This window comes from Phycisphaerae bacterium (assembly GCA_012729815.1).
In the GTDB taxonomy this organism is placed as follows: Bacteria; Planctomycetota; Phycisphaerae; order JAAYCJ01; family JAAYCJ01; genus JAAYCJ01.
On sequence record JAAYCJ010000251.1, the window covers coordinates 1 to 57671 of the forward strand.

Annotated in this window: 50 protein-coding genes and 1 tRNA gene (1 of these 51 running past the window's edge); 32 read left to right on the forward strand and 19 right to left on the reverse strand. The window is 63.5% G+C overall.

Translation table 11 applies throughout. The features are described from left to right. Positions 1-34: 34 nt before the first annotated feature. The 5 genes from GXY33_16465 to GXY33_16485 all read right to left on the reverse strand — a co-directional run bounded on the left by GXY33_16465 (position 35) and on the right by GXY33_16485 (position 8046). Entirely contained in the window at positions 35-583 is a 549-nt protein-coding gene (locus GXY33_16465; protein ID NLX06732.1) for a prepilin-type N-terminal cleavage/methylation domain-containing protein, read from the reverse strand. Between the two features lie 5 nt (positions 584-588). Next, positions 589-4227: a hypothetical protein gene (locus tag GXY33_16470; GenBank protein NLX06733.1), complete on the reverse strand. Its 3639-nt coding sequence runs from the start codon at positions 4225-4227 to the stop codon at positions 589-591. 90 nt (positions 4228-4317) lie between these two features. Next, a complete protein-coding gene (locus GXY33_16475; GenBank protein NLX06734.1) occupies positions 4318-5043 on the reverse strand; it encodes a prepilin-type N-terminal cleavage/methylation domain-containing protein in 726 nt (241 codons plus the stop codon). Further along, positions 5022-6179 (reverse strand): GntR family transcriptional regulator, encoded by a 1158-nt coding sequence (locus GXY33_16480; GenBank protein NLX06735.1) that lies wholly within the window; start codon positions 6177-6179, stop codon positions 5022-5024. The genes GXY33_16475 and GXY33_16480 overlap by 22 nt, the downstream gene beginning before the upstream one ends. Positions 6180-6351: 172 nt before the next feature. After that, a complete protein-coding gene (locus GXY33_16485; protein ID NLX06736.1) occupies positions 6352-8046 on the reverse strand; it encodes a DUF4091 domain-containing protein in 1695 nt (564 codons plus the stop codon). Between the two features lie 259 nt (positions 8047-8305). Between GXY33_16485 and GXY33_16490 the strand changes: the two genes are divergently transcribed. The 3 genes from GXY33_16490 (at position 8306) to GXY33_16500 (ending at position 11219) form a co-directional block, all read left to right on the forward strand. Next, positions 8306-9616, forward strand: a complete 1311-nt coding sequence (locus GXY33_16490; protein NLX06737.1) for a DUF2092 domain-containing protein — start codon at positions 8306-8308, stop codon at positions 9614-9616. 28 nt (positions 9617-9644) lie between these two features. Beyond that, positions 9645-9923, forward strand: a complete 279-nt coding sequence (locus GXY33_16495; protein ID NLX06738.1) for a hypothetical protein — start codon at positions 9645-9647, stop codon at positions 9921-9923. A 78-nt stretch (positions 9924-10001) separates the two neighbouring features. Next, positions 10002-11219: a glycosidase gene (locus tag GXY33_16500; GenBank protein NLX06739.1), complete on the forward strand. Its 1218-nt coding sequence runs from the start codon at positions 10002-10004 to the stop codon at positions 11217-11219. Between the two features lie 50 nt (positions 11220-11269). Here the strand turns inward: GXY33_16500 and GXY33_16505 are convergent, their stop codons facing one another. From GXY33_16505 to GXY33_16520, 4 genes are all read right to left on the reverse strand, one after another. Next, the gene (locus tag GXY33_16505) at positions 11270-12685 is read right to left on the reverse strand and encodes an NAD(P)(+) transhydrogenase (Re/Si-specific) subunit beta (GenBank protein NLX06740.1); all 1416 of its coding nucleotides are present in this window, start codon (positions 12683-12685) and stop codon (positions 11270-11272) included. 3 nt (positions 12686-12688) lie between these two features. Continuing rightward, complete coding sequence (locus tag GXY33_16510) at positions 12689-12970, reverse strand: NAD(P) transhydrogenase subunit alpha (protein ID NLX06741.1); 282 nt, start codon at positions 12968-12970, stop codon at positions 12689-12691. Beyond that, the gene (locus GXY33_16515) at positions 12970-14151 is read right to left on the reverse strand and encodes a Re/Si-specific NAD(P)(+) transhydrogenase subunit alpha (protein ID NLX06742.1); all 1182 of its coding nucleotides are present in this window, start codon (positions 14149-14151) and stop codon (positions 12970-12972) included. The genes GXY33_16510 and GXY33_16515 overlap by 1 nt, the downstream gene beginning before the upstream one ends. A 157-nt stretch (positions 14152-14308) precedes the next feature. Next, complete coding sequence (locus tag GXY33_16520; protein NLX06743.1) at positions 14309-14527, reverse strand: LapA family protein; 219 nt, start codon at positions 14525-14527, stop codon at positions 14309-14311. A 211-nt stretch (positions 14528-14738) separates the two neighbouring features. Here GXY33_16520 and GXY33_16525 point away from each other — a divergent pair, with 211 nt between their 5' ends. Further along, on the forward strand, positions 14739-15026 hold the full coding sequence (locus GXY33_16525) for a glycoside hydrolase family 13 (protein ID NLX06744.1): 288 nt from the start codon (positions 14739-14741) through the stop codon (positions 15024-15026). Between the two features lie 413 nt (positions 15027-15439). Here GXY33_16525 and GXY33_16530 read toward each other — a convergent pair whose 3' ends face one another. Further along, entirely contained in the window at positions 15440-16153 is a 714-nt protein-coding gene (locus GXY33_16530; protein NLX06745.1) for a VTT domain-containing protein, read from the reverse strand. A gap of 322 nt (positions 16154-16475) precedes the next feature. On the opposite strand from GXY33_16530, the gene GXY33_16535 reads away from it, so the two are divergent. The 5 genes from GXY33_16535 to GXY33_16555 all read left to right on the forward strand — a co-directional run bounded on the left by GXY33_16535 (position 16476) and on the right by GXY33_16555 (position 23833). Then, positions 16476-16712, forward strand: coding sequence for a hypothetical protein (locus tag GXY33_16535; protein ID NLX06746.1), 237 nt, complete (start codon positions 16476-16478; stop codon positions 16710-16712). A gap of 273 nt (positions 16713-16985) precedes the next feature. Then, positions 16986-17402, forward strand: a complete 417-nt coding sequence (locus GXY33_16540) for a hypothetical protein (GenBank protein NLX06747.1) — start codon at positions 16986-16988, stop codon at positions 17400-17402. A gap of 179 nt (positions 17403-17581) precedes the next feature. Beyond that, on the forward strand, positions 17582-19066 hold the full coding sequence (locus GXY33_16545) for a TolC family protein (GenBank protein ID NLX06748.1): 1485 nt from the start codon (positions 17582-17584) through the stop codon (positions 19064-19066). Next, positions 19050-20717, forward strand: a complete 1668-nt coding sequence (locus GXY33_16550; protein ID NLX06749.1) for an efflux RND transporter periplasmic adaptor subunit — start codon at positions 19050-19052, stop codon at positions 20715-20717. Before GXY33_16545 ends, GXY33_16550 begins: the two co-directional genes overlap by 17 nt. Positions 20718-20731: 14 nt before the next feature. Next, on the forward strand, positions 20732-23833 hold the full coding sequence (locus GXY33_16555) for an efflux RND transporter permease subunit (GenBank protein ID NLX06750.1): 3102 nt from the start codon (positions 20732-20734) through the stop codon (positions 23831-23833). 143 nt (positions 23834-23976) lie between these two features. Here the strand turns inward: GXY33_16555 and GXY33_16560 are convergent. The 3 genes from GXY33_16560 to ilvE form a co-directional block, all read right to left on the reverse strand. Further along, positions 23977-24047: transfer RNA gene (locus tag GXY33_16560), tRNA-Gly, on the reverse strand. Positions 24048-24164: 117 nt separating this feature from the next. Next, positions 24165-25289, reverse strand: coding sequence for an aminopeptidase (locus tag GXY33_16565; protein NLX06751.1), 1125 nt, complete (start codon positions 25287-25289; stop codon positions 24165-24167). A 19-nt stretch (positions 25290-25308) separates the two neighbouring features. Beyond that, positions 25309-26175, reverse strand: a complete 867-nt coding sequence (gene ilvE, locus GXY33_16570; GenBank protein ID NLX06752.1) for a branched-chain-amino-acid transaminase — start codon at positions 26173-26175, stop codon at positions 25309-25311. Positions 26176-26870: 695 nt separating this feature from the next. Between ilvE and GXY33_16575 the strand changes: the two genes are divergently transcribed. Together GXY33_16575 and GXY33_16580 are read left to right on the forward strand one after the other, a co-directional pair. Further along, on the forward strand, positions 26871-28376 hold the full coding sequence (locus GXY33_16575) for a hypothetical protein (protein NLX06753.1): 1506 nt from the start codon (positions 26871-26873) through the stop codon (positions 28374-28376). Positions 28377-28386: 10 nt separating this feature from the next. After that, positions 28387-28773, forward strand: a complete 387-nt coding sequence (locus GXY33_16580) for a helix-hairpin-helix domain-containing protein (protein ID NLX06754.1) — start codon at positions 28387-28389, stop codon at positions 28771-28773. Positions 28774-28874: 101 nt separating this feature from the next. Here the strand turns inward: GXY33_16580 and rpiB are convergent, their stop codons facing one another. Then, positions 28875-29429: a ribose 5-phosphate isomerase B gene (gene rpiB, locus GXY33_16585; GenBank protein ID NLX06755.1), complete on the reverse strand. Its 555-nt coding sequence runs from the start codon at positions 29427-29429 to the stop codon at positions 28875-28877. Beyond that, a complete protein-coding gene (locus GXY33_16590; protein ID NLX06756.1) occupies positions 29426-30562 on the reverse strand; it encodes a threonylcarbamoyl-AMP synthase in 1137 nt (378 codons plus the stop codon). The genes rpiB and GXY33_16590 overlap by 4 nt, the downstream gene beginning before the upstream one ends. 118 nt (positions 30563-30680) lie before the next feature. Here GXY33_16590 and GXY33_16595 point away from each other — a divergent pair, with 118 nt between their 5' ends. The 13 genes from GXY33_16595 to GXY33_16655 all read left to right on the forward strand — a co-directional run bounded on the left by GXY33_16595 (position 30681) and on the right by GXY33_16655 (position 44674). Next, the gene (locus GXY33_16595; protein ID NLX06757.1) at positions 30681-31565 is read left to right on the forward strand and encodes a diacylglycerol kinase family lipid kinase; all 885 of its coding nucleotides are present in this window, start codon (positions 30681-30683) and stop codon (positions 31563-31565) included. 315 nt (positions 31566-31880) lie between these two features. Further along, the gene (locus tag GXY33_16600; protein NLX06758.1) at positions 31881-32720 is read left to right on the forward strand and encodes a methyltransferase domain-containing protein; all 840 of its coding nucleotides are present in this window, start codon (positions 31881-31883) and stop codon (positions 32718-32720) included. Positions 32721-32916: 196 nt separating this feature from the next. Then, a complete protein-coding gene (locus GXY33_16605; protein NLX06759.1) occupies positions 32917-33300 on the forward strand; it encodes a hypothetical protein in 384 nt (127 codons plus the stop codon). A gap of 78 nt (positions 33301-33378) precedes the next feature. Next, positions 33379-33834 carry a four helix bundle protein gene (locus GXY33_16610; protein ID NLX06760.1) on the forward strand — a complete coding sequence of 152 codons (456 nt, stop codon included), beginning with the start codon at positions 33379-33381 and terminating at the stop codon, positions 33832-33834. A gap of 100 nt (positions 33835-33934) precedes the next feature. After that, on the forward strand, positions 33935-34780 hold the full coding sequence (kdsA, locus tag GXY33_16615; protein ID NLX06761.1) for a 3-deoxy-8-phosphooctulonate synthase: 846 nt from the start codon (positions 33935-33937) through the stop codon (positions 34778-34780). 248 nt (positions 34781-35028) lie between these two features. Then, positions 35029-36189 (forward strand): GntR family transcriptional regulator, encoded by a 1161-nt coding sequence (locus tag GXY33_16620; protein ID NLX06762.1) that lies wholly within the window; start codon positions 35029-35031, stop codon positions 36187-36189. A 23-nt stretch (positions 36190-36212) separates the two neighbouring features. Next, on the forward strand, positions 36213-36815 hold the full coding sequence (locus GXY33_16625) for a prepilin-type N-terminal cleavage/methylation domain-containing protein (protein NLX06763.1): 603 nt from the start codon (positions 36213-36215) through the stop codon (positions 36813-36815). A gap of 76 nt (positions 36816-36891) precedes the next feature. Then, positions 36892-38421, forward strand: coding sequence for a hypothetical protein (locus GXY33_16630; GenBank protein ID NLX06764.1), 1530 nt, complete (start codon positions 36892-36894; stop codon positions 38419-38421). 63 nt (positions 38422-38484) lie between these two features. Beyond that, the gene (locus GXY33_16635; GenBank protein NLX06765.1) at positions 38485-39933 is read left to right on the forward strand and encodes a hypothetical protein; all 1449 of its coding nucleotides are present in this window, start codon (positions 38485-38487) and stop codon (positions 39931-39933) included. A gap of 435 nt (positions 39934-40368) precedes the next feature. Continuing rightward, positions 40369-42132 carry a circadian clock protein KaiC gene (gene kaiC / locus GXY33_16640; GenBank protein ID NLX06766.1) on the forward strand — a complete coding sequence of 588 codons (1764 nt, stop codon included), beginning with the start codon at positions 40369-40371 and terminating at the stop codon, positions 42130-42132. Next, entirely contained in the window at positions 42129-42464 is a 336-nt protein-coding gene (kaiB, locus tag GXY33_16645; protein ID NLX06767.1) for a circadian clock protein KaiB, read from the forward strand. The genes kaiC and kaiB overlap by 4 nt, the downstream gene beginning before the upstream one ends. Before the next feature lie 56 nt (positions 42465-42520). Beyond that, complete coding sequence (locus tag GXY33_16650) at positions 42521-42871, forward strand: hypothetical protein (GenBank protein NLX06768.1); 351 nt, start codon at positions 42521-42523, stop codon at positions 42869-42871. Between the two features lie 165 nt (positions 42872-43036). Further along, the gene (locus tag GXY33_16655; GenBank protein NLX06769.1) at positions 43037-44674 is read left to right on the forward strand and encodes a PAS domain-containing protein; all 1638 of its coding nucleotides are present in this window, start codon (positions 43037-43039) and stop codon (positions 44672-44674) included. A gap of 25 nt (positions 44675-44699) precedes the next feature. Here GXY33_16655 and GXY33_16660 read toward each other — a convergent pair whose 3' ends face one another. Further along, positions 44700-47213: a hypothetical protein gene (locus GXY33_16660; protein NLX06770.1), complete on the reverse strand. Its 2514-nt coding sequence runs from the start codon at positions 47211-47213 to the stop codon at positions 44700-44702. A gap of 57 nt (positions 47214-47270) precedes the next feature. Beyond that, positions 47271-48125 (reverse strand): Gfo/Idh/MocA family oxidoreductase, encoded by an 855-nt coding sequence (locus GXY33_16665; GenBank protein ID NLX06771.1) that lies wholly within the window; start codon positions 48123-48125, stop codon positions 47271-47273. A 519-nt stretch (positions 48126-48644) separates the two neighbouring features. Here GXY33_16665 and GXY33_16670 point away from each other — a divergent pair. Both GXY33_16670 and GXY33_16675 read left to right on the forward strand, forming a co-directional pair. Beyond that, entirely contained in the window at positions 48645-49361 is a 717-nt protein-coding gene (locus GXY33_16670; protein ID NLX06772.1) for a PilZ domain-containing protein, read from the forward strand. Between the two features lie 18 nt (positions 49362-49379). Further along, positions 49380-50135 carry a PilZ domain-containing protein gene (locus tag GXY33_16675; GenBank protein NLX06773.1) on the forward strand — a complete coding sequence of 252 codons (756 nt, stop codon included), beginning with the start codon at positions 49380-49382 and terminating at the stop codon, positions 50133-50135. Positions 50136-50237: 102 nt separating this feature from the next. Here GXY33_16675 and GXY33_16680 read toward each other — a convergent pair whose 3' ends face one another. Then, positions 50238-50984 carry a YebC/PmpR family DNA-binding transcriptional regulator gene (locus GXY33_16680; GenBank protein ID NLX06774.1) on the reverse strand — a complete coding sequence of 249 codons (747 nt, stop codon included), beginning with the start codon at positions 50982-50984 and terminating at the stop codon, positions 50238-50240. A 311-nt stretch (positions 50985-51295) separates the two neighbouring features. Between GXY33_16680 and GXY33_16685 the strand changes: the two genes are divergently transcribed. The 6 genes from GXY33_16685 (at position 51296) to GXY33_16710 (ending at position 57035) form a co-directional block, all read left to right on the forward strand. Then, positions 51296-52312, forward strand: coding sequence for a DUF2920 family protein (locus GXY33_16685; GenBank protein ID NLX06775.1), 1017 nt, complete (start codon positions 51296-51298; stop codon positions 52310-52312). 218 nt (positions 52313-52530) lie between these two features. After that, positions 52531-52875 (forward strand): RNA-binding protein, encoded by a 345-nt coding sequence (locus GXY33_16690; protein NLX06776.1) that lies wholly within the window; start codon positions 52531-52533, stop codon positions 52873-52875. Positions 52876-53158: 283 nt separating this feature from the next. Continuing rightward, positions 53159-54040 carry an acetylglutamate kinase gene (gene argB, locus GXY33_16695; protein ID NLX06777.1) on the forward strand — a complete coding sequence of 294 codons (882 nt, stop codon included), beginning with the start codon at positions 53159-53161 and terminating at the stop codon, positions 54038-54040. Between the two features lie 37 nt (positions 54041-54077). Beyond that, positions 54078-55295, forward strand: coding sequence for an aspartate aminotransferase family protein (locus GXY33_16700; protein NLX06778.1), 1218 nt, complete (start codon positions 54078-54080; stop codon positions 55293-55295). Positions 55296-55298: 3 nt separating this feature from the next. After that, on the forward strand, positions 55299-56234 hold the full coding sequence (argF, locus tag GXY33_16705) for an ornithine carbamoyltransferase (GenBank protein ID NLX06779.1): 936 nt from the start codon (positions 55299-55301) through the stop codon (positions 56232-56234). Between the two features lie 45 nt (positions 56235-56279). Then, positions 56280-57035 (forward strand): class I SAM-dependent methyltransferase, encoded by a 756-nt coding sequence (locus GXY33_16710; GenBank protein NLX06780.1) that lies wholly within the window; start codon positions 56280-56282, stop codon positions 57033-57035. Positions 57036-57354: 319 nt separating this feature from the next. Here GXY33_16710 and GXY33_16715 read toward each other — a convergent pair whose 3' ends face one another. Next, a protein-coding gene (locus GXY33_16715) for a hypothetical protein (protein ID NLX06781.1) crosses the window boundary here: on the reverse strand, positions 57355-57671 show its 3' portion. The gene runs 1477 nt beyond the window's last position; 317 of the gene's 1794 nt are visible here — the last part of the coding sequence; the start codon falls outside the window, past its right edge; its stop codon occupies positions 57355-57357.

Below are 57671 nucleotides of genomic sequence, written 5' to 3' on the forward strand. Positions count from 1 at the left end.
CCCGAAAAATCATGGCGCCTGGCGGCCATCGCACCTACGGTGACCGCGATTCGGCCCGCCTCCGTCCCGACCCCGCCCCCCATCCCCTCAAAACCACCTCATCCGCTGAACTGGTGAGAAATGCGGGATAGCCGGTCTCCGCCACCCAGATGAACCGCGACGGCTCGGCGATCTGACTCACGGTCAGCCGCGACACGTTCCCGTCCCAGCAATCCGTCGAGAGCCGTCCCATGCACACGCCCGCGTTCATCCCGTAGTGGACGGTGTAGGCGTACGGCGCCGACGGGCAGTTCCAGTTGACCGACGCCTCCCACCACGTATCCGCGCGGTTAAAACCCGGCAGATACGGGTGCAGGTAGACCCGCAGCGATTCGCCGTACAAGGCGAACGGCAACTGGCCCGTCCCCTCGGTAAGGTACAGGGCGCTGGCCGTGCCGATCGCCTTCAACTGACCGGCGCAGAGGACCTGCCGCGACTGCTCGCGGGCCGCTGTCAATGCCGGCAGCAGGATCGCCACCAGCACCGCGATGATCGCCACCACGACCAGAAGCTCGATCAGTGTGAATCCGGCCTTCGACTTCATGACCGCTATTCCTTGACCAGACGCATCACGCGATAGCCCAGCGGCCCCACAGCCGTACGGGTCTGCCAGATCCCGTTTTCCACGCCGCCTTCCACCGGCCGCCGCGGATCAACCACGTCCTGGGCCCGCCAAACGCCCTCGCCGACCGGGACCTCGATCAACCCCTCACCGCCTCCACCCTGATTCAGGGCGAACACGAATTTCTCGCGATCGGACTTCACGCGGACCACCAGATCCACCGCCGGCAGCCCAGCCCCGAGCTCGTGCCCGTCGGCGTCCGCGGCCTCAAGCGTCGTCCACCGGCCGGCGAACGGAATCTCCGCCAACTCGATCATCTGCTTGCTCCAGGCGGCCAGATTGCCCGTCACGTGCGGATCGGTCGTCCAGGTATCCGGGCAGATCCCGTAAACGATCAGCCGGCCCTGGCCCCACGGCCGCTGCCACCCGATGACCTGGCCGGCGGCGTCGCGGATGGGCTCCGCCTGCGCCACCACGCCGAAATCCACGCCGCGGAACAGCTTGGCCTCGTTGAGCGTCTCGTCCCGCTTCTCTTCGGGAGTGCCCGCGGTATCGGTGGCCGATCGGCCGGGCTCTTCGGGAAGGGCGATGCCTTCATCAAAGACGTAGCGGCCGAACTCCTCGCGATACTCCGGCGCCGTCCAGGCCAGTTCCGCCCACGCCGGTCCGCCGAGGTTCTCATACTTCCGCAGCCACGGGTCGCGCTGGCCCGATACGCCCGCCAGCACCACCGTGCCGCCCGCCTTGGCGAACCCGGCGATCCGACCGGCCGCTTCCTGGCTGAGCACCGGCGAGAGCGGAACGACGAGGGTCTTGTATTCGCCCGGCTGCTCCGGAAGCGTTGCGTCGTCGACGAAGTCCGCCGCGACTCCCGCCATCCGCAACAGGTAGCACACCGTATAGGACGCCCGTTCCGACAACGCGCCCCACGGCGCGGACCGCGTGGTCAGCGTCGCGTACTCGCCGGTGTCGTTCGAGGCGTAGTACGCCACGTCGGTCGGGAAACGCTTGATCGATCGGCCGTCGAAACTCTCGTGGTATCGGCGAATCTCCCGGAGCGTTCGCGCGTACGACTCGTAGGCCGGCAGATGCGCTCCGTCCGCGTCGATCATGTACCAGCACGCCCGCTCGAACGGGTCGTCGGTCTCCTTGAAACGCCGTTTCTCCCATTCGAGAATGTCGTTGGGCGTGCCCCGGTCCGAGAACGGATACCACGAGAAGATCAGCGTCAAATCCATCCCGTGCGCCACCAGCCCCCAGTTCTGCAAACCCGCCGACTCAGCCGGCCAGTACGGCTGATGATAGACCTCGATGCCCCAGAACGGCTTGCTCTGCTCGTCGGCCACCGACTCAGCCATCTCGATGCTGGCCATGCACTCGTGCGGCACGCCGAACGAATTCTGATACCCGGAGGTGTAGCGGACGTTGATCATCGCCGCGTCCATCGCCCGCACGAACGGCATGAAGAAGTACTTGTAGAAGTTCGCGATCGGCAGGTCCGTGCCGTAGAGCGTCCGCGGATCCACCTCCTTCGCCGCGTCGCGGAAGGTCTTGTAGCCTTCGACGCCGGTCTCCGTCCGCCAGCGCATCCAGTCCATCGTCTTGCCCGGCAGACGATCAAGTTCCGCCACCGCCTCCTTCGGCCACGAGGCGCCCCAATGCAGCATGCCCCAGCCGCCGGGAACCTGATTGTCCTTCTCAGCCAGAAGCTTCTGGTAGAACTTCGCTGAGATCACCTGATCCACCTGGCTCCAGTCGCCGTAGTCGGTGCCCCAGCGGTCATTGAGCGTCGCCAGGTCGCCGTGCCGTTGCTTACACCAGTTGCGGAAGTGCTCATCCGCCGCCGCCGTCGGACACGGACAGCCGTTGAAACTCCAGTACATCTCGTTGGCCAACTGCACGCCGACCACCAGCGGGTTCGACCCCTGCTCGCGGCCGAACTTCCCGCCGTTCTCCTTGACCCACTCCACGCCGCGCGGGTCGTGAATGTCCACGAACTCCGGCGCCAGCGGGTTCACGAAATCGTGCCCCGGCGCGATGCCCTGGTAGTGATGCTGGTTGTACATGCCCATACCGCCCGCCGCCGCGTGCATGAACGTCTCGTCATCGCTGGCGCACATTCGCCCGCACACCATGCCCAGGTTGCGGTAGAACACGTGGTGCTCGATGTAGGAGCAGTCGTGCTTCGCCCCGCCCTTGCGGATCGTCGTGTTGCCGATCCCGAATATCTTCATCGGGTCGAGTTGCGGCGTCAGGCTGAAGCGTCCGACGCTGCGCGATCGCAGCATGTTGGTGATACCGTAGGCGGTGAAGGCGTACGGGTCGAAATCCCATCGGCCGTCCACGATCACGTCGCCGCCGTCCGCCAATCGCGCGAACAGGACATAGCCGTCCGGGCGAAGCGACTCGGTCGAAAAAGCCAACTGCCGCGACTGACCCGGCGGAAGTTCGGAAAGGTCGAACTCGCCGATCGCCTGCAGGTCCGGAATGCTCCACGGCCCAAAATGCAGCGTCACGACGCCACCCAACGGCTCGCGTGAATCGTTGTACACCGTGATCGTCCGCTCGCTCGACCCGGTGGTCAGCCACATGGGCAGCCGGCCGGCTTCGACCCCGTCGAATGCGATCCGCAGAAATTCCTGCGGCCGCACGTTGAACGCGGTCGGTTCGCCGCCGATCTCCAGTTGCAGGTCGTCGATCAGCACCGTGCCTTCCTCGACCGCGATGTGCACGAACGGCTGAAGCATCGACGGGCACTCCTGGGTCAGGCTCACCCGCGTCCACTCGCCCGCCTCGGCCGGCAGGTCCACGCTCGAACGGACCTGCGTCCTGCCTTCCTTGGCCTCCCGCACACCGCCGACGAAATCCAGCACCAGCGACGCCTTCGCCCCGGTGGTCTTGACGTACCCGCTGAGCGTCCACGTCCCAGGCGAGACATAGCGGCCCAGCGATGACACGACCGAGACCCTGCCCACGCCGCCATCCAGCTTCAGCGCCTTGCCGCCGCTGTGGCCGCCGTCCACCGGTTGCACCGCCTCACGCGTCCCTTCGTCGATCCACCAGCCATCCAGGTCCGCCCACGTCCAGATCCGATGACCCTCCCAGCCCGCGTTCGACATATACGAGTCGGCATAACCCAGCCGCGTACCGCAGAACGAGCCGGACAACTCGAAGCTGCCGTTGGCCAGCACGTTGTCGCCGGGCTGCGGGGCGGGTTCAGAGAACACCTCAATCCCGCGGCTGGCCAGCACGGTATCGACCCCGTTCGGATCGCGATGGAACAACTCGAACGTCCCGCTGTAACCGTCAAACTTCAACGCGGGCAGGGCGAAGGCGTATTCCTTGGCGCCCGCCGCGCCGTCGAACCGCGAATCGATCAGCGAGACGAACGGCTGGCGGCTCTTGTACCGCAGGTAGATCGCCCCCGGCTGCGCCGCCTCCGGACCAACGGTCACCTTGATTGAACCGCTGGCCTCCTGGTCGCGAAAAACCCTCGCCGGAGTCTCCAGAACTCCGGTGAGCCCGGACGCGCCCGACCCGGCGACGCCGTCATCGCCCAGCACACCCGTTCCCAGCAGAAGCACCGCACCAACCATCCAACAAACCGATCGAAACGTCTTCGTCATCGTATCCCTCATTCATGGTTGTCGTGAATTGGACTATCCGGCGCAGACCATACGCCGGAATGGGCTCTCAACTCCGGAACACGCTCATCCTTACCATTGCCAGTAACCGGATGCCTCCAGCCGCCCGTACGAGATCGCCTCGACGTGCAGATCGGCGAGCACGCAGACCGCCTGCATGTCGTGTCGATAGCAGACCCCGCGACAATTCGTGCCCGCGTAGATGTAGTGCGGGAATATCTCCTGCAGCCAGCGACCGCTGTCGTACTGTACGAAGTCCACCGGATAGGTGATGCTGTAGTAGGTCCCCGGTGGCCGGTTGTTGTACCCGCCCTCGGTCATCCACACCACACCCGCCGGACTCGGGATATCAGCCGGTCGCACCCATTTGGTGTAAGGAGGCCAGTACTTCCCGTCCCATCCGAACGTGATATTGCACCCATAAGCGGGCGACATGCCCCACGGGTTGCCCGTTGGCTGCAGCGGACAGATCCACACCGGCGAATACGAAAAAACGTCGCTCCACGCCGATGTCATGTCCGGCCGCGGCAGATACGGCTGGAACAGCCTCACCAGCCCGCCGGACGCCCCATATATAGGATACCAGTCCTGGTTATCCGACATGTATATCTGCGTCGCCGTACCCAGTTGCCTCATGTTGCCCAGACACGTCGTCTGCTTTGCCATCGCCCTCGCCCGCCCCAGAGCCGGAAGCAGCAGGCTCACCAGCACCGCGATGATCGCCACCACCACCAGCAACTCGATCAGGGTAAACGCTTTCATCCTACGCGCTGGGCTCATGCTTCCACCTCCCGCCATACGCCGCCCACCCGGCGATACAGGCCCATCCGCTCCTGAATCTCCCGCACCGGCGGCTCGTTCGGCCCACGCGGGCGGAACAGCAGTTCCAACGCCCGACGCGCCAGCCCCTCAAAGCTCACGCAGATCGCCGTCGCCTCACCTAACCCGTTGTATCCGGTCTGCAACTGCTCGCGATACAGATAGCCCACAACCGCATCCGCGGCGAAACAATTCTCCAAACAGTGCTCCAGCAGATCGCGCACCTGAAGCTCCGAAGCCGACCCGTGGATCATCGCCGTCGGCATCGTTCCCTGCTCCCGCCACGCCGCCAGGCGGTTCCGAAGCAACTCCACCGGGATGGCCGGCGGCCGCGAGAACGCCCCGTCCTCAACCGGAAGGTTCGGCAACTCCACCACCAGATCGGACTTGTACGGAATGCCAAACGCCAGCAAGGCCTTGAGATACCCTTGCTGAATCTCATAACCGCCCGCCTGCGAAAGCTCCCAACTGACCAGGGCGATCCGCCGGTGGCCCTGTCGGACCAGATGCTCCACGCATCGATAGCCCAGGGCTTGGTTGTCCGGAAGGACCGCGTCGCAGACCGCCGGCCCGCGAAACCGCTCGGCCAATTCGCACAGGCAGACGATCGGGATTGGGCTCTCATGCACCAACGCCGCCACCGCGTCCCTCGGATACGGGCTGATCAGCACCGCGCCGCCGGTTCCCGGATGCTTCTGCACGATCCGCTCCCAGTCGGCCGACAGGTCATGTGAGATTACCAGGTTCGTGGTGGCCCGCCCGGCCTTTAGCAGCCGCGTCAGCGCGCTGATGCACATGATCTGGTACGGATAGTGCGTACTGTCGCAGACCAGCAGCACATTCCGCGTCGTCGTCGGCCGATCCACCAGAAACGTCCCCTTGCCCCGCACCGACCGGATCAGCCTTGCCTTCTGAAGCCGACCCATCGCCTCCCGCACCGACCGAAGGCTCGTCCCATACCGCCGAACCAGTTCCTTCTGCCGCGGCAGCATCGACCGCCCTTGCCGGCGCATCTCCTCAATCTCGCCGCGGATGGCCCGCTCTACCCGGTCGGTGACCAGCCGGTCGCCGCTTGCCTCTTCCACCAACGCCGAAACGTCACTGTGCCTTCTCATGCCAATCATGGTACATGAACGCGCACTTTATGTCAAGAAGTGCGCGGAAAAAACTCGTCAGGCGAGGCCACCCAGACCAGTCTTGACCGGGCGGAGAGCCAATCCGGATCGGGATGGAATACAATATACCGTAACCGTATGGGATAAGCGAGGTTATGTGGCTGTCGATGACTCAGGCCTTGATCAGCTTGCGCTGTATACGGCGGAACTCGCCGATGTCACGAACGTAATCGACCGCTGTTCGCACCGCCCGCCGGGCCAGCCGGTTCGCCGCCTTCTCACCCTCACTCTGTTGCATTGCCAGCAGCAACTCATGGTCGTGGATGCCGTCGCGCATGGCCTCGAATCGCAGGGACGGCCACGGCCCATCGTCGCCCGGCCAGATGATGTGGGTGTCGCCCGGGGGCAGCCGGCACTGGCCGTCGAATACTTTGCCCACCGACTGGCGAAACGGGTCCTGGTCCTCCCGGTACATGTTCAGTCCCCAGTGCAGGTAGCCGGTTGCCCCGCCAACGTAGTTGAGCCAGTGGATCAGCCGCGTCTTGATCAACGCAAAATCGAGAAACCGGTTGAGGGCCGGTCCACGCGGGCCGCAGCACGAGTAGATCCATAACTCGCCGCCGCCGGTGGCCGCCACCTTGCGGAAATTCTCGTAATTCCAGATGCTGTCGAAGTACGGGTCGCGATCGACGCCTGGAATGTGCATGTCGGCCAAGTTGGGTACGTGGACGTCGAGCGAGCCGACCACCGCCGGGGTGCCCAGGATCGCCTCGATCAGCCGCACGCCAGGCATTGCCCGGCGCAGCAGGTTCGCCACGCGAAGGTACGCCTCGGCTTCCTTGGGGTGCGGTTCGTCGGCCACGTGCTGCAGATATATCCCGTCCCAGCCGCGATTCCGCACGTGCCGCCACAGGTCGGCCGCCATCTCGTGCATGAAGCATTGACCTTCAGTGCTCAAAGCCGGCGTGGTCGTCTCGGCCAGGTAGTAGTTGCCCGACGGCTGATAGCCCTCCTCGAACCGGCGGTCCACGAAGTGACAGCCCTCGATGACCTCGAACCCCTCATCGAGAAACAGCCTCACGTAACGGTCGAAACGCGGCCAGTTGAACCGCGGCCGCTTGTCCGACCCCTTCTCGATCAGGACCTCTTTCTGGATCCAGAAGACGTTCTGGCCGTACTCGCGCATGAGTCGGGCGTACTTGCGCAGCATCGCCCAATAGGCTGGCGACCACATCTCCAGATCGTGGAACCGGGCGATGTTGGCCAGGTGGAACCAGTTGGTGATCCGAAGCCGCTGGCGCGAAGGCAGCTTGTTTTCGCCGACCGTCAGCTCGATCGGCAGTTCAATCGCTTCGCCCGCGGTTCTGATCGTCAGCGTCGACCGGTACGTTCCGGGCGGCGTATTCGGCTTGGTGTCGACCGCCACAAAGAACACGTTGGGCCGGACTGCTTCGACCGGACGGGCCCCCAGCGGAGCCAGGACCTCAGCCAACTCGAACGGGGCCTTGCGCACCACGTGTGGAGCCATTCTCGGATCAAGCCGGTCGTCCACGTACATGTCAATCGGCATTTCCTTCGGGCGTTTGGCCGGCGGCTCGAGCAGGGGGTCCCACGACGTGTTGACCTCCACCGGCACGTACAGGACCCGCTGGATGCGGTGGGAGAGCCTGACTGCCCGGCGTCCCTCGGCCGCGAACGGCGCCAGCGTGAACTCCGGTTCCGCAGTCAGCCCGGACATTGCGAGTTGGAATGACGCCCGCGTCCCTCGGGCCGCGGCGAGGCTGACCTGCTTCGGCGGTTTGCTGCCGACCGGCGTGTCCGGAAAGACGCGATCCAGCGAGTCGAAAACCTGGAACTGCACGCTCACGTTAACGTCTCCGCTTGCGGTGTCCCTTCTGAAAACGATACGGTCCATACTGTAGCCCATCTCTGATCACCACTCAAGACAACCTTGGCGGCTCCATTCGGGTGATGTCTGCCTAACCCGAACGTAGCCATAGACAAAAGTGTACCGGATTTCTTCAGCTTGACTTTCAGCAGTGTCCGTGATTTACTTCTGTAGACACACTCGCGACGGGGATTGACGTCAACTCCCGCCCAGGGGTGGGATCATAAAGGAGAATATGATGAACCTTTTGTTTCACAGGGTAATGACGATCCGCGCACTGGCAGTTCTGCTGCTCGGAACCGCAGTGGCCTCCGCTCAGACTCCTCAGACCACCCCGGCCACCCAGCCGCGGATCGAACCGCAGGCCGAGAAAGTTCTCCGCGACCTCACGCAGTACATTCAAAACCTCCAGACATTCTCCTTCGAACTGGTCTCAACCGTCAAGATGACCTCGGAAAAAACGAACCAGGAGCAGAGCAACCTGCACACCTTCGCCGTCGCGCGGCCAGACAAGGCGGCCATTATCCTGCAGGAGGGCCAGCGCGGCGTGACGCTGGTCTCCAACGGCAGGCAGGCCCACGTCTATCTGCCCGAGTTGAACAAGTACACCGTCAAACCAGCCCCCGACACCATTGCCGAGCTCATCGAGGACAACGACTACATCCTCGAAGCCGCCTTCGGCGGCGTCAGTTTCGCCGCCGGGCTGCTCACGGAGGATCCCTACGATCGTCTGACCCGCGAGGTGACGGCGGCCCGGTACGTGGGCGTCGAGGAAATTGATGGCGTCCAGTGCCACCACCTGCGATTCGCCCAACAACAGGTCGACTGGGACCTGTGGGTGCGAACCGGCGATCAACCGCTGGTTCAGCGATTCTCGCCCGATCTGACGCGCATGCTCGAACAGGCACGAGCCCGCCAGCCGGAACAACTCAGGGGCACCAACATCAGCGTGATCGTCAACTTCAACCAGTGGAAGACGGGTAGCGAGATTCCCGATGAACGCTTCGCCTGGACGCCGCCGGAAAATGCCGAGAAGGTCGAGTCCTTCCTGCCGACGGAGGAGGATCACCCGATGCTCGGCCGCTTGGCGCCCGACTTCACCGGCGAATTGCTCGACGGCGGCCAGTTCGACTTCTCCCAGGTCAAGGGCGAGAAGGTGATCATTCTCGACTTCTGGGCGACCTGGTGCGGACCATGCACCGTGGCCATACCCGTGGCCCAGAACATGGCGAAAACGTACGGCGACCAGGTGGCGTTCTACACCGTCAACGTCAACGAGGAGCCCGATCTGGTCCGCGAGGCCATGCAGCAGCGCGGCTGGGAATTCCCCGTCGTGATGGACCAGGCCGGCGAGATCGCCAAACTCTACAACGTCGATGGTTTTCCGGCCAGCATGGTGATCGGCAAGGACGGACGGATCCAGGCCGTCCACACCGCGCTCCGCCCGGACCTGCGGTCCAAACTCCGCAAGGAACTGCGGGCTCTGATCGAAGGCAAAAGCCTCCTCGAAGCCAAAACGGGCGCCGCCACGCAGCCGGCCGGCCAGTAGTCGCGCCGTAACATCCTGGAATGACCGCATGGGCCTCAAGGATCCCAAGCCGCCGCCGTTCATGCCGACACCGCCCAAGACGTGCGCCGAGCATCCGGACCGCCTCGCCGCCTGGCAATGCGACGCCTGCCAAGCCTGCTTCTGCAGAAACTGCGTCGAACAGCGAGACTACGGCGAGTTCCGCATCGAAATCTGCCGCCGCTGCGGCGGCCGCTGCCGGCCCATCGTCCACAACAGACCCGCGCCGCCCGAATCGCCGAAATCCCTCTGGACCCGCCTGCGCGGCTGGCTCGGCCGCTCCCGGTAAACAGGGTGATTTCGGTTCACTTTCGGCCCGGCTCCCTGTACATTACCAACATGCCTTCCAGTTCAAAAGGAGTGCGGCATGGCGGACGTTTTCGCCGACCGGCTGGCCCGGTTGGTTGAACGGCACGAACGGCTCATCGCCCGAAGCAACGAGGTGGACCCAGCCTGGGACAACGGCTGGTACGAGCGCTACAAATACCCCGTCGTCACCAACGCCCACGTGCCGCTCTTCTGGCGCTACGACCTCGACCGCCGCCGCAACCCGCACCTGCTGGAACGTCTGGGCGTCAACGCGGTCTTCAATCCCGGTGCGATCGAGATCGACGGAACCATCTGCCTGATGTGCCGCGTCGAAGGCTGCGACCGCAAGTCATTCTTCGCCGTCGCCGAGAGCCGCAGCGGCGTCGACGGCTTCCGATTCCGCGACTATCCGGTCGTCATGCCCGAAACCGATCGGCCCGACACCAATGTCTACGACATGCGACTCGTCCGCCACGACGACGGCTGGATCTACGGCCTCTTCTGCAGCGAACGCAAAGACCCGAATGCGCCTCCGGGCGACACCTCCTCAGCCGTCGCCCAGTGCGGCATCGCCCGAACGAAAGACCTCGACCGCTGGGAGCGTCTCGACGACCTCAAGTCCAGCTCGGCCCAGCAGCGCAATGTCGTCCTGCATCCCGAGTTCATCGACGGCAAGTATGCCTTCTACACCCGCCCGCAGGACACCTTCATCGAGGCGGGCAGCGGCGGCGGAATCGGCTGGGGACTCGCCGACTCGATCGAACACGCCGTCGTGGGCGATGAGACCATCATCGACCCAAAGGCCTACCACACCATCAAGGAAAGCAAGAACGGCGCCGGCGCCGCCCCGATCCGCACCGACCGCGGATGGCTCCACGTCGCCCACGGCGTCCGCAACTGCGCAGCCGGACTCCGCTATGTGATCTACGCCTTCATGTGCGACCTCGCCGAACCCTGGAAGGTCACCCACCGTCCCGGCGGCTACTTCATCGCCCCGTTCGGCGACGAACGGATCGGCGACGTCTCCAACGTCGCCTTCATCAACGGCCTGGTCGCCCGCGACGACGGAAGCGTATTCCTCTACTACGCCTCCTCCGACACCCGCATCCACGTGGCCGCCACCACCATCGACCGCCTGATCGACTACGTGACCAACACGCCCCAAGACCCGCTCCGCTCCTACGCCTGTGTTCAGCAACGAAGCGACCTGATCCGCCGCAACCTCGCCCTCATCGACGCCGCCGACAACCCGATCCTCCGCCGCGTCCGGCCATAGGAGAATGCCCTCGCGCACGCATCGCCTACCATCAACCCGGTCAACGTCGACTACAGTTCCTTGACCGCCGCGATCAGCTCGCGAATCGCCTTCTGCCCGTCGTTGAAAAACATCAGTGTGTTGTCCGCCGTGAACAGCGGGTTGGGAATCCCCGCGAAACCCGGACTCAGCGAACGCTTGATAACCACCACCGTCTTGGCCTTGTCCACCTCGAGGATCGGCATGCCCGCGATCGGGCTGTGCGGGTCAGTCCGCGCCACCGGGTTCACCACGTCGTTGGCCCCGATGATGATCGCCACGTCCGTCTGCGCGAACGTCGGGTTCACGTCGTCCAGTTCTTTGAGCTTCTCGTACGAAATATCCGCCTCCGCCAGCAGCACGTTCATGTGCCCCGGCATCCGTCCCGCCACCGGATGAATCCCGAACTCCACCTCCGTCCCGCGGTTCTCCAGCAGGCTCGTCAAATCGCGCACCGCGTGCTGCGCCTGGGCCACCGCCATTCCGTAGCCCGGTACGATCACCACCCGCCTCGCGCTCTCCAGCACCATCGCGATCTCCTCAGCCGACGCCGACTTGACCTTCCCGCCGTACACCTGATCCGCGCTGGGACCGGCTTCGCTCGGCGCCATCACCCCGAACAGCACGTTCGTCAGCGACCGGTTCATTGCCCGGCACATGATCCGAGTCAGAATCAATCCCGACGCCCCGACCAGCGATCCGGCGATGATCAGCACGTTGTTGCTCAGCACGAAACCCGTCGCCGCCGCCGCCAGTCCCGAATAGGAATTCAGCAACGCGATCACCACCGGCATGTCCGCCCCGCCGATCGGAATCACCAGCAGAATGCCCAGCACCGACGCCACCACCACCAGAATCCAGTAGACGTAAGTCGCCTCCGGATTCCACACCACCAGCACCCCCAGCAGCACTGCCACCGCGAACAGCACCGCGTTGATCGCCTGCTGCCCGCCGAACACCACCGATTTTTCCGATATCACGCCCTGCAGCTTGCCGAATGCCACGAAACTCCCCCAGAACGTTACCGCCCCGATGATCCCCGACGCCACCGTCGCCACCAGAAGCTGCAGCGGAAGCACTTGCGCCTCGCCAATCTCCGGTGCCGACTCCGCTATCAAAACCGCCTCCAGCAGCGCCGCCCCGGCCACCAGCACCGACGCACCGCCGCCAAACCCGTTGAACATCGCCACCAACTGCGGCATCGCCGTCATCGCGATCTTCACCGCCAGAATCGCCCCGATCCCCGCCCCGATCACCAACCCGGCAATGATCAGCTCGTACCGGACGATCCCCTGCCACAGCAGCGTCACCACCACCGCCAGCAGCATCCCCAACGCGCCCAGCAGGTTTCCCCTCACCGCCGTCCGCGGATGGCTCAATCCCTTGAGGCCGAAGATGAACAGCACCGCCGCCACCAGATACGATATGTTGACGATCGCCTCGTGCATCGTTTAACCCCTCTTCCGGAACATCTCCAGCATCCGATGCGTGACCAGGAATCCGCCGACCACGTTGATCGTCGCGAACACCACCGCCACAAACCCCAGCCACGTCGCCAGGTCCCGCTGCTCCGTCCCCGCTGAGATCAGCGCCCCGATCAGCGTGATCCCCGAGATCGCGTTCGAACCCGACATCAACGGCGTGTGCAGCGTCGGCGGCACCTTCGTAATCACCTCGAACCCCACGAAGACCGCCAACACGAAAATCGTCAGCGCGCTCACGAACATCACCATCATCCAGCCCTCCCTTCGCTCGGCGGCGACTCCATCCCCAACGCCGCTCGAACCCTGTCATTGACGACCTGCCCGTCCCGCGTCACCAGAGTCTCCCGCGAAATCTCGTCCTCAATGTCGAACGCCAACTGCCCGTCCTTCACCAGGTGGCTCAAGAACGTCACCACGTTCTTCGAGTACAGCTGGCTGGCGTGGTAGGGGATCGTCGCCGGCAGGTTCGTCGGCCCCAGGATGCTCACGCCGCCCTCGACCACCGTCTGGTCCGGCTGCGACAGCTCGCAATTCCCGCCCCGCTCAGCCGCCAGGTCCACGATCACCGAACCCGGCCCCATGCCACGCACCATCTCCGCCGTCACCAGCACCGGCGACTTCTTCCCCGGCACCGCCGCCGTCGTGATCACCACGTCGCTCTCCGCCACCACCTTCGCCATCATCTCCCGCTGACGCCGATAGAATGCCTCGTCCATCGCCTTGGCGTATCCGCCGGTCCCTTCCGCCTGCGCCGTCTCCAGCGGCAACTCCACGAACTTGCCGCCCAGACTCTCCACCTGCTCGCGCACCGCTGGACGCACGTCGTACCCGTGCACCACCGCGCCAAGCCGCCGCGCCGTCGCGATCGCCTGAAGCCCCGCCACCCCCGCGCCCACCACGAACACCCGCGCCGGTGTCACCGTACCCGCCGCCGTCATCAGCATCGGAAACATCCGCGGCAGCGCCTCAGCCGCCAGCAGCACCGCCTTGTACCCCGAAATCGTCGCCATCGACGACAGCACGTCCATGCTCTGCGCCCGCGTGATACGCGGCATCAGCTCCAGCGAAAATGCCGCGACCCCTTGCTCCGCCAACTCCCGACACGCCTCCGGCCTCCACAGCGGATCCAGCATCCCCACCACGATCTGTCCCGCCTTCATCCGATCCAGATCCTCACGCCCAGCCGCCGGATTCGCCCCCAGACCCCGAACCGCAACGATCACGTCCGCCCGCGCGAAAACCTCCGCCCGGTCCGCCGCAATCCGCGCACCCCTCTCGCGATACGTGTCATCCGGATACCCCGCTTCGATCCCAGCCCCCGCCTCGATCAACACCTCCAGCCCCGACTTGCCCAGCGGGACCACCGCCGCGGGAACCAGCGCCACCCGCCGTTCCCCCGGATACGTCTCCCTGACCACCCCTGCAATCATGCCCGTGTCCTTTCCGACCAGCCGCCCGCCACCGAGCGCCAAACGCCCACGCGGCGACGGAAGTCTTTACCCCTCACGCAGTTGCAGTTGTCCGACGAAGCGTCCACCCCCTTCGTCGAAGCCCATCCATCCCCCGAATTGACGCCTCCACCGGCCCTTAGGGCCGCTGGCCGGTGGACTTCTTCACCGACAAAAGATTCCCCACGATCAACCCGATCACAAATCCCAGAATCAGCGTGATGATCAAAACCAGCGCGTACGAAAATGACCCCTCGAAGAACAGCAACTTCGTCCGGACCGGCTCGGTGTTCTGGACGATGAACGCCAGGGCCAGAACGGCAACCACGATCATGATCACCAGCTTCGCTCGTCGCATCCGTCAGCCTCCCATACGCCGGCCCCCGTTCCGGCCGTTCGTCCACCATATTCTAATTGCCCTCACCGGCTTGGATCAAGTCACAAAACTTCTTCGCCGGCGATTGTTTCATATCAACTTGACCCTTGCGTTTCGCCGCGCCTTGGTGTACAAAACGTTCCAGGACATAGGACGCGACAAGTCCGTCAGGCAGATATTGGTATAAAGGGGTATTGCCGTGACAGTCCAAAAGAAGAAGAACGGGGATGTGACTTTCATCTGTGACGTGGCGCCCGAAGCCAAGAAAGTCTTCCTGGTCGGCAGTTTCAACGAATGGGACCCGAACGCCAAGCGGATGTCCAAAAGCAAGGACGGAACCTTCCGCGCCAAAATCAAACTCCCGCCGGGAAAGCACGAATACAAGTTCGTAGCCGACGGCGACTGGATTCAGGACCCCAAGGCGGAGGAACAGGTCACCAACCAACTGGGCACTCTCAACAGCGTGGTCAACGTTAACTGACCCCGCGCCCAGAAAAGGAGCCGCCGATCCCCAGCCTTCAGGGTGCGCCTGTTCCGCACTTGCGGAATGCGCCATTCATACCCACCTGACGTCTTGTCTCCAGACCGTCAGCACTGCACAGCCGTCACCACCCTCATCCCACGCGACTACAACCACCCCACAATCACCGGCTACCGAAACACCCGAGGCCACACCATCGCCTTCCAACCCCCAACTGAACTCCAACTCACCTTCGAGAGCTGAACGTTCGCTCCGACCGGACCAAGCCGTATCCGCGAACGAACCCAGCGGGCGATGGAGATCGAACCCACACGACCGGCTTGGCCGGCGAATGACCCGCTACGCGGCGGCCGTTCTTGGTGTGGCGCAGTCCAAAGGTCTCGTCGGCGTCCGCAGCGCCGTGACAGGAGGGACTAATGCATGAGAGACCGAGCCGTCTCGTGGCGGCTCGGCAACGATTCGTCCGGTGGCGTGACGGTCTGCCGGCCGCACCGGCGCGCCAGCACAAGAATATAGATACACCATAATCCGGCCGTGATCAAAGTCAGGACGAGCAGGAGCGTGGAGGAGTGGCCAGCTTGCGCGCCGGCAAACGCCATCAGGACACCGACGGGGATGCCTCCCAGAGCCAGGGCCAGCATGAACCGCCCAAGGCGCATCCGGGCGATACCAGCCAGAACGGTCAGCACTTCTGGGGCGACGGGCAAAGCCCGCGAGGCGACGATCCCGGCTGCGCCCCAGGAGTCAAAGAACCGCTGAAGTTCGGCCAGTTCGGCCTCGCTCGCCAGCCGGCGCAGGATCTGCGGCCCGGCCAGACGTCCCAGGCCCAAGCCCACCAGGCCGGCCAGCGCCGAGCCGCCCGCTGCGATGATCCCGCCTGCAACCGTCCCGTACAGCGCGCCCATCGTGGCCATCACCGGCGGGGCGGGAACGGGCAGAAAGGCATCGGCCCCGATCAGGGCCAAGCCGATCAACCACGCATAGGGCTTGATCGACATCAGCCACCGCTGGTATTCGGCGGAGGCCAGGTACGCGTCCATCGGCTCATGCCAGAGGAAGTAGGGTACGAGCAGAAGACCGGTAATCGAGGCGATCAGAACGACCAGCCGGGTGTGAAACGACTTCATCAGCAAACGGCTCCTTCCGCCGCCGATGGTGCAGCCCCACCGCCGGGCCGGCCAACCACCTTGGGCCAGCCATACCTATCGCCGATCGGCTGCTTTGTCAACCACATCGGGCACGGAAAGGACTTTCGCCGGCGGCCTGCCGGCCGCCGCAGCACCCTAAATCTCTGTGTAAGCTCACCTTACGCGGCGACAACTTCTTGGCCGTATGAATCCCGACCCTGACAGCGGCGGCCCGCTAGACGGTGTCGGTACCATAACGTCAGACAGGATCTTGTCCGTGTGGTTACGTGTCAAGTTGGTCGGTTTTGCAGGGAGCCAAGCGATGAAACGGATGATAGTGGTTGCGTTGCTGCTGGTGGGCATGGTCGGGCTGGTCGGGTGCGACACGCTCAACGTTCTCTCGGACCTGGGGGTCGTCAAGGCGGGCACCCCGTGCGACGACTGTCCGCTGGGAACGCAGATTCAGCAGCGGGATCAGGACCGCGACGGCAACTGCGGGGCCACGTGCCCGAATGAGGACTGCCTGCAGCTTCGCCAGCGGACGATGGCCCAGAACTGACGCGGAGCAACAGGACCTGACGCCGTACTCTCCGGATGCGGCCTTGGCGCCAGTACCCGGAGGGCGACGAGCGGAATATCACTCGAGACGAACGATCCAACGGGAGCTGAGGCGTCGGCCCGATGCCTCGGCTCTCGGTGATTCTTAGCCGGTGGTTCCGGGAGGAAAGCCGAAAATGAGAGCGATGTTGAACCCCATGCGGAATCCGCCGTATAATCAATAACCTTAGCTCTACGGGTTCGAGTTATGTTGCGGTTGATGGATGCGTAACGCATGACGGTCCTGAACAGGGCGACATCGCTGGCCTGCCTGATGGTCTTCCTGGCGGCCACCCTGGCTCCCGGATCGGGCTTGGTGCTCTGCCTTGGCGAAGGCGGGCAGGTGACCATCGAGTCCGGCCCGACCGGTCGCTGCGCGGGTAACCCCGAAGAGGGGAGCCTGGCGGTATGCGATCCGAGCAATCCGGCGATCGATCACTGCGGCGACTGCGTGGATCTCCCGCTGGTCGCCGGCGACTGTGAGTTGAACCGGTCGTCCAGCCGTTCGGCCCACTGCATCATGTCCCAAGCAGCCATCGCTTCCCTTGTGGGTGATCCTCCCGAACCGCCGCTTCTTCGATCCATTCAAGACACTCCGCGTACCCCCGATCCTGCCCTCGATCAACTGCGGACCGTGATCCTGCTGACTTGATCGATTCCCTCCGCGTCTTTCTCCTTCTCCTCCCGCGGCGCCGCTGCGCCAGTTGATCGGCCTGTAACGAGCGGCCATTCCGCCGTACAATGGAAAGCGCTTCCGCAGTGCCTGTGGGGGATATCAGGAGGTGATCCATGTCGAGGCGATGTGATTCGGCCAAACGATTCTGGAGGCTGATGATGTGCAGAAAAAACCCGTGGGCGTATCTGACGATGCTGCTGGCGGTTGCCGGCTGCGCCGCTCCGCCGAAGGATGCGGCGTGGCCCCCGCGCCGGCCGCTGGGCGGCGACATCGCCGCCTACGTGCCGCCGCAGAAACCGCCGGCCGATCCGACGCCGCCGGAATTCCAGGAGCCAACCGGCGTGGTCGATCTGCGGACCGCCTGGTCGGCGGCGCTGATGCGGAACCCCCAGCTGCGAGCATTCTCGTGGGAGGTCCGGGCGGCTGAAGCGCGGGTCCTGCAGGCGAGCTTGCCGCCCAATCCCGACCTGGAAGTGGAGATCGAGGAACTGCGCACGTCGCGTGGGGCGGGAGAAACCAGCCGGAAGGTGACGCTCGGCCCCGAAGGCTTCGAGGTCGAGCAGGAGACCGAGGAGGGCCCCGGCAGCGGGTTCGGCAGCGCCGAGTACGTGATCGGCCTCTCGCAGGTCATCGAGCTGGGGGGCAAGCGCCCAAAGCGCACAGCGGTGGCTGCCCTGGAGCGGGACTTAGCGGGCTGGGACTATGAAACCAGACGGGTGAGCGTTCTGACCGAGGTGGCCAAGGCGTTCGTGGACGTGCTGGCCGCCCAGGAACGGGTGGCGTTGACCGGCAAGCTGGTCGAGCTCTCGGAAACGCTGCTGACTACGGTCGACGAGCGGCTCAGGGCGGGCAAGGAGACGCCGCTTGAGCAGACCAAGGCCAGGGTCGCCCTCGCGACCCGCCGGATCGAGGCCGAGCAGGCGGATCGCCGCCTCAACGCCGCCCGCAAGCGTCTGGCCGCCCTGTGGGACGGCCAAACCGCCGAATTTGAGAAGGTCGAGGCGGTATTTGATCGCGTTCGCCCCATCCCCGCCGTCGAGGAACTGGCGGACCTGATCGACCAGAATCCCGAAATCGCCCGCTGGGCGGCGGAGATGGCCCATCGCCAGGCCCAAGTGGAGTTGGCGAAGGCCCGCCGCATCGGCGACCTGACCGTCGCCGGGGGCATCCAGCACTTCGCCGAGGAGGACGACACGGCGATCGTCCTGGGCTTTTCGCTGCCGCTGCCGCTGTTCGATCGCAACCAGGGCGGGATCGCCGAGGCGGCGTTCGCGGCGGCCAAGGCGGCCGAAGAACGGCGGGCGGCCCGGGTCCAGGTCCAGGCCGCTCTGACCGAAACCTACCAGGAACTGGCCTCGGCGCTGTCGCAGGTAACGGGCCTGCGCGAGAGCGTGCTGCCGGCGGCCAGCGAGGCCTTCGAGGCGGCCGCCGAAGGCTACCGGGCGGGCAAGTTCACGTACCTGGACGTGCTGGACGCCCAGCGGACTTACTTCGAGGGCCAGGGCCAGTACATCGACGCCCTGGAGGCGTACCACAAGGCCGTCGCGGATATCGAGCAACTGATCGGTCAGTCCCTGGCCTCCGTGGGCCGCCGCCAGGAAACCACAACACAGGAGACGGATCATGAGCAGCCGAAATAGAACCATCGCAATCATCCTGACATTGGCCGCCGTCGGGGTCTTCGTCGTGGTCACCGCCACGCGGGCCGCCGATACCGACCATGGCGAGCCGACACAGGAGCAGGAGACTCACATCCCCGCCGAACATGGTGCCGGATGCGATCACCAAGAGCATGACCACGGCGGCGAAACCCATGCCGACGAGCCGCAGGCCGAGCACCACGAGGAACACCAGGATGCGGAGCATACGGCCGATCGGGAGGAGCATGACCATGCCGCCGACGACCAGGCGGAGCACGAAGCCGAGGCGGATCATGACGATCACGAGGGCCACGACCACGGCGAGCGGGCCGCTCTGGCGCTGACCGACGAGCAGATCCAGGAGATCGGCATTCAGTTGGACACTGTAGCGGCCGGCACACTGGAGGACCGGATCAGCGCACCCGGGGAGGTGGTGGTCAACGCCGATCGTCTGGCCCACATCGTTCCGCCCGCTTCGGGGGTGGTCCGCCAGGTGCTGGCGAATACGGGCGACCGGGTCGAGGAAGGGCAGGTCCTGGCCTGGCTCGACAGCCGCGAACTGGGCGAGACGAAAGTGGCGTTTCTGGCCAAGCGGCAGGCCTGTGAACTGGCGGCGACCGATCTGGACCGCGCGCAGGCGATCCGGGACAACACGCTGAAGCTGCTTGACCTGCTGGAGACCGCGCCGTCACTGGAGGCACTGCGGGAGATGGACGGCGCGGAGATAGGCGAAAACCGCAGCCTGCTGATTTCCGCCTACGCCGAGTACGTCTTTGCCCGGACTGCCCATGACCGGGAAAAGCAGCTCTACGAGAAGAAAATCACCAGCGAGAGCGACTATCTGGCCGCCGAGGGCGAGTTCAAAAAGGCCGAGGCGAACTACCTGGCGACTCGCGACAGCGTCCGCTTCGCCGCTGGCCGATCGCTGATGGAGGCCCAGCGCACCCGCCGCATGGCCGAGTTCGAGCGCAAGGCGGCTGAGCGAACCCTGCACGTCCTGGGGCTCTCCGAGGACCGGATCGCCGCTCTGACGGACCTGGACGAGCACGACGAGGCCCTGATGCGTTACCCCCTGCGGGCCCCGTTTGACGGGACGATCATCGAGAAACACATTAGTCTGGGCGAGGTCCTCAAGGACGACGCCGAGGTCTTCGTGGTCGCCGACATGAGCACGGTATGGGTGGACCTGCGGGTCTACCAGCGGGATCTGGCGGAGGTCGGCACAGGTCAGTCGGTTGTCGTCTCGGCGGGACACGGCATCCCCGACGCGCCGAGTCGGCTGAGCTACGTGGGGGCCGTGGTGGACCCGACGACCCGCACCACGGTCGCCCGCGCGGTGCTGGACAACCCCCAGGGCGTCTGGCGGCCCGGCCTGTTCGTCACGGGCACAATCGCCACCCGACAGACCGCCGCCTCGCACGTGGTGGCCAAGGACGCCGTCCAGACCATCGAGGGCCGGCCGTGCGTGTTCGTCCAGACCGAAGAGGGCTTTGAGCCCCAGCCGGTGGTGTTGGGACGGGAAAACGACGGCTGGGTGGAGATCGCCGCCGGCCTGAAGACGGGCCAGCGCTACGTGAGTCGCGGAGCGTTTGACCTCAAGGCCAGGATCGCCACGAGCACCATGGACAGTCACGCCGGCCACGGCCATTAGAAAGGACCAACGGCATGGACCAGAAGGTGGTGGACATCTCCCTGCGGTACCGGTTCCTGGTGGTGATCGGCATCGTCGTCGTGCTGGGCTACGGAGCCTACCAATACACCCGGTTGCCGGTCGACGCGTTCCCGGACATCTCGCCGATCATGGTGCCGATCTTCGCCGAGGCCCACGGCATGGCCCCCGAAGAGGTGGAGCGGCTGATCGTTTTCCCCATCGAGTCGGCGATGAACGGCCTGCCCGGAGTCACGCAGATCAAGTCGACTTCCGCGTTCGGCATGGCGGTGGTGTACGTCTACTTCGATGACGCCACCGACATGTACTTCGCCCGGCAGATCGTCTCGGAGCGGCTGAACCAGGCGCTGGCCCAGCTTCCCGAGATGCACGAGTTGCCCTCGCTGGGTCCGATCTCGACCGGGCTGGGGCAGATATTCATCTACTACCTGACGCTGGAGCCCGGTGCCGACACCCAGGGCAAGGACGCCGACACCTACCTGCGGGAGATCAACGACTGGGTGGTCAAGTACCAGTTGCAGACCGTCCCGGGAGTCACCGACATCCTGTCAATCGGCGGGCACGTCCTGCAGTACCAGGTCCGGATCGACCCGAACGCCCTGAGCCGGTTCAGTGTCGGTCTCGAGGAAATCGTAGAGGCGATCCGCCGGAACAACCGCAACGCCGGCGGCCAGTTCATGGTGCTGGGCCACGAGGAGTACCTGGTCCGCGGCGTCGGGCTGCTCCAGGACCTCCAGGACATCCGTGAGATCCACGTCAAGACCGACGGCGGGGTGCCGATCCGCATCGGCGACCTGGCCGAGGTCCGGTACGGGCAGGAGATCCGCCGGGGGGTGGTTTCCCGCAACGGCACGCAAGAGGTCGTCTCGGGGATGGTCCTGCAACTCTACGGCGAGAATACCTCCAAGGTGATCGAACGGTTGTATGAGAAAGTCCCGGAGGTCCAGGCGTCACTACCGAAGGGCGTTCGCCTCGTGCCGTACTACGAGCAGGCGGAACTGGTCGAGCAGGCGACCTGGACGGTCAAGAAGGCCCTGCTGGAAGGGGCGGCGCTGGTGCTGATCGTGCTGGTGCTGTTTCTGGGCAACGTGCGCAGCGCGTTCATCGTGGCGCTGGCCCTGCCGCTCTGCGCGCTGATCTCGGTGATCGGAATGCGGTGGGCGGGCATCTCAGCCAACCTGATGTCGCTGGGCGGCATCGCCATCGGCATCGGCATGCTGGGCGACGGGACCATCGTGATGGTCGAGAACATCTTCCGACACCTGAATGCCGATGTGGGAACCAGCCCGCGCAGCAAGGCGGACGTGGTGCTCGATGCGGCCCGCGAGATCAGCCGGCCGGTGATCTTCTCGATCGCCATCATCGTCGTGGTCTTCCTGCCGATCTTCACCCTGGAGGGAGTCGAGGGCAAGATGTTCTCGCCGATGGCATTCACCCTCTCGTTCGCATTGCTCGGCTCGATCCTGGTGGCGGTGGTGGCGGCCCCGGCCCTCTGCACGTACCTGCTGAAGGCGGGCCGGCACCGCGAGTTCGCGCTGCTCCGGGCGATCACGTTCGCCTACCGTCCGATGGTTGGCTGGGCGGTCCGCCGCAGGATGCTGGTCCTGGCCGCGGTGGCGATCGCCTTCGTCGGCAGCGTACTGCTGCTGCCTTACCTGGGCACCGAGTTCGTCCCGACGCTGGAGGAGGGCTCGATCCTGATCGGCGTGACGATGGCCCCCTCGATCTCACTGGAGAAAGCCGTGACCACCGTCCAGGCCCTGGAGCGCAAGGCCGTGGCCTTCGACGAGGTCGAGCAGGTCGTCTCGCGCGTCGGCCGGCCCGAGGCGGGCAGCCACCCGCACCCGGTCAATTACGCCGAGATCCACCTGGAACTCAAAGACCCGGCAAACTGGACCGCCCACCAGTCCAAGGCTGAACTTATCCAGGCCCTCAGCGAGTCGCTCTCAACATATCCGGGCGTCCAATTGAACTTCACCCAGCCGATCCAGAACGCCTTCGACGAGTTGCTCAGCGGGATCAAGGCCCAGGTGGCGATCAAGCTGTTCGGCGATGATCTGGAGGTGCTGCAAACCAAGGCCACCGAAATCCACAATGCCATCGACAATATCCCCGGCCTGGTCGACCTGGCGGTCGAGCAGAGCTTCGGCCAGCCCCAGGTGCAGATCGTCGCCGACCGCGAGGCCTGCGCCCGCTACGGCGTGGACGTCCGCAACGTGCTGGAGTTGGTCGAAATCGCCATCGGCGGTGAGGTGATCGACAGCATCTACCTGCACACCCGTCGGTTCGGCATCCACGTCCGCTACCAGGAGCCGTACCGCCGCGATCCGCAGGCGATCCAGGACCTGCTCGTGCGTACCGACGGCGGCGCCCTGATCCCCCTCAAGCAGGTCGCCGACGTGCGGAAGGTGACCGGGCCGATCCAGATCAACCGCGAACAGAACCACCGCCGGTGGGTCATCCAGGCCAACGTCCGCGGCCGCGACCTCGGAGGCGTGGTGGCCCAGATTCGCCAGCGGATCGCCGAGAAGGTCACGCTGCCCTCGGGATACTACGTCGAGTACGGCGGGCAGTTCGAGAACCAGCAGCGGGCGATGACCCGCCTGTCGATCATCGTGCCGGTCGCGATCGCGCTGGTGTTCTTTATGCTCTGCCTGACCTTCGGGTCGATCCGCAACGCCCTGCTGATCATCATCAACGTGCCGCTGGCCCTGATTGGCGGGGTGATGGGTCTGTTCCTGACCGGCGAGTACCTCTCGGTCCCAGCCGCGGTGGGCTTCATCGCTCTGTTCGGCATCGCGGTCCAGAACGGCGTCGTGCTGGTCAGTTGCATCAACCAGCTCCGCGGAGAAGGCATGGGCATCGACCAAGCCGTGCTCGCCGGCAGCCTCCAGCGGCTCCGCCCGGTCCTGATGACCGCCCTGACCACCGTGCTGGGTCTGCTGCCGCTGCTGCTGGCCGGCGGAATCGGCTCGGAGGTCCAGCGCCCACTGGCCACGGTGGTGGTCTTCGGCCTGACCTCGGCGACCTTCCTGACCCTGTTCGTCATCCCGGCGTTCTACCGCTGGTTCGCAGCCGGGGGAGAAAATGATTCGTGAACCGATCGGTCATGGCCCACTGCAAGATCCGCCTTCTTCCTGCGATTCGCTGCACTGGGACGGGTCGGAATGTGATTCAGGAAGGTCCGCGTTTATGCGCTCAGCGGCACCATTCTGCGCTGTTTTACCATTTTCGGCAGGAAAGCGGGCGATGGGAATCGAACCCACATGACCGGCTTGGAAGGCCGGGGCTCTGCCGTTGAGCTACGCCCGCATTGTGCTCTAATCTTACCGGGCTCCAAACCCCCGGTCAAGGCGGTGGCGAAACTTTCGCACGCTCTGAAGCGTTCAACCGCCGCCGGACCGCGGTAGGGGGGGGGCCAAAAGCCTCTCAGTTGCCCGGCCACTCCAGGTTCATGAACCGCCCGTTCTCGCTGATCGTCTCGCCGTCGACCATCACGATCCCGCCCTCGCGCAGATCGCACACCATGTCCCAGTGCAGCCCCGACTGGTTCTTCGACCCCGTCTCCGGATACCCCGAACCCACCGCCGTATGGAACGTCCCGCCGATCTTCTCGTCGAACAGCGTGTTCTTCGTGTACCGCGTGATCGAATAGTTCGTCCCCAGCGCCAACTCGCCCAGCCGACACGCCCCTTCGTCCTGGTCGAGCATCTTGATCAGATACTCCTCGTGCTTCGTCGCCGACGCGTCCGCCACCTTGCCCGCCTTGAACCGCAAAACGATATCCTGCACCTCGCGGTCGTTGTGCCACGCCGGAAAACTGTACACCACCACGCCTTCCGCGCTGTCCTCGACCGGCCCGGTAAACACCTCGCCGTCCGGAAAATTCTCATGCCCGCAGCAGTTGATCCACGTCCGTCCCTCCAGGCCGAACCGCACGTCCGTCCCCTGCGGCGTCGTGATCCGCATCTCCTTCTTGCCGTTCAGATAGTCCACCAGCCGCTGCTGACGCTGCGCCACCTTGGCCCACGCCGCCGCCGGATCGTCCTGATCCAGCAGACCCGCCCGATACACGAACTCCTCATACTCCGACAGCGACATCTCAGCGTCCTGCGCGCTCGACTCGCACGGACACTGCGTCCCCACCCACTTGAGCTGGCCCTTCGCCGCCCGCTCGAAAAACCGGTCCTTGAACGGCTTCATCGCCGCCGACTTGATCGCCATCCGCCCCGGATCGCAGTTGCTCAGCGCCTTGGTGTTCTCGCTCCCCCAGATCCCGATCGACCGGTCGATCTTCTCCACCATCGTCCACGTCATCGGCGCGATATACTTGAGCTGCTCGTCGTTGCCGTGCTTGTAGAGTATCTCCGACAGCTCGTCCGGCGTCATGTACACCATCGGATGAGCCCCGGCCAGCACCACCTGACGGTACAGCTCCACGATCAACGGCTCCGCCACCGCCGATCCGCTGATCCGCACCAGATTCCCCGGCTTAACGTCCGCCGAGTAACTCACCAACACCTTCGCCAGCTTCACCAATCGCGGGTCCGCCATGATCGCTCCTGTGGTCGTCTCAGCCGTTGTGATTGCGCGTGCGGTCGTGGAACGCCGCGATCAGGTCCCGCGTAATCGGCCCCGCCGATCCCTGCCCGATCGTCCGGCCGTCGATCTTCGTCACCGGGATCACCTCCGCCGCCGTCCCCGTCAAAAAGCACTCGTCCGCGATGTACAGATCGTACCGCGTCAGGTTCTTCTCGATCACCTCGATCCCTCTGGCCCGGCCCAGCTCCATCACCACCGCCCGCGTCACGCCCTCCAGAATGCCCGCCGCGGTGGGGGGGGTCTCCAACCGGCCGTCACGCACGATGAACACGTTGTCGCCCGTGCACTCCGCCACGAAACCCTCGTGGTTCAGCATGATCGCCTCAAGAACGCCCGCGTCCATCGCCTCGATCTTCGCCAGAATGTTGTTCAGGTAGTTCAACGACTTGATCCGCGCCGATAGCGCATTCGGGTGGTTCCGAATCGTCGTGCACGTGATGATCTCCAGCCCGCGATCGTACACCTCCGGCGGATACATCTCGATCTGGTCCGTGATGATGATCACCTGCGGATTCGACGTCTTCGTCGGCGAAAGACCCAGATATCCCGCACCGCGAGTCACCACCAGCCGGATGTACGCGTCCCGAAGGTTGTTCGCCTTCAACGTCGCGTGGATCGCCTCGATCATCGCCGGCGGCGCCAGCGGAATCGTCAGCCGAATCCCCTTCGCCGAGTCGTAAAGCCGACGGATGTGCGCCTCCAGCTCGAACACCTTCCCGTTGTAGCTGCGTATGCCCTCGAAAACCCCGTCGCCGTACAGCAGCCCGTGGTCGAAGACGCTCACCTTCGCGTCTTCCTTCTCCACCAGCCGCCCGTCCAGATATACCTGCAGTCCCATAGCTTCGGCTCCAAAATGCGCGTGCGGAATGTCGTGTCCCTAAGTGTATCCGTCCCACCCGTTCGGGCAAGCAAATTCACGACCCGCCGCCCGTCCCATCCCAACCCGCGCAAATAACGAGGCCGCCGGATCGCTCCGAAGGCCTCTCATCATAGTTGCCGTTTCGTGAGACCTGTCCGTCCCCGCGGCCGCACGAATTCAGACGCACCGACCCGGAGTGTGTCAGAGTGCCCGCCACAAGGAACTGCTTCTTTCCCTACCCCTCCCAGGCGACGCCTCAATGTGTCGCGCTCGGTGGCGGGGCACTCCGGCTCACACTCGTGTTGCCAGTATCGCTTGTCCCTTGGGCGACGAGAATCACCGCCCAAAGAAAAAGCCGGACCAAGGCCCATGCCCCGCCCGGCTTGATCTGTAACCTAACAAAATGAACCACAACTGTCAACCCGAGAACAACCCCCGCCTACGCTTTTTCCGCCGTCGTCTTGCCCCCACAAGACCGAATACCGCCATAACCCTATGGCAAATAGATTGTTAGGACGGCATGCACGCTCGCTGGCAACAAAGAAATTGACCGTTTTCTAACAATCCCCCTCCGCCAGCCGATCGCCCGACGTCTCGTCGACCCTTGAAACCCAACGACGCTTTGGTACCATAGGACCTGACCGCTGCCGGCAACCTCGTTTCAGGAGTACAGGGTGATCAAGTTCAGTGTGTTTCGCGACGGCCAACCCGCGGGTGACGTGGATCTCCAAGCCTCCTACCTCGTCGGGCCCGACGACGTCCCCATCCGCGGGCAGATCGCCTTCGCCGACGGGGCGATCACCTGCCAGAAATCCACCGAGGACGCCGCCGCCCTGGCCGTGATGTGGGAAGTGCCCGGCTGCGGCAGATACCTCCTCCAGACCACCCGCCTCGCCGACCGATCCGAACCCTACAACCTCAACCTCGAACTGGCCCGCTGGCGGCTCATGCGGATCAGCCAGAAAATGGAGGACTGGGCCCTCTTCGACTTCCCGCACATGGAGCACATCGCCCGACAGATCCAGACCGCCCGCGACCTCTTCATCGAGGCCCTTCAGAAACAGGGCGATCCCGCACGGGTCGCCGTCATCGCCGACCAGTCCCTCAAGCTCTCAACCGAAGCCGGCGAGTCCCTCGCCAAGTTCCACGCCCACAAGATGCTCGGACCCCGCCTCCAGCTCGGAGGCCTCAGCCGCAAGCTCTTCGGCTGCCGCATCGATCCCGACGCCGCGCCCGAAACCCTCACGCCGGACGTCATCTCTGCCCTCAATTTCATCCAGCTCCCCCTCCGCTGGGCCGACGTTCAGCCGGCCCGCAACCAGTTCGCCTTCGCCAAGTACGACCGATGGTTCGAACTCCTCGTCAAAAACCGAGTCACCATCAAGCTCGCCTCCGTCGTCCGCCTCGACGACCACAACCTGCCGCCCTGGCTCAAGAAGGGCAACGTGGACTTCGACGCCATCCGCGACCTTGTCCACGAATACCTCGCCCACGTCGCCAAACGCTACGGCAAGTACATCCGCGGCTGGACCATCGTCAGCGGTATCCACGGCGAAAACTACTTCAGCCTCAGCTTCGACCAGATCCTCGAACTGACCCGACTGCTCGCTCTCCGCGCCAAGCAGGTCTGCCCGCGCGCCACCACCGTCGTCGAAATCCTCTGCCCCTGGGGCGAATACTACGCCCACAACCCGCGGACCATCCACCCCTTCCTCTACGCCGACATGGTCTCCCAAAGCGGAATCAACTTCGACGCCTTCGGCCTCAGGCTCCCCGTCGGCGTGCCGCAGTTGGGCATGTACATGCGTGACATCCTCCAGATCTCCGCCATGATCGACCGCTACGCCATCCTCGGCAAACCGCTGCACCTGACCACCGCCGCACCCTCTCAGCCTGTCGAAAACAACGGCAAGGGCGCCGGCGGCCACTGGAACGCCCCCTGGTCGCCGCAGATCCAGGCCCGATGGCTCGAAATGTTCTACCAGATCGCCCTCAGCAAACCACAGGTCGACTCCGTCACCTGGGACTGCCTCGCCGACGACTCCGACCCCCAGGCCGTCTCCCACTCAGGCCTGCTCACCGCCGACCTTCAGCCCAAACCCGCCTTCGCCGCCATGCGAGAACTCGAAAAACGCCTCTCCGAGGTCAAAGCCTCGCTGAAGTCCGAGCCGCCAAAGTAGGGGAGTCCCCGTGCCCGACCACCGCGACCGCGCCTGGCGAAGCTACCAACTGGCCTTCACCGCCGTCCTGCTGCTGATCATCCTCGCCGACGTCGCCATCATCGCCTGGCGTGCCGCCTGCGCTCCGCCGCCGCGGACCATCGCCTCCGCCCTCGCGCCGCAAACGCTCCTGCTCGATCCCGACACCGCCTCCCCCGACGCCCTCGCCCGCGTTCCCGGCCTCAGTCGCCGACAAATCCAAGCCATTATCGACTACCGCCAAGCCCGCCTCGCTCAATTCCCCGATCGCCGATGCTTCACCACCCTTGACGACCTCGACCAGGTCCCTCACATCGGACCCAAAACCCTCGACAAGATCAAAAAACACCTCCACTTCCCGCCGCCAACTGAAATGTGATCCCGCTCCGCGAGCGATGGTCTGCGGACGAACCGGTAGCGATAATCAAAGTATGGGATTCCCTGCGCAGCGCACTCCGGCTGCTCAGACATGAGCTTCGACTACGTCGCAGTGCCTTGCCGACGAATCTCAACCGGCTTGACCGGCTCAACGTCTTCCTTCGGCGGTGTCTCTTCGATCGGTCCGCAGCAGCCGCACGACTCCTGCTCCGTGTGGTTGTTCCGCTCGATCTCCGCGATCTTCTGAACCCGTCGCGAATGCCGCCCGCCCTCGAACGGCGTCTCCAACCAGACCTCCACGATCCGACGCATCAGCGCCTCGCCGATCAGGTCCGCCGGAAGGCAGAGCACGTTCGCGTCGTTGTGCTGACGCGACATCTGCGCCGTCAACTCGTCATGGCACAACGCCGCGCGAATCCCCGCCACCTTGTTCGCCGAAATCGACACGCCCAGCCCCGTCCCGCAAAGCAGAATCGCACGGTCCGCCTGACGGCCCGCCACCGCCTTCGCCACCGGATACGCCACGTCCGGATAGTCGAACGCCTTCGTCGAGTCCGTCCCGAAGTCCGACACTTCATAGCCGAGCTGCTCGAGCAGAGGCTTGAGCTTCTCTTTCGCAAAGTAACCGCGGTGGTCCGATCCCAGGGCAATCTTCATCGGAAAAGTTCCCTTAAGCGATCCCGGATCGCGTCCTCAAGCCGTTGGGCACATGCCACATACGCCGCCGGCGGCTGACCCAACGGGTCGGAGACGCCTTGATCCTTCTCTACCAATTCTACTCTATCTCGAGCCCCCGGGACAAGGCCGCTTACGAATTCCACGTGGTCCGGCGTCATCGCGAACACCGCATCCGCCCGGTTCACCAGCTCCGGAACAAGCGGCCGACTCCGGTGATGCGAAATGTCCGCCCCCATCCCCCGCATCGCCTCCACCGCCTCCGGACTCGCCGGAAAACCCGACATCCCCATCGTCCCCGCACTGACCACCGAAATCCCCATCCCCTCCAGCTCATCCGGGATCACGCCCAGCTCATCCGCCAGAATCCGCTGGCACAGCCCCTCCGCCATCGGCGACCGGCACGTATTGCCCGTACATACAAATAGTACATTAAATCTGGACATTTTCGCCACCGCGTCCGCCCCGATCACGCCCTCCCGGAGCACCTCAAACCCGCTGCGATCCACCCGCACCACCGTCGATGACCCACGAAATCGCGTCGGACCGCCGTCCACCACCAGATCGACCTGCTCGCTGTCGAAATACCGGCACACCTGATCCGCATCCGTCGGCGGCGGCTCGCCCGACGGGTTCGCCGACGGGGCCACCACCGGCCCACCGGCCGCCGAAAGGAGCTTCGACGCCGCCGGATGGTCCGGGCAACGTAATCCTATCGCACTGTCCGAAAACAACTTATCGTAATCATGGCCGAATCTGGCCCTCGCCTCCCGGTCCTGGGCCGCCGTCAACTCGACCACCAGCGTGATCGGGCCCGGCCACCCCTTGCGAGCCAGCACCTTCGCGTACCACGGCGGGTCGGCCACGTACTCGTACATGCCACGCCGATGCGCCAGATGCACCGTATACGGCTTATCACTCGGCCGATTCTTCACTGCGTGCAGCTTATCCAACGCCCCAGCCACCGTCGGGCACGCCGCCAGACCGTACACCGTCTCCGTCGGAAACGCCACGATCCCGCCCCGGCTCAGAATCTCCGCCGCACGCGAGACCCACTCATCGCCGGACGTCGCAACTTCAACGCGATTTATATTTTGTGTCGGCTGCTCTGTCATCGGAACCAATTATCTGGCCCACCAACAGGCAAGTCAAGTTCACCCACCCTTTTAATTTGTCTGTTAAGTTGTTGATATCTATAATTACCCACGGTTACGCAGACGGGGAAATATAGGCATGATAGAGAACATCCTGGCCATCATCAATCCCATCTCCGGCTACGCCCGGGCCCGACAACTCCCCATGAAACTCCAGCGGCGCCTCCGCGACGAAGGCTTCAGCACCCGCATCCACATCACCCAGGGCCCCAACGACGCCACCGACTATGTCCACCGCCATGGCGGCGACTTCGACCTCGTCATCGCCTGCGGCGGCGATGGCACCGTCCGCGACGTCGTCTCAGCCGCCTCCGTCGAGAACATCCCCGTCACCGTCTTTCCCACCGGCACCGAAAACCTCTTTTCCAAGGAACTCGGCATCACCTCCGACCTCGACTGCATGGTCCGCATGCTCCGACACGGACACTTCATCGACATCGACATGGCCACCGTCAACGACAAACGCTTCCTGCTCCTCTCCGGCATCGGCTTCGACGCCCGCGTCCTGCTGATGCTCAATCGCTTCCGCACCGGCAACATCACCCACCTGACCTACTTCTGGCCCATCTGGCGAACTTTCTGGGAATACGACTTCCCGCCCATCAACGTCCAAGCCGACGGCCAGCTCGTCATGGACAACGAACCGGGCCTCGTCTTCATCTCCAACATCCGCCGCTACGCCGTCGGACTCCAGATCTGCAAACGCGCCGAGAAGGACGACGCCCGCATGGACCTGTGCATCTACAAGACCGACCACCAAATCTCTCTCCTCGCCCACGCCTGGCGAACCGTCCTCGGCCGACACGTCGATCACCCGAACGTCGTCTACCGCCAAGCCTCCGACATCAAGATCTGGTCCGACCGTGAGATCCCATTCGCCGTCGACGGCGACCCAGCCGGCTTCCTCCCCGCCACCTATCAGGTCCTCCCAAAAGCCCTCAAAGTCCTCGTCCCGCCGGAATAGACCATTCAGGACTCGGGGCCGGCGACTCCCGATCCGGTAGGGCGGGAGGTTCTCGCCCAAGGCCAGGTCCACCCGCCATCCGACCCGCGTTGGCTCACCGGCCGCCGGCGCCACGATTGTGATTGACGCGTCGCTCGTGTAATATACCCGCTTCGCAAACGTCCCATGATTCGTATTCAACGAACCAACGGCGTCAACGGAGGAACCATATGAACGAAGACCAACTCCGATCCCCACACCACCTCAGAATCCGCACCATCCTCCGCATCGATGGCCAGCCCCCTTTCGCCAGCCTCTGAATCCGGAAGTGAGAAGATGTTTGTCAAACTTGAGCAAATAAACCACCGACCGCAACCATTTGAATTCTACACGGCGGCCGACCTCTGGACCAATGAGCACACCGCCAGGCAGATGCTCGCCTTTCATCTGAACGAGGAAATCGATCTCTCCTCGCGCAAGCGCGAATTCATTGATCGGTCGGTGGAGTGGATCGACTCCCACTTTCACATCGGGCCCCGTCTGAGAATCGCCGATTTCGGCTGCGGCCCCGGACTCTATACGACGCAGCTCGCAAGACGGGGGGCGAGCGTGACCGGCATCGACTTCTCGTCCAACTCGCTTGCTCACGCCCGCAAGGTCGCCGACCAGGAACAACTGAACATCGCCTACGTGAACCAGGACTACCTTCAGTATGAGACGACGGAGCGATTCGACCTGATCCTGATGATCATGTGCGACTTCTGCGCGCTGAGCCCCAGTCAGAGGCGCCGGATGCTCGCAAAGTTTCACAGGTTGCTTGCTCGCGGCGGAGCCGTCCTCCTGGATGTCTATTCGATCAACGCCTTCGAACGCCGCCAAGAGGCGGCATCATACGGCCTGAACCTGCTCGATGGCTTCTGGTCGCCCAACCCTTACTACGGATTCCTCAACACCTTCAAATATGACGCGGAGAAGGTGGTTCTCGACAAGTACACAATTGTGGAGCCCCAACGGACGCGGACAGTCTACAACTGGCTGCAACACTTCACCCCCCAAAGCATCGAAGTCGAATTACGCGAAGCCGGTTTCATGATGGACTCGCTGTTCGCCGATGTCGCGGGAACCCCCTTTGACCCCACAGCCGATGAGTTCGCCGTGGTCGCAAGACATTCTTGAACTCGTAATCCGGTAGTAAACCGGTAGGGCGGGAGGTTCTCGCCCAAGGCGAGGTTCACCCGCCTTCCGACCCGCGTTGACTCACCGGCCGCCAGCACCACGATTGCGATCGATGCGTCGCTCGTGTAACATATCCACTTCGCAAACGTCCCATGATTCGTATTCAACGAACCAACGGCGTCAACGGAGGAACCATATGAACGAAGACCAACTCCAATCCCCACACCACCTCAGAATCCGCACCGTCCTCCGCGTCGGCGGACCGCTGATCGCCGCCACCGGCTTCCTGTTCACCATCGTCGGCATGGCCAGCTTCTTTGCCGCGATCGCCGGTTCAGGATTCCCGCGCCTCTTCTGGTGTTGCTTCGTCGGCGGACCGCTGATGTTCCTCGGCACCGCCATGTGCATGTTCGGCTACCTCGGAGCCTTCCAACGCTACGCAGCCGGCGAAACCGCTCCCGTCGCCAAAGACACCATCAACTACATGGGCCAAAACACCCAACCCGGCCTCAAAGCCGCCGTCAAAGCCATCGCCCAAGGAATCCGCGAAGGCCAAGAAGATGAGGATGAGAAGCCATAGCAGAGCGGTTCGCATGCCACCGAAACAACGGGGATTCGGGGTTGGGGATTCAGGAATCGGGGAAAGAAAGGGACGAACATGGGGCGCGAAATCAATAGCTGTCACGATCTGCGGGTTTGGCAGGAAGGGATGAGGCTGGTCACGGACGTGTATGAACTCGCTCGGCGGCTTCCGAACGAGGAAAAGTTCGGCATCATACCACAGATGTGTCGGGCGGCGGTTTCCGTGCCCGCCAATATCGCCGAAGGGCACGGCTCCAGCCATCGCAAAGTGTTCCTCAACCATCTCTCGATCACCCGCGGCTCATTGATGGAACTGGAGACGTATCTCCTCCTGATCGTTCAGCTTCAGTTCCTCGAACCGCAGAATACCCAGGCGATACATCAACGAATTCAGACTGTCGGCAAGCTGACCAGCGCCCTGATCCGTGCCCTCAAACGCCGCTCATCTCCCAGCCCCAAAACTGAGCCTCACCGACAGCAGCCAGAATCGGGAACTCAAACCCCGCGTCCCAGCCGTCACCTCATCTCCTAATCCCGAATCCCCAACCCCCAACCCCCAGTCCCCAGAATCTCCTTGTCCCCGATGATCCCTCAGCCATAAGATAGTTCTCACCAAAACCCGAGGCCCAAACATGAATGCACTACCGAAACTGACTCTCCCCCAAGGCCAGATCGGCCCATACCCCATCGGCGGCCCGGACGCCCGCATGGTCGTTGTCGCAGGACCGTGCGTCATCGAATCCCTCGACCACTGCCTCACCGTCGCCGGCCGCGTCGGCGAAATATGCAAAGCCATCGACCTCCCGTGCTTCTTCAAAGCCAGCTTCGACAAGGCCAACCGCTCCAGCATCGACTCCTACCGCGGCCCGGGCCTCGAAAAGGGTCTCGAAATCCTCGCCGAAGTCAAACGCCGCACCGGCCTGCCCATCGTCACCGACATCCACACGCCCGACCAGGCCGCCCCAGCCGCCCAGACCGTCGACGTCCTCCAGATCCCAGCCTTCCTCGCCCGACAGACCGACCTGCTCGTCGCCGCCGCCCAAACCGGCCGTTGCGTCAACGTTAAGAAGGCCCAGTTCATGGCCCCCTGGGACATGGAAAACGTCCGCGATAAACTCCGCTCCGCCAACGCCCCCCACGTCGTCTTCACCGAACGCGGCGTCTTCTTCGGCTACAACCGCTGGGTCGTCGATTTCCGGGCCATCGAATGGATGCACCAGCTGGGCATACCCGTCCTCATGGACGCCACCCACGCCGCCGCCGACCCGGGCGGTATGGGCAAAGCCTCCGGCGGTCAGCGAGACATGGGCGCCCTCCTTGCCCGCGCCGGAGTCGCAGCCGGGGCCGACGGACTCTTCCTCGAAGTCCACGACAACCCCGAAAAGGCCAAATCCGATGCCGCCACCGTCCTGCCCCTCGACTGGCTGCCCGAACTCCTCGAACAGTGCCTCAAAATCTACCAAACCGTCCGAAAATAGCGATTTCTCCCGGCCCTTCTGGACGAATCCCACACTTGGGTCGTCATACGTATTACAGCTCCATTTGCCGACCCTCGCCCCCGGCGACCATGACCTGCTCATCGCCGCCGACAGCCGATCCGCCGGACTCTCGACCGTTCCCCTCCGTATCTTCCGCGTCCTCCGTGCAAAAAACCCTTGCATTTCTTTGTATATATATTTATACATATAGGCAAAGACGCGGACTCGCGACAAAAGGACGCCAAATCATGACGCCGTTTCAGATCGACCCCAACCGCCCGGTGCCCCTTCACAGCCAGATCCGCGACGGCATCCAGGCCCTGATCCGCGACGGCGCCCATCAACCCGGCGACCTGCTCTTCACCGAAGTCGGCCTCAGCCGACAGTTCGGCGTCAGCCTCGGTCCCATCCGCCAAGCCATCAACCACCTCGTCGCCGAAGGCCTCCTGATCCGCCGACGCGCCAAGGGTGTCTTCCTCGCCGAACCCCAACAAACCGCCGCGCAGAAAGTCACCTTCGTCATCCCCGACGTCGGCCACAGCTTCTACGGCTCAATGCTCCGCGGCGGCGAACAGTGCGCCCGCCAACTCGGCTATGACCTCCTCGTCGCCAACTCCGACTTCGACCTCCAAGCCGAGACCGATATCCTCGGACGACTCGCCCAGACCGAACCGCACGCCGTCGTCCTCTGCCACATCGGCGGCGACCAGTGCCGCCGCCAGGTCGAAGAACTCATCGCCAGAGGCTTCGTCGTCGTCATGGTCGACACCCGCCTCGGCGATCTGCCCGTCGATACTGTCGAAAACGACAACTTCCAGATCGGCCTGGACGCCACGAACCACCTCCTCGCCCACGGCCATCGCCGCATCGTCCACCTGACCAGCAGCGAGTGGCCGAACTCCGCTGTGACCGCCCGCCGAGACGGCTACGCCAATGCCATGGTCCAGGCCGGCCTCCAGCCGGTCGTCCAAACGATCCATCAACCCGGCGACCGATGGGAAATCGACGTCGAACGCCGCGTCACCCAATGGATCGAAAGCCTCAGCCAGCCGCTTCCCACTGCCATCTTTGCCATCAACGACACCGAATGCGTGGGCATCATCCGCGGCCTGATCGCCGCCGGCCTCGACGTCCCCACGGATCTATCCCTCATCGGCTGCGCCGACCTCGACCTGGCCCGCGCCCTGACCGTCCCGCTGACCACCATCGACCAGGACAGCTACGGCATGGGCCGCCGGGCCGTCCAACGGGCCGTTGACCGACTCGAAGGACGACTCGCCGGCGACCCGACCAACGAAATCCATCCGCACCGCCTCGTCGAGCGAATGACCGTCCGCGAACTCGGCTCGCACGCAACCAACCGCCGCCGAACCTCCGGACAGGTCGCCGCAAAGAGCATCAAACCATAGAAGTCCAAAACTCGGAGCAGGCCATGAACGCCGACCATCCAAAACATTCGCCGCCAAACGCCAAAGCCTTCACCCTCATCGAACTCCTCGTCGTCGTCGCCATCATCGCCGTCCTGGTCTCCATCCTCTTGCCCGCCCTGGCCAGCGTCCGCAAACGGACGAAGGACTTGATGTGCGAGACAAATCTCCGGTCGCTCTGGCAGGCCACGCTGCTCTACGCCCAGGACAATCACGATCGGCTTCCACCGGTGCCGTGGACCTCCGCCGCATGGTCCGAGCCGCAGCACAACCAGAGCTTCTGGGTCGATCAACTGGTTCCGTACATCGCCAAAAGCCTCCAGATCGAACTGGTGCCCGGCAAGGTCGACCACATCTTCCGCTGCCCGTACGACGGCACCTGGGACGGTTGGGGCCGCCGATCGTCCTATATGGTCTACCCCGAACTCGCCCAGAACGGCTGGATGCTGACCGCCTTCTCCCAGCCATCCCGAACCACCTACATGAAGGACGTCATATACCTCTGGCACCTCGATCCCATCAGCATGAGAGGATGCAACATCTCGTTCCTCGACGGGCACGTGGAATACGCCCCGGGCTCACGGGCCGATTACTGGTACTGGGAGTAGCGTTCACTTCTGTCGCCAGATCGCAAGATGCCGAAAGGCCGCTTGCCGCAATCGTTACGAACTAAAAGGAGCACCGATGCGCGGACTCAACATCCTGGCCGGACTGATAGTCGGTTTCACCCTCGGCGGCGCTTGCACCGCCGACCGCACCCGCGTCTCCCCCGCGGCCACCGGCGCCAACGCCATGTTCAACATGGCGGGCCTGTACTACGGAACCCTGCCGGCGTCGCACCCCGAATCCCGCCGGGCCGAATTCGCCAAACTCCTCCAGGATCGCGAAATCCGGCTCCTGCGGTTTCCCGGCGGCACGCTGGGCAACTCAAGCTTCCTCGCCGACAACGACGAGGTCATGCGCTCGGTCCTCGGCGCCAGCGGCTATCCGGAAGGGGACCCCAACAAGTTCGTCACGCTCTGGCAGTTCCTCGACTTCTGCAAGGAAACCGGCACCATCCCGGTCTTCCACGTCAACATGCTGCTCCACACCGACGGCGAGAAGGTCTACCAGCTCACCGAAGCCGGCAGCACCGAAAGCCTGGTCCCGCCCACCGTGCAGCTCGACCCCGCCAAACGCGCCGACGCCGCTGAGGCCCTCACCAGACTCGTCGTCAAGGTCCGCGAAAAAGGCTTCTCCCTCAACCACTGGGAACTCGGCAACGAGGAATACGGCTATCCCCGCATGAAACCCTCCGACTACGCCGATATCGCCATCCGGTTCATCCGCGCCATCCGCCAAGCCGACGCACAGGCGATGATCTGGGTGACCCTGGGTTCCAACTTCTGCTCCGAATCCGACCGCCAGACCATCCCGCCCTGGTCGCAGGAGGTGCTCGCCCAACTGCGAAAAGCGGGCCTGACCGACGACAAAAACCTCGGCTTCACCCTCCACTACGTCTGGCCGGAATACATCCACGCGTACACCGACATGGTCAAACGCTTCGGCTTCAAACCGCGATTCGCCGTCACCGAATTCCACATGGCCGGACTCGGCGACTATTCCGACCTCTGCCCCCGCTTCGGATACGCCCTCGAACTCGCGCCCTATCTGATCAGCATGGTCAGGCTGCCCGCCGTGCGGATGCTCTGCATCCACGAACTGATCAGCCAGAACTTCGGCATCCTCCACTACAATCAACGAAGCTACGGCCCGCCCGGAATGGAAACCTGGGACGCCTCGCTGGGCTACCAGTCGATGCCCTCCGCCTACGTCTACGAACTCTTCGGCAAACTCATCGGCGGCCGCATCATCGAAGACGACGTGACCGACGCCAACCGACTCGTCGTCGAACGGGACAACGAACGCCGCATCTTCTTCATCAACCGCACGGTCAACCCGACCACCGTCGAATGGAGCCGCCGGATCGTGGGAGCAAGCGCCGCCCGATTCGAATGCCAAACCCTCATCCCCAGCACCAGACCGGAAGGGGGGACCGATGAGGATGAGGCCTCAGCCCAGGCCCTCGGCCGATCCGCCTATCCGGGCGATCCGCTCCGCGCCGACGCGGTCCGACACGAACAGCAGACAGGCGACATCGGACCCAAAGGGCTGACGCTGACCGTCCCGTCCTACAGCATCAATCTCATCCGCTGCCTGCCGAACGATGAATAGCCGCCTTCATCAGCGGGTGCCGTTGCTTCGACCAACAGAAAACTCGCTATGGGAGCATTGAAAATGAAGAGTATCCCCTGTGTGCTGACCGCCATCGTCACCGGGTTCTTCTGTGCCAGCGCCGCCCTCGCCGAACCGCATACCGTCTCGCCCCTCCTGGCCGGGGCCAACCTCCAGTTCAACGACTGCGGCTTCTACTACGGCTCCCTGCCCGCCGACGCCCCCGAATCCCGCCGGGCCGAATTCGCCGACCTCATGAAGCAAATCGGCATCGGCGTCCTCCGCTATCCCGGCGGATGGTTCGCCCACGAATTCATCCCCGACAATGACCAGGCCATGCTCGAAGTCCAGCAATTCGCCCTCTGGCCCCAGTCCGACAAGAAGGTCTATCCCGACATCTGGCGATGGCTCGACTTCTGCATGCAGACCAACATCGAACCGCTCTTCCAGGTCAACACGCTCCTCTACTTCGCCGACGGCAAAATGTACCGCCTCACCGAAGGCGCGTCCGACCGCCGTGGGGCCAAGGAGGCCACCCCCGACCCCTCCAAACGCTCAGCCGCCGCCGACGCCCTCGCCCAACTCGTCAAAAAAACCACCCAACGCGGCTATGCCGTCCGACACTGGGAACTCGGCAATGAGGAATATAGCGGCTACCCCGCCGCCGACTACGCCGACGTCGCCATCCAATTCACCAATGCCATCCGCCAAGCCGATCCCAACGCGATCATCTGGATCACCCTCGGCGACAACAGCCTCCGCGACCCAAAAAGCGATTTCTACAAATGGGCCCAGACCGTCCTCGCCGCCTGCCGCGACGCCGGCCTCAACAAGGACCCCAACGTCCGCTTCACCCTCCACTACTCATGGCGGGCCATCGTCGACGCCGCCGACAAACTCGTCCGCCAGTACGGTTTCCAGCCGCGATTCGCCATCACCGAGTTCCACATGGCCGGCACCGGACCCTACTGGGACCTCTCACCCCGTTTCGGCTATGCCCTCGACCTCGCCAAATACCTCATCGAAATGGCCGCCGACCCGCGTGTCGAAATCCTCTGCATCCACGACCTCGACTCCCAGAACTTCGGCATCATCCACTACAACCAGCGCAGCTACGGCCTGCCCGGCATGCAAACCTGGGACGAAAGCCTCGGCTACCAGCTCATGCCCTCCGCCCGCACCTACGAACTCTTCAGCCGGACGGTAGGGGGGCAGGTCATCCCGCAAGCCTCCGACCCCAACCGCCTCGTCGTCGAGAAAGACGGCCATCGCGTCATCTTCGTCGTCAACCACACCGTCAACCCCATGACCGTCGAATGGGGTCCGCAAATCGTCGGCAAAGGCAGCGCCAAATTCACCCGCCACACCATCACGCCCGCCGACAAAAGCAAGGACGACCCGCGCCGCGTCGATCAGACGGCTGAGGAAACCCAGCAGGGTGCCATCGCCAACGGCCGCCTCACCGTCGAGCTGCCCTCCATGAGCGTCTCCGCCGTCATCTGCACCAGGTGACGGAGGTCCGTCGGACCCAAAACCGCCGCAACGCCTCCCAAAGAACTGCGACCGTCAGGGAGCGGGGCCTTTCTCCCGGCCGATTCACCTGACTTCCAACGCGCTATCCTTCCCTCCAATTCCACCTCCCAGCCAACGCCTCCGCACGCGGCATCCCCGGCTTTTCCTTTGACTATACCTCCGATCTCCCCTAGAATCTCTGTCAATTGTCTCATGCCGACCGGTATCTCGGGGCGTCTGAGACAACGGTTCACAGCGTGGGGAAAGTCGTCGCCCGCCGCGTCCACGGACGTTTCGGCGGCCGCAGCGACAACAAGCCGAATGGGGTGCGGTACTCACGAACGGCGCAAGTGCGTGGTTCCTGATCCCCCAATCGGCAACCGCGGGCGAAATGGCTGCCTCTATCGCCGGCCCACGAAGCCGGACCGGGAGGAAATGAACGTGGCGAGAACAAAACGCACCTCCGAACCCTCAGCCCTGCCCAAAGCGCCCACTGGCATCATCGGCTTCGACGAGATCACCTTCGGCGGACTCCCAAAAGGCCGGCCCACCCTCGTCGCCGGAGAACCCGGCAGCGGAAAAACCCTCTTCTCCAGCGAGTTCCTCGTCCGAGGCATCACCCAGTTCGACGAACCCGGCGTATTCATGGCCTTCGAGGAAACCGCCGAGGACCTGACCAAAAACGTCGCCTCCCTCGGCTTCGACCTCAACGATCTCGTCCGCCGAAACAAGCTCGCCATCGACTTCGTCTACGTCGAACGCAGCGAAATCGAGGAAACCGGCGAATACGACCTCGAAGGCCTCTTCGTCCGACTCGCCCTCGCCGTCCAGCAGGTCAACGCCAAACGAGTCGTCCTCGACACCGTCGAAGCCCTCTTCTCCGGATTCACCAACCCCTCCATCCTCCGAGCCGAACTCCGTCGCCTCTTCCGTTGGCTCAAGGAACGCGACCTCACCGCCGTCATCACCGCCGAACGCGGCGAAAACACCCTCACCCGCTACGGCCTCGAAGAATACGTCGCCGACGCCGTCATCGTCCTCGACCACCGAGTCCACGACGAAATCTCCACCCGCCGACTCCGAGTCGTCAAATACCGCGGCTCCTCGCACGGCACCAACGAATACCCCTTCCTCATCGGCGACCGCGGAATCTCCGTCCTCCCCATCACCTCCATCGGCCTCCACCACGTCGTCTCCACCGACCGTATCTCCTCCGGCGTCGCCGGCCTCGACCTGATGCTCGGCGGACGCGGCTACTACCGCGGCTCCACCATCCTGATCTCCGGTACCGCCGGAACCGGAAAAACCACCTTCGCCGCCCACTTCGCCAAAAAACTCTGCCAAGACGGCGGCCGATGCCTCTATCTGCCCATGGAGGAATCCCCCAGCCAGATCGTCCGCAACATGCATTCCATCGGCCTCGACCTTCAGCCATGCCTCAAGAAAGGCCTGTTGCGATTCGAACCCATGCGATCCACCCTCTACGGCCTCGAAATGCACCTCCTGACCATCCACCGACTCGTCGAGGAATTTAAACCCGACGCCGTCGTCCTCGACCCCATCACCAACTACCTGGCCATCGGGGCCGAAGCGGACATCAAGTCGCTCCTCACCCGCGTCACCGACTACCTCAAGTCCCAGCGGATCACCACCGTCATGACCAGCCTCACCCACGGAGGCGAAACCATCGAAGGCTCCAACGCCGCCGTCTCCTCCCTCGTCGACACCTGGATCCTCCTCCGAAGCGTCGAATGCAGCGGCGAGCGAAACCGCGTCGCCTACGTCCTCAAGTCCCGCGGCATGTCCCACTCCAACCAGCTCAGCGAATACACCCTCTCCGCCGACGGCGTCCGTTTCATCCAGCCCTACATCGGGCCCGCCGGCGCCCTCACCGGCTCGGCACGCGTCAGCCGCGAGGCGATCGAACAGGCCCAGGCCGCCGAGGCAAGTCAACAGATCGACCTCAAACGACGCGAACTCGACCGCAAACGACGAATGCTCGACGCACAGATCGCCCTCCTCCAGGCTCGTTTCGAAGGTGAACAGCAGGAAACCGAGCAGGCCATCGCACAGCAAAGAACCCGCGCCGATATTCTACAACAGGACCGCCGCGACATCGCAAAACTCCGCCACATCGCCAACCACGGCCGCGAGCAGCCGGCCCGTGCGAAAAGCGCCAACAAAGGAAAAAAGAAATGACCGCCGATAAAGACAACAAAGCAAAAACCGCCGCCGCGGACCAAAGCGATACCGACCGCGACTTCTGGGAACTCCGACTCTACGTCGCCGGACAGACCCCAAAGTCCCTGACCGCCTTCGCAAACCTTAAACGAATCTGCGAGGAGCACCTCCAGGGCAAGTACACCATCGAGGTCATCGACCTCCTCGAAAACCCCCGGCTCGCCCAGGGCGACCAGATCCTCGCCATTCCCACTCTGGTCCGAAAGCTCCCCGAACCCGTGCGAAAAATCATCGGCGACTTGTCCAACGAGGAACGCGTCCTGATCGGCCTGGACCTGCGGCCCAGATAACCACGCGCCCCGGCCAATGAGGGCCGAAGCGCTTTAAAAAGGATGGGACCATACAAATGACATCGAAGCAACGCGACGACAAGACCAGAGACTTCGAACGGGCCGCCGAGGAGGCAGCCGGCCACCCGTACGTCCTGCGGCTCTACATCGCTGGCAAGACCGAACGCTCCATGCACGCCATCGAGCAGATCCGCAGCGTCCTCGAACAACGCCTGCCCGGCCGCTACGAACTCGAAGTCATCGACGTCCACCAGCATCCCGAAATGGTCCGCGCCGACCAGGTCATCGCCGTGCCCACCCTCGTCAAAAAACTCCCCGAACCCCTCCGAAAAATCATCGGCTCCATGGCCGACCAGGACCGACTCCTCATCGGCCTCGACCTCCTGCCCAGGGAGGACAAACCATGACCCGCGACACAGATACCCGTAGGGTGCGTCGTCCCGACGCACCGTTCTCCGCTCGCACCTCCAATCACCCTCCGGCCGCCAACGCCCCATCTTGCATTTTGCACTTTGCTATTTTCTATTTTCATTCTGTCTTTCTCTATCGCTTCCGCGGAGCATCCGCCGACCATGACCGATAACGAAAAAAACATCCCGATCTCCAACCTCCCGTCCGATGAAGCCCAGGAAACCCTCCGCGCCATCCGCGACGGAGAAATCGACGCCCTCGTCGTCGCCGCCCCGGACGGCGAAAAAGTCTACACCCTCACCGGCGCCGAACGGCCCTACCGCGTCTTCGTCGAAAACATGACCGAAGGCGCCGTCACCCTCAGCCCCGACGGCGCCATCCTCTACGCCAACCGACGCTTCGCCGAAATGGTCCACCTGCCCGTCGAGTACGTCATCGGTTCCTCCATCCTGCCCCTCTTCGGGTCCGCCGACCGCCACGCCTTCCAAGCCCTCCTCCGCGCCGCCGCCCAATCCGCCCAAACCGCCGAATGCGTCTTCCAACTCGCCGACGACGCCACCGTTCCCGTCCACGTCTCCGCCAGTCCCCTCCAGGCCGAAACCCTCGACGCCGTCGCCGTCGTCGTCACCGACCTGACCGAACAGAAACGCCGCGACGAAGTCCTCGCCGCCGAACGACTCGCCCGGTCCATCCTCGAACAGGCCACCGAGCCCATCGTCGTCTGCGACGACCGCGGACGCATCATCCGCGCCAGCCGCGCCGCCCGTGAACTCTGCGGCCGCGACCCCCTCTTCCAGCCCTTCAACGACCTCTTCCCCCTCCACCTCGAAGACGGCCGCCCGCTGCGATTCTGTCTCGACAACGGAAAACCAAACCCCACCGATCCTGCCCCCCTCTGTCTCTGCCAGGGCGTCAAGGCCACCGAAGCCCTTTTCGAAAATAACGGACGCAGAAACCTGCTCGTCAACGCCGGGCCCCTCCGCGACGGCCACGACCGCATCGTCGGCTGCGTCGTCACCCTCACCGATATCACCGATCGCAAGCTCGCCGAACTGGCCCTCCAACGCTCTCGCGACCAGCTCGACCAACTCGTGCATCAGCGCACCGAACAGCTCGCCCGCTCAAACGCCGACCTCGAACACTTCGCCTACATCGCCTCTCACGACCTCCGCGAACCCCTCCGTACCGTCGCCTCCTTCGTCGAACTCCTCCAACGACGCTACAACGACCGCCTCGACGATGACGCCCGCTCCTACATCAAATACGCAGCCGACGGGGCCAAGCGAATGAACAGCCTGATCCAGGACCTCCTCGCCTACTCCCGCATCTCCACCCGAGGCCAGCCGCCAAAACCCACCGACCTCAACGACGCCTTCGAACGCGCCGTCCGGAACGTCCACGCCGCCATCGACGAAACCGATGCCCAGATCACCCACGACCCGCTCCCCACCGTCCCCGCCGACCCCACCCAGATCCTCCAGATATTCCAGAACCTCCTCGAAAACGCCATCAAGTTCCGAAGCGGCAAACCCCCGCGCATCCACGTCTGGGCCGAGCGACGCGATCCCGACTCCGTCACCATCGCCGTCCGAGACAACGGCATCGGAATCGCCCCCGAATTCGCCGACCGAATCTTCGTCCCATTCCAGCGACTCCACACCCACCAGAAATACCCCGGAAGCGGAATAGGACTCGCCATCTGCCAACGCATCGTCCAACGACACAACGGGAAAATCTGGGTCGAATCTCAACCCGAACAGGGCGCCACCTTCTTCTTCACCCTCCCAACCCACGCCTGACCACCTGCGGAACCTCCGGCCCCGCTCACGCCTTCTCCGCCAACTCCCGGCACTTGAGCACCACGTAGCTCACCAGCGCATGCCGCAGCCACGCATACCGCCCTTGCTCCAACGCCTCGCCGATCTCCCGCGCCATCCGATCCATCCCCGTCACCAACCGTCCGCTCCTGGCCACCGCCTCGATCGCCTTCAGCGCCTTCTTCGCCTCCGCCCTCAACGACTTGACGATCCGATCGGCCACCTTCACCGAAAACCCCACCGGCTCAACCGCCGGATCCAGCCCGACCGACAAAAGCTGATACGGCTCCAGCACGAGATTCCACTTCTTGCCCGCCCGAAGCGCCTTGCCGTCCGACAGGTCCGTCAACTCCTTCGGCGACCCGCTGAACGCCACCTCTACCTCCACCGGATAGTACTCGCGGTTCACCAAATACACGTATCGCCGCCCGCCGTGCACCAGCGTCCGCACCGCCACCGGATCGGTCGTCCCGCCCACCGTCTCGAACTTCGCGTCCGGCAGCGCCCGATACGCCCGCGCGAACCGACGCAACTGGTCGCTGTGCGCCTTCTCCAGAAACAGCCCGCCTCGCGTGATCCGGCACGCGTCCAATTCCGCCATCGCGTGCGCGTACGGCTCCATAAAATGCACCTCCGGCGGAAACGCCGGCGTGATCCGCAACTGCGAATCCCACCAGAACCCGTCCGGCGGATATTCCGAATTCATCCGGAACATCCCCTCCGCCTTCTTCCCGTACGTATACGCCAGCCGATCCGCCTGCTCGTCGTCCTCGCCGCACGCGAACCACTTGTGCTTGCCCCACGCCTCGTGCCACGCGTTGAAAATCAGCACGCCAGGCTTCCGCTGCTCCGCCAGCGACCCCAGCGTGTCCCGATCCAGAAAATCGAAGTCCTTGAACCCGCAGTTCATCTCCAGCGTGTAGTTCTCGAACTCCGACTGAGTCCGGTCACGACCGCCCCCCTCGAACTGGACGTCGAACTCGATCCCATCCTCCTCACGGTACATCTCCAGATCCAACCCCGCCTCGCGATAAATCTGCCGCAGGCTTCGCCGAGCGTAGATCTGGTGGAACGCCCGGTCCCGTCCCCACGCGATCCCCAACGTCTCGCTCCAGCAGTTCAGCGTCAACCGCAGATCCTTCCGCTGGGCCGTCAGCGCGTCCCGCATCCGACCGATCAACGCCTTGATCTTCCGGCACCGCCAGTCCAACCACGCCTCACGGCAATAGAACATCAGCCATTCGTACCGCTTCGAAAACCGGTCCGCGGCCTTTCCATCCACGTCCACCTTGATCCCCGTCTCCTGCTCGAACAGACCGACCGTGTAGTCGTCGTACCCGCTGTGCACCGACCCGAACCAGATGATCGTCGGCACCCACATCGTAATCGCCACCCCCTTGAACGCCGGCGATTTCCCGTACCGGCGGGCGATCTCGTCGATGAACCCCACGATCGCCTCCTGCACCACCGGGTGAAGCGGATTGAACATCGGACCGCCGTGATACGGCTGGCATCGCTTCTCCCCGTACGCCCACTCGAACCCCGACAAATCGCCGCAAACCTTCTCGTACTGGGGAACCAACGCGTCGTAAACCTTCGTGTTGTACACCGTCGTCCAGTCCATCGTCCCCGCCTGGACCTGGTCGTTCGACAGCATGTTGTTGATCGTCTCCGCCCCGCCCTTGATCGCCTCCAGGTCGATGTTCATCTTCCCCATCAGCGACCCGAGCCGCAACAGCGTCAACACCCCCTGAAACTCCAGCCCCTCCTGCTCGAACCGCTTCAAAATCGTCGCCGGCCAGTCCGGCGGCTCGCTCGTCCACGCCGTATACTGACGCCGGTCCTCCGCCACCACCACGCTGAAGCAGTCCGACGGCTCCCGCTCCGAATTGAAGCAAGGCCCGTGATACCAGCAGATCGGGTACGCCAGCATCTTCTGACCCGTGTGTTGGGCATAATCGACCATCCGATCCAGCCACGTCTCAAACGTCATCGCCCCTTCGCTCGCCCCCGTCCCGCACGGGTCCTCGTATTGAATGCCGAACTGCCGCCGATCCCGCCGCTTCTGCAGCGCCGTCAACGCCAGCGCCGGCAACTCCTCCAACTCGTAAACCTCAATGCTCTCGATCGCCGCCGGCTCCCCGTGGCCCCACGTCATGAACGCGATGCTGCAATCCTTCCACCGCGGCCAGAACACCTGGTGAATCGTCTGCATCGTCCCGCTGATCGGCGTCGTAAAACCCGTGTAGATTCCCGTCGACAGGTCGTAGCACGTCCCGTCGTTAATCACCATGAACCGACGCTTGTCGTCCGGATACCGAATCACCGCCACGTGAGGCCGGCCCACGTGCTCGATCGCAAATCGATACCCAAACCGCGACAGCGGCCGCGCCTCCGCCTCCCGATACCGCCCCGCGCCCCCCTTAACCACCTTCACGTCACCGCACGCGAAATACTCCTCCGGAGAATACTCCTTCGTGCAGTCAAACTCCGCCACCTTGCACTTGATCGGCGCATCCATCGCGAACTCTCCATATTCTGAATTCTGAATTCTGGGTTCTGACCACTGAATTCTCTTCTAAATCCTCACAAATCCCTTGGCCGCCTTCGAATCCTCAGCCGCGTCGAGAATCTTCCGAATCATCAGACTCTCCGACCGGTCGATGTTCGGCTTGCCGCTCTCGAACAGGTCCAGAATCGCCGCCGCCATGTCCACGAAAATCCGACCGCCGTCCACCGTGATCAGCTTCGTCTCCTGCTCCGTCGTCACGCTCGCCGCGAACGGCGTGTTGCTGTTGACGTACACGTTCACCACGCCCGTCCGCCCGCCCGCGTAGTTCACCAGCAACTGCGACTCCGCGCCGCTCCCTCGCCGCATCAGCGACTGGGCCTTGGCGCCCATGCAACTGACCATCAGCTCCACCGGATGAATCGCGTATTCCCCGAACGATCGCCCCGAACCCCACGCCACCATGTGCCGCACGTGGTCCCGACCGACCTGCCCCACGTACTCCTGCACATTCGTGTACCGCAAAGCCGAACTCGTCTGCATCGCCACCCCGTGCTTGTCCGCCAACGCGAAAATCCGCTTCGCCGTCCGAAGGTCCGGGGCGAACGTCTTGTCCACGTACGTCGTCTTCCCGAACGGGAACACCATCTTGCACAGCTCCAGGTGCGCCTCCGGATGGCCCGGCGCCAGCACCGCGTAGCAGTCCACGTGCTCGTTCAGTTCCTTCGCCGACTCGAAGTACGGCACGTCGTTCTTCTTCGCCCACTCGCGACCCGACTCGTGGTCCATCGACACACAGCCGCTGACCGCGAACCCGCGATTCGCCAGGTCCTCCCGAACGATCTTCAGATACGTGTTGGCGTGAAAATTCTCCAACTGATAATCCACGTACCCGATCCGCTTGCCCTTACCCTTCTTCGCCATAACATCGTCTCCATGACCAGATGGTATTGCCGTCGTGGTAGGGCGGGTGGTTCTCGCCGCAGGCGAGGTTCACCCGCCGTCCGTTACACCAGAAACGCACACTCACTCGGATTTCGGCGAAGTCTAACCCCCAAAACCCGTTTTGGCAAGCCCCCTGAAACCAAAGAAACAAACATCGCCACTTTGACGAAACTAACAATAAAATCAATGAATTACAACTAGTACTCGTGAATAGCCAACACGCTTCCCGTCAATTTGGGCAATCTACGAGCCTGAATTGTATATTTAACCGTGATGGAAACCTCTACAATCTCAACTGATGCGTCAGCATTGTCACTTCTGGACCGCCCGACCCCCGGGTTTGTCAAGCACGGTCCCACAATCGCCGAAGTTCATGCTAGAGGTCTGAGTACGGCCGACCGGTCCGGGTGGAAACCCAGCCGGATCGACGTGCGGGGGCCCGGGGTCGCGCCCGGTCTGGCCCCATCAAAACTTAACGCGTTCGCAGGTGGAGGGAAGATGACCGGATACTCTTACGAACTGGGCGAAAAACAATCCTCACGGGTCCTCGAGCAGGCGGTGCGGGTTCACTCGCCCGTCTGGGCGGAGGCCATCGACCACACCCATCTCCAGTCGGCCAGCGGCAAAATGCTCAAAGCCGAGGAAACCGTCGTCTATCTCAAGGTCAACTCCGAAACCCCCGAGATGGACCACGCCATGCCCGGCCAGTACTACCAACTGGTCATCTCCCTCGACGACCAGCGATACCTCACCGTCTCCGATCTCGTCGAGGTCCAGACCTCAACCGAAGGGCCCGTCATGGTCTTCTCACGCCCGCGAAGCATCCAGGTGCTCCAGCGGAGACGCTACGTCCGAAGCGTCCCCAGCCAGTCCTATCCCGTCTACCTGCGATCCGAAACCGAGGACCGAAACCAGGACAAACCCGTCCTCGGACAGATCCGCGATATCAGCGTCAGCGGCATGTCCATCCGACTGCCCGGAGACGCCGACTCCAACCTCTTCATCGGCGACGTCGTCCAACTCCGATTCAGCCTCTCGGTCCGCGAACCCGAATTCGTCACCCGCGCCGCCATCTGCCACAAACAAATGGATACCGAAAAGGCCGAACTCGTCACCGGCGTCGAATTCGTCCCCGAAAGCCAGGACCCCAACTTCCAGTCGCGCCTTCGGGGCATGTTGCTCCAGGACGGCACCGGCCTCAAAAGGCAAAGCTAGAGCAGAGAGGGAAATCGCATGTACGCTATCCTCGTTCCCTGGGACCAGTCGAACGAAAACCTCATGTGGGCCATCGAAACCAGGGCCCATCTCCGACTCACCCTGCGCCTGGCCAAGGAGTGGATCGAACTCGGCTCCGAATTCATCGGCGGTACCGAACTCCAGTCCCTGCTCATCCGAAAGTTCCCCGGCGCCTGGAACAACCGACTCCTCGCCGGCCAGCTTCTGCCCTGCAGCTTCCGAAAGGGACACAAAAAGTACATGTTCGTCACCGCCGTGATGGACGAAAAGACCGTCGAGGTCGACGGACAACAGGAAACCGCCTTCGTCCTCGCATGGCCCGAAGGCCTCCAGGAGATGCAGCGGCGGCATTTCTACCGCGCCGCCGTCCCCGACCAGTTCGACCTCGCCGTCAAAATCTGGGACTCCGTCCCCGCCATCGGCCAGACGCCAACCGCCCCTCCGCTGGCCGTCGGCAAACTCATCGACGTCAGCGCCGGCGGCGCCCAGATCGAACTGCCCACCGACGCCAGAATCCAGGTCGACCGCGGCTATCTCCTCGAAATCGAACTGCCCACCCCCGAACAGCCCGTCCTCGTCCAGGCACGCTCCCGACACACCGACGGCCAGGCCCCGCCCGGCGCCAGCCGGTTCGGCATGCAGTTCCTCTCACTCGACTACAGCCCGCGCGGACAGGAAACCATGATGCGACTCGCCCGATTCGCCAACTACCTGCGTAGCTGCGAAACCGTCGCCAAATCCCGCTCCGCCTGATCCCCACCAACCTGACTGGACGTGGATGCCTGCTGCCGCTCACCAAAGGCGGTCGGCGCCTGCATTCTGAGTTCTGACCACTGAGTTCTGAATTCTCTCTACCTACTCCGACTCCGCGATCAGCTCTTCCGGAATATCGAAGTTCGCATACACGTTCTGGACGTCGTCGTGATCCTCGAACAACTCCATCATGTCCAGCATCTTCTTCGCCGCCTCCCCCTCCAACGCCACCGTCGTCTGCGGCAGCATCGTCAGGTCCGCCGACTGAACCGCAATCCCCGCATCCGCCAAAGCCTTCTTGACGTTCTCGAACTCGGTGGGGGGGCAGTGAATCTCAAAAACCGTGTCCTGCTCGCGAATGTCCTCCGCCCCAGCCTCCAGCGTCGCCTCCATCAACTGCTCTTCCGTCGCGTCCGCCGCCGATACCGTGATCACCCCGCGCTTCTCGAACATCCACGACACCGAACCCGGACCGCCCAGCGACCCGCCACGATGCTCGAAGATCTTCCGAATCTCCGGCGCCGTACGGTTCCGGTTGTCCGTCAACGCCACCACCATGATCGCCACCCCGTTCGGACCGTATCCCTCGTACGTGATCTCCTCGAAACTCGCCCCGTCCAGATCGCCCGTCCCTCGCTTGATCGCCCGGTCGATCGTGTCGTTCGGCATGTTCGCCTCTTTCGCCTTGTCGATGCAGTACCGAAGCGACAAATTCATCGACGGATCCCCGCCCCCAGCCCGCGCCGCCACGATGATGTTCCGCGCCAGCTTGCTCCACAGCTTCCCACGCCGCGAGTCCGTCACCCCTTTCTTATGCTTGATCCGTGCCCAGTGGGAATGTCCTGACATCCAATGTCTCCTTCAAACCCAGTCCTGCCGTCGATCGGCCGTCGAACAACCCTAAACCCCCACCCATAGGGGCATCAGCCCGGTGGGGGTATTTACATAAGTTTAGCAGAACCACCCGCCCATTTCAACGACCCCTTCAAACCCGATCCCACACGCCTCCCACCACGCCAGCCCGGGTGGAGCGAGGCCTCCCGCAAATTCGAAATCCGAAATTCGAAATCCCTCCCCTCCGCGGATTCCGCGTCCTCCGCGCCAACCCTTGACCGACCGCCAGCCACCCGCTATCCTCCAAACCCCAGAGGAGACCCAACGTGACCGCCAGACCACAACCCCCAGCCCCGCTCGAACCCCGCCTGCAGATCGACGCCCAGGAATGGCCCTTCCTGCCCGGCCCCCGAAAAATCAACCTCTTCGTCCAGCCGCCCGACGCCGGTCTCACCGCCGACACCGGCCTCATGCTCGTCCTCCATAACTGGGGCGGCCTCTACGACGAACCCCACTACCTCCAGTGGTGCCGCACCTTCGCCGACCGATACAACGTCGTCGCCCTCAGCGTCAACTACCTCCAGAGCGGTCCCGCCTGGCGCGAACAAATACACCCCTACGACCACGGCTACCTCCAAGCCGTCGACGCCATCCGCGCCCTCCACGCCATCCGACGCCGGCTCCTCGACCGCCGCGCCGCCTTCAATCAGCGACGCATCTTCGGCATGGGCGTCAGCGGCGGCGGAAACGTCATCCAGATGGCCCTCAAATTCGCCCCCCACACCTTCGCCTGTGGCGTCGATATCTGCGGCATGCCCGGCCTCACCGACGGCATCGCCTACGGCCTCCGCGAATTCGGCAGCGACCTGGACGCCAAATACAGCCGCGACCCGCAAAGCCCAAACTACCTCCCGCCCGACCTCCAGGAAATCCGCGACTTCGGACGCCTCGACCACTGCCGTCTCCTCCGCCTCGCCAATCCCGACCTCAAAATCGTCATCATCCACGGCATCGACGACCACAAATGCCCCGTCGTCCACAAAATCGGCCAGTTCCAGCGGATGGTCCATGCCGGCCTCGACGTCGACGGCCGATTCCTCACCCCCCTCGACGTCGACGGCCGCGCCGTCGCCAACACCGGACATTCCCTCGGCGACCGTGAACAGATCCTCATCAAATACGCCGACCACTACCTCAAACCCGCCGGCCCCTTCGCCCGTTCCCGCTCCAGCCCCACCGACTTCGAACGCGCCAAACCCGTCGAATACCCCACCTCTAACGGCCGTGTCATCATCGACTACGCCGCCGCTCCAACCGTCCGCTTCCAGCCCAACCACCCCTGACAAATAGATCGACTTTTCTCTAGGCGTTCCTCCCAAAGTCGCCTATAATATAGGAGGTTATTTAGTCGACCGAATCTTCGGGGTAGGCGTGGACTGTGCTGCTTCTCCTGAATCTTTCTCTCGACCCTATAAACCTTCTGGGCCGGAATGTCGGCCCCTTTCGAAGAGACCTCGAAAGTAAAACTGGGGTCCAGAGGCCTGAATGCAGGAGTTTTGCAATGGCCAAGAAACTGTACGTTGGTAACATGAGCTACGATGTGGACAATGCCGCCCTCGAGCAGATGTTCACCCCCTATGGGACCGTCGAAAGCGCCCAGATCATCACCGACCGCTCCACCGGACGAAGCAAGGGCTTCGGCTTCGTCGAAATGAGCAGCAACGAGGAGGCCGAAGCGGCCATCAACGCCCTCAACGGCAAGGAACAGAACGGCCGCGCCCTGACCGTCAACGAGGCCAAGCCGCGCGAAGATCGCGGCGGCCGTGGCGGTTACGGCGGTGGCGGTGGCGGCGGCCGAGGTGGCTACGGCGGCGGTGGCGGCCGTGGCGGCTACAACCGACGCTAATCCCTGACCAAACGTTAAACCGACAGGAGGTCGCCTTCACCGGTGGCCTCCTGTCTCTTTTTCCAGCCGACAAATCCGAAATCCCAGTTCCCTTCACTCCACGCGCTCCGTGCCATCCCCCAGGAAATCCGCCGAGGCCCGCAACAAACCGGCGCCAGCCTCCCCATTGGGCACGTCAGTATCCTCTGTTTTCACTTTTCATTTCCGCCTTCTCATCCCATTGACACCACCCCCTCCCCTCTATAGACTCAACGGTTTGTTTCATAATCTAGGAGACCCAGAGTTGGAGCAGGCCATTCCAAAAGCCGCAGCCCTCATCGAGGCCCTCGGCTACATCCAGAAGTTCCGCGGCAAGCGAGTCGTCGTCAAAATGGGCGGAACCCTCATGGACGATCCCAAAGCCGAGGGAAAAATCCTCACCGACGTCCTCTTCATGGCCACCGTCGGTATCCACCCCATCGTCGTCCACGGCGGCGGAAAGGAAATCTCCCGAGCCCTCGCCGAATCCGGATTCGAAACCCGCTTCGTCCAGGGCCGACGCTACACCGACAAAAACACCCTCACCGTCGCCGAACACATCCTCTGCAACGTCATCAACGCCCGACTCGTCGCCGCCCTCAACCGAATGGGCGGAAAGGCCATGGGACTCCACAGCCTCTCCAGCGGCGTCCTCTCCGGCGAGCAGGTCTTCCTCCAGGAAGAGGGCCGACGCATCGACGTCGGACTCGTCGGAAAGGTCACCCACGTCAACGCCGAACTCCTCCGGGTCCTCTGCAACGCCGGCACCGTTCCCGTCATCGCGCCCATCGCCTACGCCCTCGGCGGCGGAAAGCTCAACGTCAACGCCGATGAAGTCGCCGGCGAGGTCGCCGCCGCCGTCGCCGCCGATAAGCTCGTCGTCGTCAGCGACACCCACGGCATCCGACGCGACCTGAACGACCCAAACTCACAGATCAGCGAAGTCACCGGCGCCCAGATCAAACAGCTCATCGACGAAGGCGTCATCAGCGGCGGCATGCTCCCCAAAGTCGCCGCCTGCCTCCGCGCCCTCGAAGGCGACGTCGGACGAGCCCACATCATCGACGGACGTATCGACCACGCCCTCCTGCTCGAAATCTACACCGACAAGGGCATCGGCACCCTCATCACTAAAGACAAACCATAGCAGGCATTAACAAGCATCACGAGAAACGAGGTATATCATGGACCTGACCACTTCCGACGTTTTGAATCTCTACGCCAAACACGTCATCGCCAACTACCGCCGACTCCCCATCGTCATCGTCCGCGCCGAAGGCAACCGAATGTGGGACCTCGACGGAAAGGAATACCTCGACTTCTTCCCCGGCTGGGCCGTCAGCGGACTCGGTCACTGCCATCCCAAAGTCGTCCAGGCCGTCCAGAAACAGGCCGGTGAGCTTATCCACATCGACAACACCTTCGCCAGCGTCCCCCAGGCCCGACTCGCCCGGATGCTCTCCGAACGAAGCTTCGGCGGAAAGTGCTTCTTCTGCAACAGCGGCGCCGAAGCCAACGAAGCCGCCCTCAAACTCGCCCGACTCAAGGGCGCCGGACAACGCCACAAGATCATCTCCATGGAAAAAAGCTTCCACGGCCGCACCTTCGCCGCCATGACCGCCACCGGACAGGCAAAAACCCACGCCGGATTCCAGCCCCTCGTCCCCGGTTTCGCCTACGTCCCCTTCAACGACTTCGACGCCCTCGCCGAAGCCGTCGATGACCAGACCGTCGGCGTCATCCTCGAACCCATCCAGGGTGAAGGCGGTGTCAACATCGCCGACGCCGAATACCTCCACAAGGTCCGCGACCTCTGCGACCAGCGGGACATGGTCCTGATCCTCGACGAGGTCCAGACCGGCATGGGGCGAACCGGAACCTGGTTCGGCTACCAGCAGTACGACGTCGTGCCCGACGTCGTCGTCCTCGCCAAAGCCATCGGCGGCGGCGTCAGCCTCGGTGCCATCATCGCCAAACCCCAACTCGCCGACCTCATGAAGCCCGGCACCCACGCCTCCACCTTTGGCGGAAACCCCCTCGCCTGCGCCGCCGGTGTCGCCGTCGTCGAAGCCATCGAAGAAGAAAACCTCCTCCAAGCCGCCACCCAACGAGGCGCCTACCTCCGCCAAAAACTCGAACAACTCCAGGAAAAGTACCCCATCATCACCGAGATCCGACAGGTCGGCCTGATGATCGGCGTCGAACTCTCCGTCGCCGGCGATGACATCGTCGCCGCCGCACTCGAAAGGGGACTCCGAGTCAACTGCACCCAGCAGACCGTCCTGCGAATGTCGCCCGGCATGACCGTCACCGACGAAATGATCGACCAGGCCGTCGCCATCCTCGACGAGTCGTTCGCCCAGTGCCAGAACGGCCTGCTCCAAACGCCGGCGGAGGGCTAACCCATGCAGCCGATCCGACACTTCATCAACATCCTCGACTACGACCGTCCGACCCTCGCGGGCCTCATCGAAAAATCCATCGCCGATAAAAAACGCCTCGCCGCAGGCCCCCTCGACCCCTGCCTCGCCCGCCGAAGCGTCGCCATCTACATGGAAAAACCCTCCCTCCGAACCCGCGTCAGCTTCGAACTCGCCGTCGTCCAGCTCGGCGGCTATCCCGTTATCCTCAACCACGCCGAAATCGGACTCGGTGCCCGCGAACCCGTCAAGGACGTCGCCCGAGTCATCTCCCGAATGTGCGACGGCTTCGTCGCCCGAACCTTCAGCCACGAAGCCCTCGAGGAATTCGCCCGATACGCCTCCGTCCCCGTCGTCAACGCCCTGACCGACTACAGCCACCCCTGCCAGGCCATGGCCGACCTGCTCACCGTCCGCGAACGCTTCGGCTCGCTCCAGGGCCTCAAGCTCGCCTACGTCGGAGACGGCAACAACGTCGCCCGATCCCTCGCCGCCCTCTGCGCACGACTCGGCGTCGCCTTCGCCATCGCCGCCCCACAAGGCTTCCAACTCGAAGACGAATTCGTCCGATCCCTCCGCCAGCGCGCGCCAAACGCCGCCTTCGAACAATCCGACGATCCGCGCCGCGCCGCCGACGGCGCCCACGTCCTCTACACCGACACCTGGGTCTCCATGGGCCAGGAAAAGGACCGCGAACGCAAGGTCCAGGCCTTCAAGGGCTTCCAACTCACCGCCGACCTTCTTCGCTCCGCCGCCGACAACGCCGTCGTTATGCACTGCCTCCCCGCCTACCGCGGTATGGAAATCACCGACGAGCTCATGGAGTCCCCCCAGTCCGTCGTCTTCGACCAGGCCGAAAACCGACTCCACTTCCAGCGAACCCTCCTCGCCGCACTCATCGGAGGCGAACAAATCGACTGACGCCCAGGCACGCGCGGGCTGATCGCCGTCAAAGGATTGAAAATCATGGACATATGGAAGTTCTACGACATCACGCACCGTGAACACCTGATATGCAATCCCACCAGCGACGAAAAACTGACCCGTCTCGTGCAACTGTTGCGACTCCCAACCAACGCCCGGGTCGTTGACATCGCCTGTGGTAAGGGCGAATTCCTGATTCGCCTGGCGCAAGCCTACGGCGTTCGTGGCATCGGCATCGACGTTTCTCCTTTCGTCATCGCCGAAGCACAGAAAAGGCTCCAAACGCGGGCGCCCAGTGCCGGCGTCACCTTCACTCAGATGGATGGCGCGGATTACAAGCCGGACGAACCGCACAGCCTCGACCTGGCGTCGTGTATCGGCGCCAGTTGGATCTTCGGAGGCCACGCCAACACCCTCGAAGCCCTGATCAACATGGTAAAGCCCGGCGGCTGGGTCATCGTCGGAGAGCCGTACTGGCAACAGGAACCCTCAGCGGAGTACCTTGACGCCCTCGGCTGCGCCCGAGACGACTTCGCCACCCACGCCGCCAATGCCGAAGCCGGAGAAAAGCGGGGAATGGACCTCGTCCACACCATCGTCAGCAGCAAGGACGACTGGGACAGCTATGAAGGCCTCCAATGGTTCGCGACCGCCGACTACGCCCGCACCCATCCCGATGACCCCGACCTGCCCGAACTGGTCCAACGCGTAAACAAGGCAAAAACGGCATACCTCCGCTGGGGACGCGACACTCTTGGCTGGGCCATCTACATCTTCAGATCGCGCCCCGCCTCCTGACAAGCGAACAAACGCGACCCCGTAGACCCGGCAGGACGTGTTGCCACCCGCCAAAACACACCTTGCCTCTCCCCCAAATCAGCAATCTACAATCAGAAATCAGCAATCACTCCCCTCCTCGTGTCATCCCCGCGCAGGCGGGGATCCAGACCTCGATGCGAGAACGCAGCGCTAGGCGCCCGAATCAACCCCGTACGCCATCATCGCAAAAAGCCACCAACGAATTGCCCTTACCCGGTCATACCGAAAAACAGGCGCCGTTGATGCCCGTGTACGAGAACGTCCTGCGGTAATTCGGAACACTCCCGAATCAAGGTTCCTATTCTGTATAGGGCCCGCCGTCGTTCATGGCCATAAGCCGGAGAACCTCTTCAAACTGCGACTTGATCTTCGTCTTCGCGGTCAGATCCCAGATCGAAACTCCTAACGCCCGCAACCCGAGGATCGCGGGCGTCCAGGCCTGGCCCCACCCGGCCTCGATGCTCCAGGCACCCCAGCCGAGGTCCGCTGAGCTGCCCCAATATTCCCACATGCGGTAATCGAAGGCCCGAAACCACATGCCGCTCAGGTAGGGGTATCTTTCGGACCGGATTTGGATGCGGCACTGGAATTTGGCCAATCGGTCCGCGGCGTCTC

What these genes read in the sequence shown, in the direction of transcription:
- GXY33_16510 (NLX06741.1), bottom strand. Translation starts at nt 12,970, where the DNA reads ATGGTGATGTTCGTGAGCGCGCTGACGATTTTCGTGTTGGCGGTCTTC.
- argF (NLX06779.1), top strand. Translation starts at nt 55,299, where the DNA reads ATGCAGCCGATCCGACACTTCATCAACATCCTCGACTACGACCGTCCG.
- GXY33_16480 (NLX06735.1), bottom strand. Translation starts at nt 6,179, where the DNA reads ATGAGAAGGCACAGTGACGTTTCGGCGTTGGTGGAAGAGGCAAGCGGC.
- GXY33_16590 (NLX06756.1), bottom strand. Translation starts at nt 30,562, where the DNA reads ATGACAGAGCAGCCGACACAAAATATAAATCGCGTTGAAGTTGCGACG.
- kaiB (NLX06767.1), top strand. Translation starts at nt 42,129, where the DNA reads ATGACCGCCGATAAAGACAACAAAGCAAAAACCGCCGCCGCGGACCAA.
- GXY33_16665 (NLX06771.1), bottom strand. Translation starts at nt 48,125, where the DNA reads ATGGCGAAGAAGGGTAAGGGCAAGCGGATCGGGTACGTGGATTATCAG.
- GXY33_16465 (NLX06732.1), bottom strand. Translation starts at nt 583, where the DNA reads ATGAAGTCGAAGGCCGGATTCACACTGATCGAGCTTCTGGTCGTGGTG.
- ilvE (NLX06752.1), bottom strand. Translation starts at nt 26,175, where the DNA reads ATGGGACTGCAGGTATATCTGGACGGGCGGCTGGTGGAGAAGGAAGAC.
- GXY33_16515 (NLX06742.1), bottom strand. Translation starts at nt 14,151, where the DNA reads ATGATTGCAGGGGTGGTCAGGGAGACGTATCCGGGGGAACGGCGGGTG.
- GXY33_16545 (NLX06748.1), top strand. Translation starts at nt 17,582, where the DNA reads ATGATGTGCAGAAAAAACCCGTGGGCGTATCTGACGATGCTGCTGGCG.
- GXY33_16635 (NLX06765.1), top strand. Translation starts at nt 38,485, where the DNA reads ATGAAGAGTATCCCCTGTGTGCTGACCGCCATCGTCACCGGGTTCTTC.
- GXY33_16565 (NLX06751.1), bottom strand. Translation starts at nt 25,289, where the DNA reads ATGGCGGACCCGCGATTGGTGAAGCTGGCGAAGGTGTTGGTGAGTTAC.
- GXY33_16670 (NLX06772.1), top strand. Translation starts at nt 48,645, where the DNA reads ATGACCGGATACTCTTACGAACTGGGCGAAAAACAATCCTCACGGGTC.
- GXY33_16595 (NLX06757.1), top strand. Translation starts at nt 30,681, where the DNA reads ATGATAGAGAACATCCTGGCCATCATCAATCCCATCTCCGGCTACGCC.
- GXY33_16500 (NLX06739.1), top strand. Translation starts at nt 10,002, where the DNA reads ATGGCGGACGTTTTCGCCGACCGGCTGGCCCGGTTGGTTGAACGGCAC.
- GXY33_16520 (NLX06743.1), bottom strand. Translation starts at nt 14,527, where the DNA reads ATGCGACGAGCGAAGCTGGTGATCATGATCGTGGTTGCCGTTCTGGCC.
- GXY33_16600 (NLX06758.1), top strand. Translation starts at nt 31,881, where the DNA reads ATGTTTGTCAAACTTGAGCAAATAAACCACCGACCGCAACCATTTGAA.
- GXY33_16540 (NLX06747.1), top strand. Translation starts at nt 16,986, where the DNA reads ATGACGGTCCTGAACAGGGCGACATCGCTGGCCTGCCTGATGGTCTTC.
- GXY33_16605 (NLX06759.1), top strand. Translation starts at nt 32,917, where the DNA reads ATGAACGAAGACCAACTCCAATCCCCACACCACCTCAGAATCCGCACC.
- kdsA (NLX06761.1), top strand. Translation starts at nt 33,935, where the DNA reads ATGAATGCACTACCGAAACTGACTCTCCCCCAAGGCCAGATCGGCCCA.
- GXY33_16690 (NLX06776.1), top strand. Translation starts at nt 52,531, where the DNA reads ATGGCCAAGAAACTGTACGTTGGTAACATGAGCTACGATGTGGACAAT.
- GXY33_16530 (NLX06745.1), bottom strand. Translation starts at nt 16,153, where the DNA reads ATGAAGTCGTTTCACACCCGGCTGGTCGTTCTGATCGCCTCGATTACC.
- GXY33_16625 (NLX06763.1), top strand. Translation starts at nt 36,213, where the DNA reads ATGAACGCCGACCATCCAAAACATTCGCCGCCAAACGCCAAAGCCTTC.
- GXY33_16475 (NLX06734.1), bottom strand. Translation starts at nt 5,043, where the DNA reads ATGGCGGGAGGTGGAAGCATGAGCCCAGCGCGTAGGATGAAAGCGTTT.
- GXY33_16610 (NLX06760.1), top strand. Translation starts at nt 33,379, where the DNA reads ATGGGGCGCGAAATCAATAGCTGTCACGATCTGCGGGTTTGGCAGGAA.
- GXY33_16680 (NLX06774.1), bottom strand. Translation starts at nt 50,984, where the DNA reads ATGTCAGGACATTCCCACTGGGCACGGATCAAGCATAAGAAAGGGGTG.
- GXY33_16660 (NLX06770.1), bottom strand. Translation starts at nt 47,213, where the DNA reads ATGGATGCGCCGATCAAGTGCAAGGTGGCGGAGTTTGACTGCACGAAG.
- GXY33_16650 (NLX06768.1), top strand. Translation starts at nt 42,521, where the DNA reads ATGACATCGAAGCAACGCGACGACAAGACCAGAGACTTCGAACGGGCC.
- GXY33_16655 (NLX06769.1), top strand. Translation starts at nt 43,037, where the DNA reads ATGACCGATAACGAAAAAAACATCCCGATCTCCAACCTCCCGTCCGAT.
- rpiB (NLX06755.1), bottom strand. Translation starts at nt 29,429, where the DNA reads ATGAAGATTGCCCTGGGATCGGACCACCGCGGTTACTTTGCGAAAGAG.
- GXY33_16700 (NLX06778.1), top strand. Translation starts at nt 54,078, where the DNA reads ATGGACCTGACCACTTCCGACGTTTTGAATCTCTACGCCAAACACGTC.
- GXY33_16535 (NLX06746.1), top strand. Translation starts at nt 16,476, where the DNA reads ATGAAACGGATGATAGTGGTTGCGTTGCTGCTGGTGGGCATGGTCGGG.
- GXY33_16550 (NLX06749.1), top strand. Translation starts at nt 19,050, where the DNA reads ATGAGCAGCCGAAATAGAACCATCGCAATCATCCTGACATTGGCCGCC.
- GXY33_16490 (NLX06737.1), top strand. Translation starts at nt 8,306, where the DNA reads ATGAACCTTTTGTTTCACAGGGTAATGACGATCCGCGCACTGGCAGTT.
- kaiC (NLX06766.1), top strand. Translation starts at nt 40,369, where the DNA reads ATGAACGTGGCGAGAACAAAACGCACCTCCGAACCCTCAGCCCTGCCC.
- GXY33_16620 (NLX06762.1), top strand. Translation starts at nt 35,029, where the DNA reads ATGACGCCGTTTCAGATCGACCCCAACCGCCCGGTGCCCCTTCACAGC.
- GXY33_16495 (NLX06738.1), top strand. Translation starts at nt 9,645, where the DNA reads ATGGGCCTCAAGGATCCCAAGCCGCCGCCGTTCATGCCGACACCGCCC.
- GXY33_16630 (NLX06764.1), top strand. Translation starts at nt 36,892, where the DNA reads ATGCGCGGACTCAACATCCTGGCCGGACTGATAGTCGGTTTCACCCTC.
- GXY33_16710 (NLX06780.1), top strand. Translation starts at nt 56,280, where the DNA reads ATGGACATATGGAAGTTCTACGACATCACGCACCGTGAACACCTGATA.
- GXY33_16470 (NLX06733.1), bottom strand. Translation starts at nt 4,227, where the DNA reads ATGACGAAGACGTTTCGATCGGTTTGTTGGATGGTTGGTGCGGTGCTT.
- GXY33_16505 (NLX06740.1), bottom strand. Translation starts at nt 12,685, where the DNA reads ATGCACGAGGCGATCGTCAACATATCGTATCTGGTGGCGGCGGTGCTG.
- GXY33_16555 (NLX06750.1), top strand. Translation starts at nt 20,732, where the DNA reads ATGGACCAGAAGGTGGTGGACATCTCCCTGCGGTACCGGTTCCTGGTG.
- GXY33_16675 (NLX06773.1), top strand. Translation starts at nt 49,380, where the DNA reads ATGTACGCTATCCTCGTTCCCTGGGACCAGTCGAACGAAAACCTCATG.